The organism is Staphylococcus sp. GDB20D11A, from assembly GCF_016893255.1.
Taxonomy (GTDB): domain Bacteria; phylum Bacillota; class Bacilli; order Staphylococcales; family Staphylococcaceae; genus Staphylococcus; species Staphylococcus aureus.
The window spans coordinates 115344-173014 of sequence record NZ_JAFEPJ010000009.1 but is presented as its reverse complement, the minus strand read 5'-3'; the positions used below and the strand labels follow the sequence as shown (position 1 = coordinate 173014).

Annotated in this window: 47 protein-coding genes, 1 pseudogene, 1 riboswitch and 2 other annotated features (2 of these 51 cut by a window edge); of the genes and pseudogenes, 2 read left to right on the top strand and 46 right to left on the bottom strand. The window is 32.6% G+C overall.

What is annotated here, in order from left to right; translation table 11 throughout:
- The 6 genes and pseudogenes from JV528_RS07300 to JV528_RS07275 form a co-directional block, all read right to left on the bottom strand.
- Window positions 1-1087: part of a tyrosine-type recombinase/integrase coding region (locus tag JV528_RS07300; protein ID WP_162779004.1), annotated on the bottom strand (this coding region is incomplete at its 3' end). Its footprint begins 26 nt before the window's first position; the window shows 1087 of its 1113 annotated nt.
- Window positions 1088-1089: 2 nt separating this feature from the next.
- Complete coding sequence (locus tag JV528_RS07295) at window positions 1090-2175, bottom strand: tyrosine-type recombinase/integrase (RefSeq protein WP_095234887.1); 1086 nt, start codon at window positions 2173-2175, stop codon at window positions 1090-1092.
- Window positions 2176-2306: 131 nt separating this feature from the next.
- Window positions 2307-2846: pseudogene (gene radC, locus JV528_RS07290) on the bottom strand (RadC family protein); the annotation flags it as partial.
- Window positions 2843-3550: a prepilin peptidase gene (locus JV528_RS07285; RefSeq protein ID WP_065315716.1), complete on the bottom strand. Its 708-nt coding sequence runs from the start codon at window positions 3548-3550 to the stop codon at window positions 2843-2845. The pseudogene radC and the gene JV528_RS07285, both read right to left, overlap by 4 nt.
- A 261-nt stretch (window positions 3551-3811) precedes the next feature.
- The gene (locus tag JV528_RS07280; RefSeq protein WP_001108341.1) at window positions 3812-5083 is read right to left on the bottom strand and encodes a bifunctional folylpolyglutamate synthase/dihydrofolate synthase; all 1272 of its coding nucleotides are present in this window, start codon (window positions 5081-5083) and stop codon (window positions 3812-3814) included.
- 12 nt (window positions 5084-5095) lie between these two features.
- Window positions 5096-7726: a valine--tRNA ligase gene (locus JV528_RS07275; protein WP_000425345.1), complete on the bottom strand. Its 2631-nt coding sequence runs from the start codon at window positions 7724-7726 to the stop codon at window positions 5096-5098.
- A gap of 44 nt (window positions 7727-7770) precedes the next feature.
- Window positions 7771-8072: a binding site (T-box leader), on the bottom strand.
- 57 nt (window positions 8073-8129) lie between these two features.
- On the opposite strand from JV528_RS07275, the gene JV528_RS07270 reads away from it, so the two are divergent.
- Window positions 8130-8690 carry a DNA-3-methyladenine glycosylase I gene (locus tag JV528_RS07270; RefSeq protein ID WP_001001234.1) on the top strand — a complete coding sequence of 187 codons (561 nt, stop codon included), beginning with the start codon at window positions 8130-8132 and terminating at the stop codon, window positions 8688-8690.
- Between the two features lie 222 nt (window positions 8691-8912).
- Here the strand turns inward: JV528_RS07270 and JV528_RS07265 are convergent, their stop codons facing one another.
- The 32 genes from JV528_RS07265 to JV528_RS07110 all read right to left on the bottom strand — a co-directional run bounded on the left by JV528_RS07265 (window position 8913) and on the right by JV528_RS07110 (window position 43354).
- A complete protein-coding gene (locus JV528_RS07265) occupies window positions 8913-9986 on the bottom strand; it encodes an AbrB family transcriptional regulator (RefSeq protein ID WP_000177986.1) in 1074 nt (357 codons plus the stop codon).
- A gap of 33 nt (window positions 9987-10019) precedes the next feature.
- Window positions 10020-10121, bottom strand: coding sequence for a hypothetical protein (locus tag JV528_RS07260; RefSeq protein ID WP_014532642.1), 102 nt, complete (start codon window positions 10119-10121; stop codon window positions 10020-10022).
- Window positions 10122-10181: 60 nt separating this feature from the next.
- Window positions 10182-11468 carry a glutamate-1-semialdehyde 2,1-aminomutase gene (gene hemL / locus JV528_RS07255; protein ID WP_001270859.1) on the bottom strand — a complete coding sequence of 429 codons (1287 nt, stop codon included), beginning with the start codon at window positions 11466-11468 and terminating at the stop codon, window positions 10182-10184.
- A gap of 47 nt (window positions 11469-11515) precedes the next feature.
- Window positions 11516-12490 carry a porphobilinogen synthase gene (gene hemB / locus JV528_RS07250; RefSeq protein ID WP_000667133.1) on the bottom strand — a complete coding sequence of 325 codons (975 nt, stop codon included), beginning with the start codon at window positions 12488-12490 and terminating at the stop codon, window positions 11516-11518.
- A 2-nt stretch (window positions 12491-12492) separates the two neighbouring features.
- A complete protein-coding gene (locus tag JV528_RS07245) occupies window positions 12493-13161 on the bottom strand; it encodes a uroporphyrinogen-III synthase (RefSeq protein ID WP_000805942.1) in 669 nt (222 codons plus the stop codon).
- Between the two features lie 21 nt (window positions 13162-13182).
- Window positions 13183-14109 (bottom strand): hydroxymethylbilane synthase, encoded by a 927-nt coding sequence (gene hemC, locus JV528_RS07240; protein ID WP_001230225.1) that lies wholly within the window; start codon window positions 14107-14109, stop codon window positions 13183-13185.
- Window positions 14110-14150: 41 nt separating this feature from the next.
- A complete protein-coding gene (ccsA, locus tag JV528_RS07235) occupies window positions 14151-14966 on the bottom strand; it encodes a cytochrome c biogenesis protein (RefSeq protein WP_001157329.1) in 816 nt (271 codons plus the stop codon).
- A 21-nt stretch (window positions 14967-14987) separates the two neighbouring features.
- The gene (gene hemA / locus JV528_RS07230; protein ID WP_000545460.1) at window positions 14988-16334 is read right to left on the bottom strand and encodes a glutamyl-tRNA reductase; all 1347 of its coding nucleotides are present in this window, start codon (window positions 16332-16334) and stop codon (window positions 14988-14990) included.
- 216 nt (window positions 16335-16550) lie between these two features.
- Window positions 16551-17141 (bottom strand): ribosome biogenesis GTP-binding protein YihA/YsxC, encoded by a 591-nt coding sequence (yihA, locus tag JV528_RS07225; RefSeq protein ID WP_000867697.1) that lies wholly within the window; start codon window positions 17139-17141, stop codon window positions 16551-16553.
- A gap of 153 nt (window positions 17142-17294) precedes the next feature.
- The gene (clpX, locus tag JV528_RS07220) at window positions 17295-18557 is read right to left on the bottom strand and encodes an ATP-dependent Clp protease ATP-binding subunit ClpX (protein WP_000472293.1); all 1263 of its coding nucleotides are present in this window, start codon (window positions 18555-18557) and stop codon (window positions 17295-17297) included.
- A gap of 150 nt (window positions 18558-18707) precedes the next feature.
- Window positions 18708-20009 carry a trigger factor gene (gene tig, locus JV528_RS07215; protein WP_000127572.1) on the bottom strand — a complete coding sequence of 434 codons (1302 nt, stop codon included), beginning with the start codon at window positions 20007-20009 and terminating at the stop codon, window positions 18708-18710.
- A 47-nt stretch (window positions 20010-20056) separates the two neighbouring features.
- Window positions 20057-20167, bottom strand: a complete 111-nt coding sequence (locus JV528_RS07210; RefSeq protein ID WP_001790560.1) for a hypothetical protein — start codon at window positions 20165-20167, stop codon at window positions 20057-20059.
- Between the two features lie 4 nt (window positions 20168-20171).
- A complete protein-coding gene (locus JV528_RS07205; RefSeq protein ID WP_001280023.1) occupies window positions 20172-21101 on the bottom strand; it encodes a hypothetical protein in 930 nt (309 codons plus the stop codon).
- A gap of 18 nt (window positions 21102-21119) precedes the next feature.
- The gene (locus JV528_RS07200; RefSeq protein WP_204177428.1) at window positions 21120-21728 is read right to left on the bottom strand and encodes an NUDIX domain-containing protein; all 609 of its coding nucleotides are present in this window, start codon (window positions 21726-21728) and stop codon (window positions 21120-21122) included.
- Window positions 21729-21869: 141 nt separating this feature from the next.
- Window positions 21870-22226 (bottom strand): 50S ribosomal protein L20, encoded by a 357-nt coding sequence (gene rplT, locus JV528_RS07195; RefSeq protein ID WP_204177429.1) that lies wholly within the window; start codon window positions 22224-22226, stop codon window positions 21870-21872.
- Window positions 22227-22272: 46 nt separating this feature from the next.
- Window positions 22273-22473 carry a 50S ribosomal protein L35 gene (gene rpmI / locus JV528_RS07190; protein WP_001125540.1) on the bottom strand — a complete coding sequence of 67 codons (201 nt, stop codon included), beginning with the start codon at window positions 22471-22473 and terminating at the stop codon, window positions 22273-22275.
- Between the two features lie 28 nt (window positions 22474-22501).
- A complete protein-coding gene (gene infC, locus JV528_RS07185) occupies window positions 22502-23029 on the bottom strand; it encodes a translation initiation factor IF-3 (RefSeq protein ID WP_001791162.1) in 528 nt (175 codons plus the stop codon).
- Window positions 23030-23057: 28 nt separating this feature from the next.
- Window positions 23058-23183 (bottom strand) — a sequence feature (ribosomal protein L20 leader region).
- Between the two features lie 74 nt (window positions 23184-23257).
- Window positions 23258-24751 (bottom strand): amino acid permease, encoded by a 1494-nt coding sequence (locus tag JV528_RS07180; RefSeq protein WP_000049148.1) that lies wholly within the window; start codon window positions 24749-24751, stop codon window positions 23258-23260.
- A gap of 145 nt (window positions 24752-24896) precedes the next feature.
- A riboswitch (Lysine riboswitch) is annotated at window positions 24897-25072 on the bottom strand.
- A gap of 105 nt (window positions 25073-25177) precedes the next feature.
- On the bottom strand, window positions 25178-27115 hold the full coding sequence (thrS, locus tag JV528_RS07175; protein WP_000435136.1) for a threonine--tRNA ligase: 1938 nt from the start codon (window positions 27113-27115) through the stop codon (window positions 25178-25180).
- Between the two features lie 196 nt (window positions 27116-27311).
- Entirely contained in the window at window positions 27312-27434 is a 123-nt protein-coding gene (locus tag JV528_RS07170) for a hypothetical protein (protein WP_014937037.1), read from the bottom strand.
- Between the two features lie 92 nt (window positions 27435-27526).
- On the bottom strand, window positions 27527-28447 hold the full coding sequence (gene dnaI, locus JV528_RS07165) for a primosomal protein DnaI (protein WP_000808621.1): 921 nt from the start codon (window positions 28445-28447) through the stop codon (window positions 27527-27529).
- Window positions 28447-29847 carry a replicative helicase loading/DNA remodeling protein DnaB gene (locus JV528_RS07160; RefSeq protein ID WP_000533475.1) on the bottom strand — a complete coding sequence of 467 codons (1401 nt, stop codon included), beginning with the start codon at window positions 29845-29847 and terminating at the stop codon, window positions 28447-28449. The genes dnaI and JV528_RS07160 overlap by 1 nt, the downstream gene beginning before the upstream one ends.
- Window positions 29848-30318, bottom strand: coding sequence for a transcriptional regulator NrdR (gene nrdR, locus JV528_RS07155; protein WP_000650082.1), 471 nt, complete (start codon window positions 30316-30318; stop codon window positions 29848-29850).
- 209 nt (window positions 30319-30527) lie between these two features.
- On the bottom strand, window positions 30528-31553 hold the full coding sequence (gap, locus tag JV528_RS07150; RefSeq protein ID WP_000106134.1) for a type I glyceraldehyde-3-phosphate dehydrogenase: 1026 nt from the start codon (window positions 31551-31553) through the stop codon (window positions 30528-30530).
- A gap of 169 nt (window positions 31554-31722) precedes the next feature.
- Complete coding sequence (gene coaE / locus JV528_RS07145) at window positions 31723-32346, bottom strand: dephospho-CoA kinase (RefSeq protein ID WP_001127167.1); 624 nt, start codon at window positions 32344-32346, stop codon at window positions 31723-31725.
- Between the two features lie 15 nt (window positions 32347-32361).
- The gene (gene mutM, locus JV528_RS07140; protein WP_001114454.1) at window positions 32362-33234 is read right to left on the bottom strand and encodes a bifunctional DNA-formamidopyrimidine glycosylase/DNA-(apurinic or apyrimidinic site) lyase; all 873 of its coding nucleotides are present in this window, start codon (window positions 33232-33234) and stop codon (window positions 32362-32364) included.
- Between the two features lie 15 nt (window positions 33235-33249).
- Window positions 33250-35880, bottom strand: coding sequence for a DNA polymerase I (gene polA / locus JV528_RS07135; protein ID WP_001038315.1), 2631 nt, complete (start codon window positions 35878-35880; stop codon window positions 33250-33252).
- A gap of 293 nt (window positions 35881-36173) precedes the next feature.
- Window positions 36174-37661 (bottom strand): hypothetical protein, encoded by a 1488-nt coding sequence (locus JV528_RS07130; RefSeq protein ID WP_000849442.1) that lies wholly within the window; start codon window positions 37659-37661, stop codon window positions 36174-36176.
- A gap of 499 nt (window positions 37662-38160) precedes the next feature.
- Window positions 38161-39822 (bottom strand): two-component system histidine kinase PnpS, encoded by a 1662-nt coding sequence (gene pnpS / locus JV528_RS07125; protein ID WP_078061150.1) that lies wholly within the window; start codon window positions 39820-39822, stop codon window positions 38161-38163.
- The gene (locus tag JV528_RS07120) at window positions 39822-40526 is read right to left on the bottom strand and encodes a response regulator transcription factor (protein ID WP_000080026.1); all 705 of its coding nucleotides are present in this window, start codon (window positions 40524-40526) and stop codon (window positions 39822-39824) included. The genes pnpS and JV528_RS07120 overlap by 1 nt, the downstream gene beginning before the upstream one ends.
- 389 nt (window positions 40527-40915) lie before the next feature.
- Window positions 40916-42184 carry an NADP-dependent isocitrate dehydrogenase gene (gene icd, locus JV528_RS07115; protein ID WP_000123169.1) on the bottom strand — a complete coding sequence of 423 codons (1269 nt, stop codon included), beginning with the start codon at window positions 42182-42184 and terminating at the stop codon, window positions 40916-40918.
- 48 nt (window positions 42185-42232) lie between these two features.
- Window positions 42233-43354: a citrate synthase gene (locus JV528_RS07110; protein WP_000829167.1), complete on the bottom strand. Its 1122-nt coding sequence runs from the start codon at window positions 43352-43354 to the stop codon at window positions 42233-42235.
- 347 nt (window positions 43355-43701) lie between these two features.
- Between JV528_RS07110 and JV528_RS07105 the strand changes: the two genes are divergently transcribed.
- Window positions 43702-45063, top strand: coding sequence for an amino acid permease (locus tag JV528_RS07105; protein WP_000818527.1), 1362 nt, complete (start codon window positions 43702-43704; stop codon window positions 45061-45063).
- 349 nt (window positions 45064-45412) lie between these two features.
- On the opposite strand, the gene pyk is transcribed toward JV528_RS07105, so the two are convergent.
- The 8 genes from pyk to JV528_RS07065 form a co-directional block, all read right to left on the bottom strand.
- Window positions 45413-47170 carry a pyruvate kinase gene (pyk, locus tag JV528_RS07100; RefSeq protein WP_001232650.1) on the bottom strand — a complete coding sequence of 586 codons (1758 nt, stop codon included), beginning with the start codon at window positions 47168-47170 and terminating at the stop codon, window positions 45413-45415.
- Between the two features lie 21 nt (window positions 47171-47191).
- Window positions 47192-48160 carry a 6-phosphofructokinase gene (gene pfkA / locus JV528_RS07095; protein ID WP_000717561.1) on the bottom strand — a complete coding sequence of 323 codons (969 nt, stop codon included), beginning with the start codon at window positions 48158-48160 and terminating at the stop codon, window positions 47192-47194.
- Between the two features lie 268 nt (window positions 48161-48428).
- Window positions 48429-49373: an acetyl-CoA carboxylase carboxyltransferase subunit alpha gene (locus JV528_RS07090; RefSeq protein WP_000883653.1), complete on the bottom strand. Its 945-nt coding sequence runs from the start codon at window positions 49371-49373 to the stop codon at window positions 48429-48431.
- The gene (gene accD, locus JV528_RS07085) at window positions 49373-50230 is read right to left on the bottom strand and encodes an acetyl-CoA carboxylase, carboxyltransferase subunit beta (protein WP_000471567.1); all 858 of its coding nucleotides are present in this window, start codon (window positions 50228-50230) and stop codon (window positions 49373-49375) included. The genes JV528_RS07090 and accD overlap by 1 nt, the downstream gene beginning before the upstream one ends.
- 194 nt (window positions 50231-50424) lie before the next feature.
- Window positions 50425-51654, bottom strand: a complete 1230-nt coding sequence (ystJ, locus tag JV528_RS07080; RefSeq protein WP_000058392.1) for an NADP-dependent malic enzyme — start codon at window positions 51652-51654, stop codon at window positions 50425-50427.
- Window positions 51655-52103: 449 nt separating this feature from the next.
- Window positions 52104-55301: a DNA polymerase III subunit alpha gene (locus tag JV528_RS07075; RefSeq protein WP_204177431.1), complete on the bottom strand. Its 3198-nt coding sequence runs from the start codon at window positions 55299-55301 to the stop codon at window positions 52104-52106.
- A gap of 20 nt (window positions 55302-55321) precedes the next feature.
- Window positions 55322-56263 (bottom strand): pApA hydrolase Pde2, encoded by a 942-nt coding sequence (gene pde2 / locus JV528_RS07070; protein ID WP_000626085.1) that lies wholly within the window; start codon window positions 56261-56263, stop codon window positions 55322-55324.
- A 342-nt stretch (window positions 56264-56605) separates the two neighbouring features.
- A protein-coding gene (locus tag JV528_RS07065; protein ID WP_000160435.1) for a CBS domain-containing protein crosses the window boundary here: on the bottom strand, window positions 56606-57671 show its 3' portion. 233 nt of this gene lie beyond the right edge of the window; the window shows 1066 of its 1299 coding nt (coding positions 234-1299); its start codon lies off the right edge, out of view — the gene reads right to left on this strand; it ends in the stop codon at window positions 56606-56608.

Here is a 57671-nt window from a genome sequence, read left to right as displayed (position 1 = left end):
ATTCTTGAAGTACCATAACCATTGTAGCAATATAAGGTTCCAATTTATCTAATTTCCCATTTAATTGTTCAAGTATATGTTCATCAATATAACGTGGTAGTGCCTTCGGCACTTTAGGGTAATCTTCTTGAAAGATAAGGATCTTAGAAGGTGTATCCTTCCAGTCATATCTTTGAATTGTAGTAAAAAAAACGTCTAAAGTAGATATTCGTCCAGTTACAGTACTGGGTTTTAAACCTTTTAAATTAATATAATTAAAATATTGCTCAATTTCATTTCTAGTTAATTGATGAATCCTTTGTATACCTTCACAATTTTTGTTCATGAAATTAAAAAATTCTTTTAATTTTGAAGCTATATCTACTACGTGAGAAAAGCTAGCTGTGTTTAACATTAGTTTACAATATCGCTTAACTATTTCTTTAAAATAATTATTCTTAAAACCCTTAAAGTTGATCGTATATTCGTAGGATGTTGGGTTTACCTTATCTTCCGGTAATGATAATTTTCTTCGATTCCAAACATCTTTTTCCCATTCTTCCCCATCAAAATAGAAGTCCTCATAGAATTCCATAAACTGCTTAAGATGAGTAACGTAATAGGAATTCGCATGTACAGTAACTTTCTGCTGATTTACATCAAGTTTGTAATTAGTAGTCGTAGTTTTTACTTTTTGTTCTGTTAAGTAGGTCCGGTATTCTGTCAAAGCTTTTTTTATAGGCACTTCGGTTATCGATGTAATATTAGGATATTTTAAATTTAAAAATCCCATCATCCGGCTTATCACTGTTCCCTTTCTAATCCAAACGGATTTTGCATTCCAAGCTCCATTATTCAAGTGAAGGTAATAAAAATATTTTAATTCTGTTTTCAACCAGACATTTTCCACCTTATCGAAATTTACCCAACGATTTCTTAGTGACGGATTCTTACTTAACTCAATTGCACTAGGATGTGGACAAATTCTTATATCCCATCTATCTGCTGCCCAATAACCTTTTAAAACACTTGTCATATTAGCTATTTTTTTATTAATCTCTGTACTAGCGATAAGCTTTCGATTAGTCGCTACACTTGGAAATTTCATTGTCATGTTTCTCTCCCTTGAAGATACTTTTTATATTCATTCTTCATATCTTGATCAGAAAGATGAACATAAGTATCAAGTGTTGTTTGTACATGGGCATGCCCTAATCTTTTTTGTACATATGCAGCATCCCATCCACTTCTAATAAGCTCTGTGGCATGCGTATGACGTAATATATGAGCATTGAAAGTAATCCCTGTCCGTTTTCCTAGTCTTCTTATTAGGTCTAATACACTTTGATATTTTAGAGGGTGGCCAAAATAAGAATCTTTAAGATTAATAAATATATAATCATGATCTAAATCTTCCCCATATTCATGTACTAAGTAATCGGTATATAATGCCATTAATTCCTTACTTACATCAATAGTTCTTTCTTTTTTAAGTTTAATATAAGCTCCATTTTCATTATGATCTCTTGGCCTGATGTTAATCTGGTTATCCCATGTTGAAATATCTTCAATACGAAGGGATAATGCTTCTCCTATCCGAAGTCCCCCTTCATACATAAGCATAATAAGTAACTTATCTCTTTTGGTATGACATGCCTCAATTATTGCTTTAACTTGTCCATGTTCTAATACTTGTACAAGTTTCTTTTTGACCCTAAGCTTTAAAATATTTTTTTTATAGGATCTACCTTTAGTAATATGGTGAAGAAACCCCTTAAAGTTTCTTCCTCTTGCTTCTTTAGACATATCTATAGCTTTAAAATTTTCTGTGCGATTTAAATACTCTAAAAAACTAGTTACGGCGTTAAGTATGGAATTAACTGATGTTTCCTCTCTTTTAGCCTTCTTTGGTTGTATATCTATTACCTTTAAATGCCCTGCTGGATTTCTTAACCATCCTACAAAGTTTGCCAAATCCTCAAATTGTAAATCTCCTAATTCGATTCCACTTTGGCTCATAAATTCATAAAACAACTTGAGATGATAACAATATGTTTTAATGGTATTTGGAGCTTTGCCTGTATTATCCAAGTACTTTATAAATCGCTTAACCGGTTCTATGACTTCAAATTCTTTATCTAGGAGTATGTATAACGGATATGATTTTTCCTCCACAATTACTTTCTGAACCTTCATGTTTCCACCACCTTTAAATACTTTAACTACTATTAATAATACCCTTATATATTTAATAGTTAAAGCACTGTAATTAAAAAATCCTAAACTTCGAGTACTTAGAGTACTCTAGTTTAGGATACTATGTTTAATACATCACCGGATGGATGATTATGAACTGCGATGATTGCATTGGCATTTTCTCTCACCGCAATACTAAAAATTTCGCGTGGATGTACAATTGAACTATTTAATGTACCTTTAAAAACACAGCTTTCTTTAATCACTACATTTTTTGAATTTAACAATAAAATGACAAAATGTTCTTGTGTTAAATCTTTCATTGTTGGAATCATATAATCAGCAACATCACTTGGTTGCGTTATTTTTATACGATTATTTTCAGCTCTTCTCCCCATCCTTTCCCCTAACTCAAATGCTGCTTTTAATGTAATTGCTTTTTGTAATCCAATCCCTTTAACTTGTATCAAATCGTTAATTGAAGATTTTTTCAATTCATTCAGATTCGAAGCAGATTTAAGCAGTTCATTACTAATGTCTATACTCGAGAATCCTTTTCTTCCGGTGTTAATTAATATAGCTAATAATTCTGTATTCGAAAGACTTTTTGCACCATGGCTTAACAAACGTTCTCTTGGCATTTCTGAAGTTACCATTTCTTTAATTTTCAAAAATATACGCCTCCTAAAAATTGATGGATATCATTATAAAAAAGTGAATTGATAAAAAAGGAAATAAATATAAATGGAACAAGGGGTAATAGTTTTATCGGCTTAAATATCATGGTAATTAAAGCAACTAAACCAGCAATGACAAATGTAAATAAAATGACATAAATAGTGAATTGGAGAGGGAAAAACAAAGAAAGTGCAGATATTAGTAAAACGTCACCATAACCAATATATGCCCGAAATAAAAAGTAGAATATATGCGTGGTCATACTAATAATGATAAAAACTACTGGATAAATAATACTTAACGAAAGAGAAACGATACAATAAATTATAATTAAGCGACAATCTAACATTAAAGACGTGATATCGGTCATAGTAAAAATAAGCAGAAAAACATATGTAGTTATAAATAGCGTAGCATTTACGTATGTGAAATCATACTTAATAAAGACGATAGGGATTAAAGCAAAGGTTTCCCCTAAGAAATGTGTTAGGGAAATACGCTTACGACAGTTTCGACATCGCCCTTTTAATAATAAAAAACTAATAATCGGCATTAATTCATACCATTTGAGTGATGAATTACAATAATCACATTTCGATCTTCTATGTAAATAATCAAATGACGTTTCTTCTATAGATATAAATTGATATAGAAAACTAAAGATACAACTGCAACTATAAGATAACAATACTACCAAATGACAACCTCCTTACGTAAAGTATAGTTAGTTATTACCGAAATGTAAATATACACTATTTTCCAAGAATTGCCCCTCTTTTTCATTTAAATTTTTCAATATTGCTAAGCGTAATTGATGGATACTTTAACAGCCCATTTCTGCTCGTCAAAATTAATAATGGTAAGAAATTGAACCTTATAAACACATACGATTTAGAGCATAAAAAATAACCATGAAGCTACCTATTGATTAAATAGATTCTTCACGGCTATTTTAGTTTTATAATGCTTCAAAGTCTAATTTTGATTTAACTTCACTTATGAAGTACAGACTACCGGTAATTACTAATGTATCACCTTGATAATTTTTTATAAATTCAACGTAGTCATCTACTAATTGTATTTCATCATTTTCAATACTACCTACAATTTCTTCTTTGCGTAACGCTTTCGGAAAATCAAATTCAGTTGCATAAAACGTATGCGCAATTAAACTTAAATGTTTGACCATCTCGTTAATCGGTTTTCCGTTTATTGCTGAGAACAAAATATCTACTTTTTCTTTATCATGGTACTGTTTAATTGTATCAATTAGAGCATCTATACTCTCTGAATTATGTGCGCCATCCAAAATGATTAAAGGTTTGTCATGCACCTGCTCAATACGTCCAGTCCAACGAACTGATTCAATACCGTCTATCATCTTATTGAAATCTAATTCAATTAATCCTTGTTCATTTAATTCAATAAGAGCTGTTATGGCTAATGCAGCATTTTGTTTCTGATGTTCACCTAACATACTTAAAATGATTGTTTCTAATTCATAATCTTTATAACGGTAAGTAAATTCATCATTTTGCGATACAACAACAATTTCTCTATCTAATTCAATTGGCTTTGCATGTTGTTCAATTGCGCGTTCACGAACATACTTTAATGCATCTTCATTTTTAACAGCATATATCACTGGAACATTAGGCTTTATAATCGCGCCTTTATCCCTAGCAATATCTAGATAAGTACCACCTAAAATATCTGTATGGTCTAGACCGATACTAGTTAAGATTGATAAAATCGGTGTAAAGACATTTGTCGAATCGTTCTTTATACCCAATCCAGCCTCAACAATGACAAAATCAACAGGATGTATTTCACCAAAATATAAAAACATCATCGCTGTGATTATTTCGAATTCAGTTGCAACACCTAAATCTGTTTCACGTTCCATCATTTCACTAACTGGTTTAATACGTGATACTAATTCTACAATAGCGTCATTTGATATTGGCACACCATTTAGACTAATTCGTTCATTAAATGTTTCAATAAACGGCGACGTAAATGTACCTACTTCATAACCATTTTCAACTAAAGCTGTTCTAAGGTAAGCAACTGTAGAGCCTTTACCATTTGTGCCACCTACATGAATACCCTTAATGTTATTTTGAGGATTATTAAATTGTGCTAGCATCCATTCCATACGTTTAACACCTGGTTTGATGCCAAATTTAGTTCTTTCGTGTATCCAATACAAGCTCTCTAGGTAATTCATTGTTACTAACTCCTATGCTTTTAATTGTTCAATTCTTGCCTTCACACCATCATATTTTTCTTGATAATCTTGTTTTTTACGTTTTTCTTCATTTATAACCTTTTCAGGTGCTTTACTTACAAAGTTTTCATTAGAGAGCTTTTTATCTACTCTATCTAATTCGCTTTGAAGTTTAGCTAATTCTTTTTCCAAACGGCTGATTTCCTTATCCATATCAATTAGCCCTTCTAATGGTAATACCACTTTACCTGCAATTACAACTGATGTCATTGCTTTCTCAGGAATTTCCACGTCAGTGCTAATATTTAACGTACTAGGATTACAGAATTTGATTAAATAATCTTTGTTTTGTGATAAAGTTGTTTCAATTTCTTTATCTTTAGCTTGAATTAAAATAGGTATTTCTTTAGACAATGGCGTATTTACTTCTACACGTGATTGTCTTACAGATTTAATGATTTCAACAAGTTGTTGCATTGTTTGTTTACTTTCTTCAAAAATCAATGATTCACGCACTTCTGGCCATGAAGCTTTAACAATTGTGTCACCTTCATGTGGTAAACTTTGCCATATTTTCTCTGTTACAAATGGCATGAATGGATGTAGCATTCTCATAATATTGTCTAAAGTATAACTCAATACTGAACGTGTAATTTGTTTTTGTTCTTCGTCATTACCATTCATTGGAATTTTACTCATTTCAATGTACCAATCACAGAAATCATCCCAAATGAAATTATATAATGCACGTCCAACTTCGCCGAATTCATATTTGTCACTTAGATCAGTAACTGTTGCAATCGTTTCATTTAAACGTGTTAGAATCCATTTATCTGCTAATGATAAGTTACCACTTAAATCGATATCTTCAACTTTAAAGTCTTCACCGATATTCATTAAACTGAAACGTGCCCCATTCCAGATTTTATTGATAAAGTTCCACACTGACTCAACTTTTTCAGTTGAGTATCTTAAATCATGTCCTGGAGATGAACCCGTTGCTAAGAAGTAACGCAAGCTATCAGCACCGTATTCGTCAATAACATCCATTGGATCCACACCATTACCTAATGATTTACTCATCTTACGCCCGTCTTCAGCACGAACTAAGCCGTGTAATAACACATCATTAAATGGACGACGATCTGTAAATTCTAAGCCTTGGAATATCATACGTGCTACCCAGAAAAAGATAATATCGTAACCTGTAACTAAGGCATTTGTTGGGTAGTATCGTTTAAAGTCTTCGCTTTCTAAATCAGGCCAACCTAACGTAGAGAAAGGCCATAAAGCACTTGAGAACCACGTATCTAATACATCTTCATCTTGTTGCCAATTTTCAATATCAGTTGGCGCTTCTTCTCCAACATATATTTCGCCTGTTTCTTTATGATACCAAGCCGGAATTTGATGACCCCACCATAATTGTCTTGAAATCGTCCAATCTCTAATATTTTCCATCCATTGGTTAAATGTATGTTCGAAACGTTGCGGATAAAAATCAATACGATCATCTGTTTTTTGGTTATCTAATGAACGTTTCGCTAAGTCTTCCATGCGCACAAACCATTGTGTTGATAAATATGGTTCAACAACAGCGCCAGATCGTTCTGAATGACCTACAGAATGAACATGATCTTCAATCTTGATAACTAAATCTTGTTCTTTTAAATCTTCAACTAGCTGTTTACGACAATCAAAACGGTCCATACCTTCGTATTTGCCAGCTTTGTCGTTCATTTTACCATTTTCATCCATAACGATAATATTTTCTAATTGATGTCTTTGACCAATTTCAAAATCATTAGGGTCATGTGCTGGTGTCACTTTCATAGCACCAGAACCGAAGTCTATATCAACATACTCATCTGCTAAAATAGGCAGTTCGCGTCCTACGATTGGTAATATAACAGTTTTACCGATTACATCTTTGTATCGTTCGTCATTAGGGTTAACAACAATCGCTGTATCACCTAACATCGTTTCTGGTCTTGTTGTTGCAATTTCAATAAAACCTTCACCATCAGCGTAAGGATATTTAAAATGATAAAACGCACCTTGAACATCTTCATGTATTACTTCAATATCAGATAAAGCTGTACGTGCTTTAGGATCCCAATTTATAATACGTTCGCCACGATAAATAATTCCTTTATTGTATAAATCAACAAAAACTTTTTTAACTGCTTTACTTAAACCTTCATCTAAAGTAAAACGTTCTCTACTATAATCTAAACCTAGACCTAATTTAGCCCATTGCGCACGAATAAATGACGCATACTCTTCTTTCCAATCCCATGCCTGTTCTAAAAACTTTTCACGACCAAGATCATATCTAGTTATTCCTTGTTCATTTAATTTAGCTTCTACCTTTGCCTGTGTCGCAATACCAGCATGATCCATACCTGGTAAGTATAACGTATCGTATCCTTGCATACGTTTCATACGTGTAATGATATCTTGTAAAGTTGTATCCCATGCATGTCCTAAATGTAATTTACCAGTTACATTTGGTGGCGGGATAACAATTGTATATGTTTCTTTTGATTTATCTTCTGACGGTTTAAAATAACCATTCTTTACCCATTCTTCATAACGTCCCGCTTCAACTTCACGAGGATCATATTTTGGTTTCATTTCCATTTGCTATACCTCCTAAAAAAATAAAAAATATCCATCCTATATACAAATAGGACGGATATTCCGTGGTACCACCTATATTCAAGAAGGATGATTAATATCAAATTCACTCTTTTAACATAATTGGAATAATCATACCAATACTATCATCGTGAAATTTGAAATGCTTCATCTCTTCAAGCACTCTAGATTATGATTAACGCTCAAACACGTCTTAGCCTACTATTAATCACGTTCAGCTAAGATACTCTGTGGGCTACCTTCAGTAAAAATCATTTACATACTCACACCAAATCATATGCTCTCTTTAAAATAATTTGAACTTACTCTTCCCAAATCCTATATTAAACTCTTAACTTATAGTATAATGATTGACAAAATAAGTCAATGTATAGGTGGGAATAAAATGAATGAATGCGCATTTGGAACTAAAGATCCAGTCTATTTAGACTATCATGATTATGTATGGGGACAACCGCTCTATGATAGCAAGGCATTGTTTAAACTTTTAGCATTAGAATCACAACATGCTGGGCTATCTTGGTTAACTATTTTAAAAAAGAAAGAAGCCTATGAAGAAGCATTTTATGATTTCGAACCAGAAAAGGTAGCACAAATGACCGCTCATGATATCGACCGCTTAATGACTTTTCCAAATATCGTTCATCATCGTAAAAAATTAGAAGCAATTGTTAATCAAGCTCAAGGATATTTAAAAATTGAACAAGCATATGGTAGTTTTAGTAAATTTTTATGGTCTTATGTAAATGGTAAGCCTAAAGATTTGCAGTATGAACATGCTTCTGATCGTATCACAGTTGATGATACTGCAACACAACTATCTAAAGATTTAAAACAATACGGGTTTAAATTTTTAGGTCCAGTAACAGTATTTTCGTTTTTAGAAGCAGCTGGTTTATATGATGCACATTTAAAAGATTGTCCATCAAAGCCTAAACACAATTAATTTGCTATAGCATCATAAAGTAAACGAGACATCATCTATTTTTAACTAATAGACTGTCTCGTTTTTTAATGTAGAAATTTATTCAAACCACAAGTTAATGTACCATGTTAATGCACTGCTAATATTAAATATCTTAATCTAAAAATAGATGTACAACCTTTGCTTAAACCTTAATAATGAATTCTATCCTAAGCATAATTTAACTTAAATGGATGATAGTTTCTAATCTTCACGCTTATTCGAACGAAATTTTAAAAAGCAATTAATTCCTGGTGCAATAATAAATAGGATGAAAAAGATTCGGAAAATATGATAACTCGTAATCATAGCAACATCGGCACCAGTAGCTAATGCAACTAAAACTATCTGATTAACCCCTCCTGGTGCTGCACCAAGAAACAATTCATTTATAGGATTATTATCAAAGAAATGTATGACATAAACCATGATTAGCGCACCAATTATCAACATAATATTTTGAATTGTAATTGCGATTGCTAGTCTACCTTTTAAATCTGACAATAAATGCGCTATTTGAACTCCAATTCTAATCATATATATTAGTTGTGCCATGTTCAACAACCAATGATCTAGTGTAAATGTTAAACCTGTAGAAAAATTCCAAACAATTAATACAATGAGTGGTGCTAATAATTGAAATGTTGGAAACTTTATTTTAGACATAATTAGATAAACTATAAAGATAGCTATCACTAAAATAACTATTTGCCCTATGTTTAATACTTGTGATAAAGGCAAGACTTTTGTTAACTTACCATTCGCATGCATGTTACCATCATGAAAAAAATATGAAATGAACGGTACTAAAACAACAACAAATATAATTCGTGATGTTTGCGTTAAGCTAACTACTAACAAATTAGCACGTTTGTCTTGTTCAGCCATGACCAGCATTTGTGTTAGCGCTCCTGGTATAACACTTAAAATAGCTGTTTCTGTATTAATACGTGCAATTTTTTTGAAAATAAATGCCATTACTAATGCAATTACTAATATCGAAATAGATACAACAATAATCGAAAGCCAATTGTCTTTAATATCCATAACGACATTTTTCGTAAACGTTGATCCGATTTGCACCCCTAATAGTACAATCCCTAATTCACTAAGTAAGAATGGCCATTTAATATCAAGTTTGAAAACTTTCACACAAATGATTGATGCGATAATAGGACCAAACATAAATGGGAGTAATACGTGCGATAGATACAATATAATACTAATAAAAAATGATAAAACGAACACAATGAAATTATTTCTATATATCATTGTCATGTTTTCCACTTCTTTCAATAAAAAATAAAATGACTAAATTGCTGCTTGAGCTTCACGTTTGTTAAGATAACAATATCCGCTAGCAGTTTTGACTACAAAGCATATATGGACTTTCACTATCAAGTCGCTGCCCATGTCTGATATACATTTAAAAAGAGCCTGAACAAAGTTCAGGCTCTCAATTTGTCCGTATATTTATTTTACAATACGACTTAAAGCCGTATCAAATGCTTGAATCGTTTTTTCAATATCTTCTTTTGTGTGTGCCGTAGATAAGAATGTACCTTCAAATTGAGATGGTGGTAAAAATACACCTTCTTTTGCCATTTCACGATACATTTCTGCAAATAATTTCAAATCACTTTTATTCGCTTGTTCAAAATTAGTTACAGGTCCTTCATTTAAAAAATAACCAATCATTGAACCTGCTCTATTTACAGTTATTGGTACATTGTGTTTAGCAAATACACGCTTTAAACCGTCTTCAAGTATATCGCCTAACATATTAAAATACTCATATGTCTCTGGCGTTAATTGACTTAACGTTTCATAACCACTTGTCATTGCAAGAGGATTTCCTGATAACGTACCAGCTTGATAAATATTTCCTAATGGTGCTATATGATCCATGATTTCTTTTTTACCACCAAAAGCACCTACAGGTAGTCCTCCACCGATAACTTTTCCTAAGCAAGTTAAATCTGGTATCACACCAAAGTGACCTTGTGCACAATGATAACCGACTCTGAAACCAGTCATTACTTCATCGAAAATTAGCAATGCGCCGTATTCAGTCGTAATATCTCTTAATCCCTGTAAAAAACCTTCAATCGGCGGTACGACACCCATATTACCAGCAACAGGTTCTACGATTACACCAGCAATATCGTCTCCAAATTTTTCGAAAGCGATTTTAAGTGCATCTAAATCATTGTATGGAACTGTAATTGTATTTTTAGCAATACCTTCAGGCACACCAGGAGAATCCGGCAATCCTAATGTTGCCACCCCAGACCCAGCTTTGATTAATAACGAATCACTATGACCATGATAGCAACCTTCAAATTTCACAATTTTATTTCTGCCAGTATAACCACGTGCTAATCTTAAAGTATCCAATGTAGCTTCTGTACCAGATGACACCATACGCACTTTTTCTATTGAAGGTACTCGGTCAATTACGAGCTGCGCCAATTTATTTTCAAGTAATGTTGATGCACCAAAACTTGTACCTTTATCAATTGCTTCATGTAAATGACTAATAACTTGAGGGTCTCTATGTCCTAAAATAAGCGGCCCCCAACTTAGTACATAGTCGATATACTCGTTACCATCGATATCATAAATTTTTGAGCCTTTACCGTGATCCATAAAAATTGCTGGTGTATCTACTGATTTAAATGCGCGTACTGGACTATTTACACCACCAGGCATTAAGGTTTCAGCAACCTTCATTGCTTCTTCTGACTTCGTATATCTCATAAAGTAAATTCCTCCTACAGTTTATGGAAAATCATACATATAAAACCTTATTTATCTAAATAGCGACAAATGTCCTTTGCAAAATACGTAATAATCATATCAGCACCTGCACGTTTCATTGAAACCATTTGTTCCATAACGACACGTTCTTCATCTATCCAACCATTTTGTGCCGCTGCTTTAGTCATACTATATTCTCCACTCACATTATATGCAACAACTGGAACATTCGTATGATTTTTAACGTCTCGAACTATGTCTAAATAACTTAGAGCAGGTTTAACAATCATCATGTCGCACCCTTCTTTAAGATCACTTTCTAATTCACGAAGTGCTTCCAAACGGTTAGCAGGGTCCATCTGATACGTTTTTCTATCACCAAATGATGGCGCTGAATCTGCTGCATCTCTAAAAGGTCCAAAGAAACTAGATGCATACTTGACACCATAACTCATTATAGGAATATTGTAATAGCCGGCTTCATCAAGTCCACGACGAATTTCAGCAACAAAACCATCCATCATATTACTTGGTGCAATAATATCAGCTCCAGCTTCCACTTGAGAAATTGCTGTTTTAACAAGTAGTGGCAATGATTTATCATTGTCAACGTCATGTGTATGGTCATCAATCACACCACAATGACCATGATCAGTATATTCACACAAACAAGTGTCTGCAACAATTAATAAGTCATCATACATTTTTTTAGCAATACGTGTTGCCTGTTGAATAACACCATCGTGAATGTATGCACCAGTACCTATATTATCTTTTGAGTTTGGAACACCGAAAAACATAATGGCACGTATGCCTAAGTCATAAGCTTCTTTTAACTCACTTTCAAGTAAATTCAAACTGATTTGGTATACACCTGGCAATGACTTAATTTCTTTTTTCACATCGTCTTTTTCAACTACAAAAATTGGATATATTAAATCTTCTTTTCTTACATGATTCTCTCTAACCATATCTCTCATTGTCGCTGATGATCTCAATCTTCTATGTCTATCAAATTTCATTTTTAGCCCCTACTTTCTAAAATCTTTTCAATTAGTGATTCAAGTGTTTGAATTTCTGCAATTGTTACTGGTTGTTGATATGATTTAATGGTCCGTGCTGTTTGTTCTCCAATAGCAAAATACGACTTGAATTTTGGTACAAATCCTTCATTAAAATAATAACGTACTGCCGACGAACTTGAAAATGTTAATGCATCGATTTGTTGATGTTCTATCATTTCTTTAACATCTTGTATATTTTGTTTGTTAGGCACTGAAGTATATAAATCTATTTTAACAACTTCATTATCTTTAGATAACGCTGCTGATAACAATGGTCTCGCCAATTCACTTGAAGGCAAAAGTATTTTTTGGTTAGTTTGATTAAATGATTTTAAAAATCCTTCTTGAGAAAAGTCGTTTGGCATAAAATCAACTTGAATGCCAAGTGATTCACAATATTGCGCTGTCTTACTTCCTATCACAGCAATGTTATCAACATTAATTCCTTTTAGATATTTATAAAAGAATTTCACAGCATTTTTAGATGAAAAAATAAGCCAGTCATAGCGTTGATTTAACAAATGAATATCAAAATTTAGTGGCTTTATATCAATAAAGGGTTTGTGAATAATTGATACTAAATCACTTTGCATGTCATTTGTTTGTGTCATAACTACAACTGGCTTCATATTTAAACGTCACTCCATTATTTAATGTTGTTCATTTAAGCGTTTTATAATTTCATAAGCACCTTGCTCTTTTAATTTGTTACTCACTTTTTTGCCTAACTCAACCGGATCTGTTCCGTTCATTGTATATTCAAATCGTTCTTTACCATCTGGGGTCATAATTAAACCTGTAAATTCGATTTCTTTTTGATCTGAGATTGTAGCATATCCTGCGATTGGCACCTGACAACTACCATCCATTTCTGCTAAAAACGTTCGTTCAGCAGTCACACATTTTGCAACCTCATCATTATGTACTTTGCTTAATAATGTTAATAGTTCTTCATCGTCACTACGACATTCTATCCCTAAAGCACCTTGTCCGATTGCAGGTAACAATGTATCTCTATCAAGATAAGATGTTACGATATCATCTGACCAGCCCATTCTTCTTAAACCAGCTGCAGCTAAAATAATCGCATCATAATCTTCAGTTTGTAACTTTTCTAATCGTGTATCTATATTACCTCTAATCCATTTAATCTCTAAATTAGGATACTTAGATAATATTTGTGCACCACGACGTAATGAACTAGTACCAATAATACTGCCTTCTGGCAATTGGGATAGTGGTGTATGTGTTTTAGAAATATACGCATCAAAAGGTAATTCTCTATCAGGGATACAACCTAATGTTAAACCTTCCGGAATTACACTTGGTACGTCTTTAAGCGAGTGTATTGCCATATCGATATTTTTTTCAAAAAGTTCATGTTGTATTTCTTTAACAAATAAGCCTTTGCCTCCGACTTTAGACAGTTGTTTATCTACTATACGATCGCCTTTCGTGACAATTTCTTTAATTTCAATTTCTAGATTTGGCTCGACAGCTTTTAATTTATCAATAAATTGCTGGCTTTGTGTTAAAGCTAATTTACTTCTTCTGGAGCCAACGACTAATTTACGCATGTTCAATTCCTCCTAGGAACGGATTGCTCTAGATTATTTTCTCAATTCACAAAATGTGTTGCAAAAAATAAATTAATCATATTTAAGCAAAATAAAATAATGTTATAGTATATTAAATACCTTGAATTCAACCATTTGTTGATTCTAAGTAAAATATAACTTCCATATAATACTGTAATAATTGAAGAGAGTATTACCTTCGGGTCAATGAATATACGTTCACCAACTGAAATTACACCCCACTGTGTACCTAAAATAATACTAAATATGAGAATTATCCACCCACTTAACGTTGAGTAAAACACAATTGATTCAAGTGTAGCAACGCTACCTATTCTAAAGTATTTTTGATCAAAACGCTTTTCCTTCAAATTACGGTATTGCATGATATACAGTAATGCATTGACAAAAGCTAAGGCAAAGAAGACATAACTTAACACAGCTAGACCAATATGGACTAACAGTAACTCGTCTACAACAGCAATTTTCTGAACCTTATTAGTATAATGTGTCGGTTGAAATGTATTCATCCCTAAAAGTGTTAACCCTATTAAATTCAAGAAAAACACAGAAAAATTCAAAACTTTGATAAGGTTAAGAATTAAAGAGATTGAAATAATCAGCCAACTTAAAGTATAGAATACATCTGAAATAGACCCTAATGGAATATGTCTAGTTTGTATAATAAAAATAGATAAAGAGATTGTTTGTAAAACCCAAACAATCCCCAATAAGTATATGCCTAAACTTCTAATCTTATGACTTTTTTGGACAAAATCATAAAAATAGCAAATGATACTGATTAAGTATATTAATAATATAATTTCATTGAATCGAATAAACAGGTTTTCTTGCATATTATCACCATATTAATATGCTTATTCAAAACTAAAGATACGTCGCGCTGAAATCTCCTTGACCTTGCTTTCTTTTTGTTGCTTCGCTTGCTCATGAGGACATTCAGCTTCGATATCAAATATATTTTGAAATAGCTCTAATTTTTCATTACTTTTCTTATCACTACTTAATTCTTTGGCCTGTTTAATAGGATCTTTCAACATTTGATTGATGATACTTTTTGTATGTTTAGATATAATTTTACGTTCTCTTTCGCTTAAACCTGGCAATTTACGATCAATACTGTCCATCGTTTCTGCTTGAATTGCCATAGCTTTTTCACGTAAAGCTCTAATCACTGGAACAACACCCAACATACTAATCCACTCATTGTGTGCATGTATTTCTGCAGGAATTTGTTCCGAAATTGTTGCAGCCGCTAATTGTCGCTCACGTAAGTTTGCATCAACTAAACCTTTTAAGTCATCAACATCATAATTAAAGATGTTTGTGATAGCACTAATACCAGGTTCAATATCTCGAGGAACTGCAATATCAATCAATACTAGTGAATCTTGCTTTCTATTTTCTGCAATTCTTTCTATCATTTCATTTGTAATGATATAAGTTTGTGCACTCGTTGAACTAATCACAATATCTGCACTTTCAAGTAAATTTGGTAATGATGATAGTTCATCATATTTCACTTGATGCTTTGCTGCTAATTTCATAGCATTTTCAATTGTTCTATTTACTACTGTAATATCAGTAATTCCAGAACCAAGAAGATTTAATAGTGATAATTCACTCATTTCCCCTGCACCAATAATGATAGCTTGCTTACTTTTCAATTTGCCAAATACTTTTTTCGCCAACTCGACCGCAGCATAAGACACACTTACAGCATTATCAGCTATATCTGTTTCATTATGTGCTCTTTTTGCAAAAGTAATTGCCTGTTTAAATAGATGATTAAAAATTGTTCCTGTCGTACCTGTGCTTTGCGCTAAGAAAAATGCATCTCTTATTTGACCTAAAATTTGAGTTTCTCCAAGTACGATTGAATCTAAACCAGAAGTGACACGCAATAAATGTTCTACTGCTTCGTCCCCCACTTTTACTTCTGACATTGCTTTAATATCATCTACTTCAAATCCAAATGCACGAGCTAGAAATCGTTGAATATAGTAACGACCTGTGTGAATTTGATCAACAACAGCATATACTTCAGTTCGATTACATGTTGATAATATGACATTTTCTAAAATAGATTTAGTTTCATATAAATCTTCATGGGCAATTCGTAAGGCATCATCTCTAAAAGCAACTTGCTCTCTTAGTGCAACATCAGCTGTGCGATGATTTATACTAATTGCAATAAAATGCATTTGAAACGCCCCCATATATACTAACAATACAAATATTATAACATAATTTAAAATCCAATTAAGTACGATGCTTAAATAAATTATAATCTTTCTAATTTACTTTTGAGTTTTTGACAAAATGATGAACGTTGAAAAATGTTATCAATTGTGTACTAATTAAAAGTTTCGTGCTTACATTATTTTTAAAATTTTTGTATAAGTTTTGTCGTACAAAAACTATGAAATATACGGTTCAATTAAATTCCATATTTGTTGTTGTTTATTATTTTGAATTGATGAATAACTTACAATTGTATCGTCTGGGTCCATATCTAATTGTGTCTTAATATTTTTAATATGCTTTTGAACTTTACCTTTTGGAATTTTGTCTTCTTTAGTGCATATAACTAAAGTAGGAATATCAAAATGTTTCAAATAATTGTACATTAAGATATCATCTTGTGTTGGATCATGTCTTAAATCAACTAATTGAATAACTAATTGCAAATTCTCTCTCTTAGTTATATATTCCTCAATCATTTTCCCGAATTTTTCACGTTGTGTTTTACTTACTTTAGCATATCCATATCCTGGAACATCCACAAAAATAAGTTGTTCATCTATATTATAAAAATTTAACGTTTGCGTTTTGCCGGGTTGCTGCGATGTACGTGCCATATTTTTTCTACCAATCATACTATTGATAAATGTAGACTTACCTACATTAGATCGACCGCTCAGTGCAACTTCAGACAATTCTGTTTCTGGATATTGTTCTTCCTTTACTGCACTAATGATTAATTCTATATTATTAGGATTAACTTTCATTTTGTATCCTCACTTTTTTATATTCTCTTTCAACTCTACCATTATATAATATTTGAACCTTTCGGTATACATTATAAAAAAGCTCCGATCAAAGTTAAACTATTTGAGCGTCAACTTTGATTGGAGCTTTTCACTTTTATAACACATCAATGATTAAGCTGATGTTTTACTATTATTAATTAAATTACCTTCTGCGTCGTATAGTTCTGGTTCAGTTTCTTCATTAATTGTTTGTGCTGTAATAACTACCTTCGTTACATTTTCGTTAGAAGGCACATCAAACATAATATCGATTAACGATTCTTCTATGATTGAACGTAAACCACGCGCACCTGTTTTTCTTTCAATTGCTTTTTCACTAATTGCTGATAAAGCTTCTTCAGTGAACTCTAAATCCACATCATCTAATTCCAGCATTTTAGTATATTGTTTCACAAGTGCATTTTTAGGTTGCGTTAAGATGTTTTTCAACGCAGTTACATCTAATGTTTCTAAATTAGCTACAATTGGCACACGTCCGATAAATTCAGGAATCAAACCATAGGCTTGCAAATCTTCTGGGCGAATTTGTGCTAATAATGCTTGTTCGTCATATTTATCAGCTTCATTGCTTGAGAAACCAATAACTTTTTCACCAAGACGGCGCTTAATCACTTCTTCAATACCATCAAAGGCACCACCAAGAATAAATAAGATATTTGTTGTATCAATTTGAATCATTTCTTGGTTAGGATGTTTGCGTCCACCTTGTGGCGGAACACTTGCAGTTGTACCTTCTAAGATTTTAAGCAATGCTTGTTGAACACCTTCACCTGAAACGTCACGTGTTATAGATGTGTTTTCAGATTTACGTGCAATTTTATCAATTTCATCTACATAAATAATACCTTTTTCGGCTTTATCAATGTCAAAGTCAGCTGCTTGAATTAATCTCAACAAGATATTTTCAACATCATCGCCTACATAACCAGCTTCAGTTAAACTTGTCGCATCTGCAATTGCAAATGGTACATTCAACGTCTTGGCTAATGTTTGGGCTAATAATGTTTTACCACTACCTGTTGGCCCAATTAAGGCAATGTTACTTTTTTGTAATTCAACATCATCTTCTTTTGGTCCTAATTGTTGAATACGCTTATAGTGGTTATAAACAGCCACAGCTAAAGATTTTTTAGCTTTTTCTTGACCAATAACATATTCGTTTAAATGATCCATAATTTCTTTAGGAGTAGGTAATTCTGTAATCGCTTCAGAAGTGTTTTGAGCTAATTCTTCTTCAACGATTTCTGAGCATAATTCAATACACTCATTACAAATATATACACCACTTCCTGCTACAAGTTTTTTTACTTGATCTTGGTCTTTTCCGCAGAAAGAGCATTTCAAATTTTCTTCATCTTCATTGAATTTAAACATTCTTTTTACACCCCTATTCGTTAAAGACTATACTAGATTGGATATTACAATGCAACATATTAACATACAAACTTTTTGCTTAAAGAATAGTAGCAGATACATAAGCTATGCATCTGCTACTCATTTTTGTAATTTAATATTTAATGAAGATTAATCTTCTTTAGTTCCTTCAACGAACTTTGCGTTATCTCTTAATAAATCGATAACTTTTTGGATACGAACATCATTTTTAATGATATCAGTATTACCTAAAGTATTTTTGATATCTTCAACTGAGATATTAAATTGTTTACTCATTTTTTCTAATTCTTTATCGATATCTTCATCAGTAGCTTCGATTTTTTCAGCTTCAGCGATCGCAGTTAAAGTTAAGTTAGTTTTAACACGTTGTTCTGCATCGTCTTTCATTTGCTCTCTTAATTGAGATTCATCTTGACCTGAGATTTGGAAGTATGTTTGTAAATCTAAACCTTGTTGTTGAATTCTTTGTGCAAATTCAGACACCATACGATCTAATTCAGTATTAACCATTGCTTCAGGAATATCGATTGTTGTATTATCAGTAGCTTTAGTAATCGCTTCTTCTTTTTCAACATTTTCTGCATCTGTAGCTTTTTGTTCAGCTAAACGTTTACGTAAGTTTTCTTTGTACTCGTCTACTGTATTTGCTTCTGCATCTAATTCATTAGCAATTTCATCTGTTAATTCTGGAACTTCCTTGAATTTAATTTCGTTAACTTTTGTTTTGAAAGTTGCTTCTTTACCAGCTAATTCTTCAGCATGGTATTCTTCTGGGAATGTTACGACAACATCTTTTTCTTCGTCAACTTTCATACCTTCTAATTGCTCTTCGAAACCAGGAATGAATGAACCTGAACCGATTTCTAAATCGTAACCTTCAGCTTGTCCACCTTCGAATTCTTCTCCGTCAACTGAACCACTAAAGTCGATGTTAACTGTGTCGCCATTTTCAACAACACCATCTTCTTTAACTACCATTTCAGCTAAATGTCCTAAGCTGTGGTCAATTGCTTCTTGTAACTCATCATCAGATAATTCAGTTTCTTGTTTTTCAATTTCAAGACCTTTATAGTCTCCTAATTTAACTTCTGGCTCAACTGTAACTGTTGCTTCAAAAATGAAATCTTTACCTTTTTCAATTTGAGTAACACTTACTTCTGGTTGTGCAACTGGTTTAATATCAGTTTCGTCAATTGCTTCACCATAAGCATCTGGTAATAAAATGTCGATAGCATCTTGATATAATGCTTCTACACCAAAGCGTTGTTCGAAAATTGGACGTGGTACTTTACCTTTACGGAATCCAGGTACGTTAATTTGTTTAACCACTTTTTTAAATGCTTGATCTAACGCTTTGTTTACTTTTTCTGCAGGAACAGTAACAGTTAATAAACCTTCGTTACCTTCCTTTTTTTCCCAAGTTGCTGTCATGTATATATACCTCCATGATTAACTAATTTATTTTTTCAACTTCCCTATTATATCATAGGTCTATTCCCTATACAAACATTGAAATCACAACGTTTATATATTTGTAAATCAACTTTTTTCGTCAAAACTATATTAAAATGCTGAGTATTATTTTGCAACAATTTAACTATTATTATTCAAATCTAATTGCTGAATAAAATTAAATGCATCGATACTTTGTAATTCACATTTAAGTCCTAACATATTTTTGAAATAACATTCGTATGCATTAATCCATTTATTCGTTTCAAACAAAGTTTCAATATCAATTGGATAAATCATGATAGAGTGATTATTCATAATATGGTGTGCTTCTTCAGCGATATGTAAAGCACCATCATTTAATGTTTCCATAACGTTAGGTATAACTTTTTCTTTCAGTGTTGTATGTTCTAGCCCTTTTAAATTAACTGGTACAAAAGTTACATCCATACCATACTTTTCAATTGTCAGTTCTTGTGTACAATTTGCGAATCTTAAATACTCAATCATTAAACTAATTAGGTTATAACTGTACGTATTAGATTTTAATATATATAATACCGTTTCTTGAAATTGAAAATGACCATTGTCTATTAACTTCAAAATCAAGTGCGTCTGTTCCCTCATTGATAACGTATCAAAATCAGTTAATGACTGAGTCAATCGTTTTTCATCTTCAATTAATTTTGACTTAGCAAATTCCTTAAGAGGATGTAATGCCATTCTTGTTTTGTGATCTTTGACTTCATCAATAATTTGATGAATTACTTCTACCGCTTCAAAATATTGTCCCAAACCAATCAAACTTTTCACGTAATAAATCATCAATGCATCATATTGTTGTATGCCAGTTTTCAATAAGACAATTGTTTCTTCTCTTAATTCAAGAAATGACCCCGTCTCATATAACATACGGCATTTCATCATTGCTATTTCTTCAGTGAGTTCAAATTGACGTTCATATTGTACAATATATTCATACATCAGGTCATAGTTTTGGTCTTGTTCAGCACGTTTTATATCTTTATATAACTTTTTCGAAGAGTTAGGAAACTGAATAATATCTGACATATATGTCACCTCGTTTGATTATAAATCTTGAAGGATTAATGCGCTCCACGTTTCGAAATCATCATATGACTCTATGTTGCCTTTTTCAACCCATTTTATTCGTAAAGTATCTGTTTCTTTAGCTTCTACATCATTCGTACTTACAGTGATTTTAAATACAACACCAATATGTACTTTGCCCACTTCATTATTATCGTCATTAATAAAACCGATATATTCCATATTTTGTGAATCTTGCTCACTTAAACCTACTTCTTCTTCTAATTCTCTCTGTGCATTAACTCTCAATACTTCGTTAATAGATTCTGCTCCTGGAACATCATTCATATGACCGCCTACACCTATTGAAGATTGTCCATGCAATCGAGATTCTCCACCGCCAGATAATCGTTCATACACTAATATCTCGCCATGCTCATTTTCAAGTAAACAATAAGAAATGAGTTGTTTATATGATAGATCCTCTTCCATATCGCCGCGTCGCTTAACTTCATATTGACTTAGCGCATCAAAAATATTTTGACCTTCTGGTTTATTCTTATTTAAAAACCCATTGAAAGTATTCTTTTCATTATTAAAAATAATTTCTCTAGGTACTACAATGATTTGTTCATCAAATTTAGACATCGTATAAAACTCCTCACTTTAATGTTTGTTCTCTTAAATGCATTTTAGCAAATATGTCATGTTTTAGCGATTAAATGTGGCATTTTGCTATTTAAAAAATAAAAAAGAGATGACAATGCCATCTCTTTTTTATAAGTGTTATTATTTTAAAGCATCTTTAGCTTTAGTTACTAATTGAGCAAATGCTTTTTCGTCAGAAATTGCAATTTCTGATAATATTTTACGGTTAATGTCGATACCAGCTTTTTTCAAACCGTTCATTAAACGTGAGTAGCTCATTTCATGTTGACGAGCTGCTGCGTTGATACGTGTAATCCATAATTTACGGAAGTCACGTTTACGTTGACGACGGTCACGGAAAGCGTATTGACCTGATTTCATTACTTGTTGCTTAGCTACTTTGTATAATGTATGTTTTGAACCGAAGTAACCTTTAGCTAATTTAATCGTTTTTTTACGACGCGCTCTTGTTACTGTTCCACCTTTAACTCGTGGCATAAAAAATTCCTCCTTAGGTAATTCCTACCGATTTCTGTATTTGTTCTTATTTTTTGTATGCTAATAATTGTTTTACACGTTTCATGTCGCTCTTAGACACTAATCTAGCTTTACGTAATTGACGTTTTTGTTTAGTGCTCTTGTTTGCGAATAAGTGAGATGTGAAAGCTCTTGAACGTTTTAATTGACCTGAAGCAGTTCTTTTAACACGTTTAGCTGCTCCGCGGTGAGTTTTCATTTTTGGCATAATATAAGTCCTCCTGTAATAGCTTTAATTATTTTTCAGCTGTTGGCGCTAACATAATAAACATTTGACGCCCGTCCATTTTAGGTTTTTGTTCAACTGTTGCTATATCTTTGCATTCATCTGCATATTTTTCTAGCACACGTTGACCAATTTCCTTATGCGTAATGGCACGCCCTCTGAAACGAATAGATACTTTACATTTATCGCCTTTAGTTAAGAATTTACGTCCGTTTTTCAACTTAGTTTGGAAATCATGTTCCTCAATTGTTGGACTTAAACGAATTTCTTTAACATTGATAATTTTTTGTTTCTTTTTCATTTCTTTTTCTTTTTTCTGTTGTTCGAATTTGAATTTACCGTAATCCATAATTCTTGCAACTGGTGGTTTCGCATTCGGTGCAACGACCACTAAGTCTAAATCTACACGTTCAGCCATTTCTAAAGCTTCACGCTTTGATTTAACACCAATTTGTTCACCATCTTGACCGATTAAACGTAATTCTTTTGCACGAATTTTGTCATTGATTTGAGTTTGATCTTTTGCTATGGTTGACACCTCCAAAATTTTTACGAAATTTGCACCAAGCAAAAAGGAAGAGCAGGTATAAAATACCCGCTCTTCCTTATACACAGTTATGTGTAATGTGACTAACCTGCCAACTGCTTTATGCGTCGCTACAGGTGAGAAGCGGGTGCTTCTACTTGGTTCGTTTCGTATTCAACGTTGTTAATCATATCAACAATTCACATTTAAGTCAACACTATAACTGTAATTATTTTTATTTTAACCTTTTATTTCATCCATTGATACGTCTTGACGTAAATCTACTTGTTCTAATGGAATTTTTTTCGTTTTATATCGAAGCTTATGATAAATAAAGAATGCTAAAAATACTGGAATTCCCATATACGTAATTAGGAAGCGGCTAAAATTAAAATCTCCTGTTTTAATAAAGTCCACATCTTGACCGATGATTACAACAATACATAAGATAGCTGCAAAAATAGGTCCGAACGGAAACAATTTAGCTGTATATTTCAATTTAGATTTATCATAATTTTGTTTATCAAATGCTCTTCTAAATCGATAATGACTCACTGCGATACCTACCCAGGCAATAAAGCCAGTTAACCCACTTGCAGCAACGATATATTGATAAGCACCTTCTGTAACACTTTGTACCACAAATATGATGACTACAATAATTGCAGTTACTAATAAAGACATATATGGCACACCATTTTTATTTGTTTTCCCAAATGTTTCAAACGCCAATTTATCTTTACTCATTGAATAAAGCATACGTGTTGAGGCATACATTCCAGAGTTTCCTGCTGATAAAACTGATGTTAAGATAACAGCATTCATAAATGAGGCTGCAAAAGCAAATCCTGCATTTTTGAAAACTAGCGTAAACGGAGAGGTTGCAACGTCATTACCGCCTCCCATTAATGCACTACTATCATAAGGAATTAACATACCGATAACAAAAATGGCTAAAATGTAAAATAATAAAATTCTCCAGAATACTTGTTTAATCGCTTTCGGCACAGCACGTTCAGGATTTTCTGATTCACCAGCCGTAATACCAATTAACTCAGTACCTTGGAATGAGAAACCAGCGATTAAGAATACACCTAGAATTGATAACAAACTTCCTCCTAGGTTGCCACCTAAAATAGGTCCTTCACCTTTATTAAATATTTCAAATCCTACAAAATGTCCACCCATAATTCCTACAATCGTTAATAAACCAATAGCAATAAAAACGATAACTGTAACAACCTTTATTAATGCAAGCCAATATTCACTTTCACCATAGACACGAACCGATAAAGAATTCAGACTAAAAATTATAACTAAGAACAATGCACTCCACGCCCAAGCGGGTATGCCTTGCAATGGTGTCCAATATTGAATGACTTGTGCTGCAATCGTAATATCTGCTGCTACAGTTACTACCCAGTTAAACCAATAGTTCCAACCAAGCGCAAACCCTAAAGATGGATCAACAAATCTTGTAGCATATGTACTAAATGAACCTGATACTGGCAAATAAGTAGCCATTTCGCCAAGTGACGTCATTAAGAAAAATACCATTATTCCGATAATTGCGTATCCTATTAATGCTCCCAAAGCACCTGCATCATGAATTGCTCCACCAGAAGTTACAAATAAACCTGTACCAATACAACCCCCAATCGCAATCATAGAAATATGACGATCTTTAAGTCCCCTTTTGACAACATTGTTACTTTCATTTTGAACTTTTGACATATAAGCTCCCTTTCCATGTTTTAGAGGCCAAGTAATAAATAACCTTTATTTACTTTCATACCCTTTTTTTACAGAACATAGTGATATTAAAAGTAAAAAAGTGGCTACATACCTTTAAGATATGCAACCACTTTGGCAATTATCTATATAAGGTAGCACATCACATTCTGTGACAGTACAGTTCCTATTCGAAAACTGTCCCAATAGATATAGTTTATGGTTTATATCTATTTCGGCATCTTTACCTTTCACTTGTTCAACTTATGTACCATAAATACTTCTGACAAGTTACTAATTAAACATGCAACCTCTAACTCAATTTAATATTTTAACTAACTTGTAATATACAGGATTCATCACGCATAATCAACCCTGTAAAACTTGATACGCAATAAAAGTTTCAAAGCATTTTATTGCGACAACTGTCTATCTATGTTTTTTCAAACGAATTTCATCAACTAGATTCCAGATAAATTCATCTTTTTCAACTGTTTCTTGGTCTTGCGATCCATATTGACGCACATTCACTTGATTATTTTCAACTTCCTTATCCCCAACTACGATTTGATAAGGTATTTTTTGCATTTGAGCTTCTCTAATTTTATAACCCATTTTTTCATTACGCTCATCAATACTTACACGAACACCTTGAGATTTCAATTCATCTTGTAATTGTCGCGCATAATCATAATGTAAATCAACGTTAACTGGAATGATTTGAACTTGTTTTGGCGCTAACCAAGTTGGGAATGCACCTTTAGTTTCTTCAGTTAAAAATGCTACAAATCGTTCCATTGTTGATACAACACCACGATGAATAACAACTGGACGATGATGTTCACCATCTTGACCAATATAAGTTAGATCAAAACGTTCTGGTAATAAGAAATCAAGTTGTGCTGTTGATAATGTCTCTTCTTTACCCATCGCTGTTTTAACTTGAACATCTAGTTTCGGACCATAGAATGCCGCTTCACCAATCGCTTCTTCGTACGATAAGCCAAGCTCATCCGCTGCCTCTTTAAGCATATTTTCAGCTTTATTCCACATGTCATCATCATCAAAGTACTTTTCTTTATCTTCAGGGTCTCTATAACTTAATCTAAAGCTATAATCCTCGAAACCAAAGTCTTTATACACATCAATAATCATGTTTACAACGCGTTTGAATTCTTCTTTAATTTGATCAGGTCGAACAAAGATATGTGAATCATTTAAAGTCATACCACGAACACGTTGTAATCCTGATACAGCACCACTTGCTTCATATCTATGCATAGTTCCTAGCTCAGCGATACGGATAGGTAATTCACGATATGAGTGTGGTTTATTCGCATAAATCATCATATGATGTGGACAGTTCATTGGACGTAATACCATAGATTCAGTTTCATCTAACTGCATTGGTGGGAACATATCTTCTTGATAGTGATCCCAGTGACCAGATGTTTTGTATAAATCAACATTAGCAAGTACTGGTGTATAAACGTGGTCATACCCCATGCTAACTTCTTTATCAACAATGTAACGTTCAATTTCACGTCTGATTGTTGCACCGTTAGGTAACCATAATGGCAAACCAGCACCAACTAATTGGCTATTTGTGAATAATTCTAACTCTTTACCAATTTTACGATGATCACGTTCTTTACGCTCTTCTAACATTTGTAAATGTGCTTTTAATTCTTTTTTATCAAAGAAAGCAGTACCGTATATACGTTGTAACATTTTGTTGTTACTATCTCCACGCCAGTATGCACCTGCTGTAGATAATAGTTTAAACTCTTTAATTTTAGCTGTTGATGGAACGTGAACTCCACGACATAAATCAGTAAAATCACCTTGACTGTATAATGTTACATTTTCATCTTCAGGAATCGCGTCGATTAATTCTAATTTGTATTCATCATTGCTGAATAACTCTTTCGCTTCATCTCGTGAAACCACTTTTCGTTCGATTTTCATATTTTCGTTAACGATTTGTTTCATTGTTTTTTCAATTTGTTCAAAGTCATCAGATGAGATGTTTTGGTCTATGTCGAAGTCATAGTAGAAGCCACCTTCTATTACAGGACCAACACCAAATTTAACATTACCATATAATCTTTTAATCGCATGTGCCATTAAATGTGCAGTAGAATGACGTAATACCTCTAACGCTTCTTCACTACCTGGTGTCACAATTTCAATTGATCCATCAGTTTCAAGCGGTTTAGTTAAATCTACAAGTTGCCCGTTAAATTTGCCGGCAACTGCTTTTTTACGTAATCCAGGACTAATTGATTGTGCTATATCTTCAGTAGTAGTACCTTTATCAAACGCCTTTTTATTACCATCTGGAAATTGAATATTAATTTGTTCCATGTTAAACCCTCCTATTTGCTTTATAAATACTTTTATCTGACCTCGTTAAAATATTGAACAACAATCATCGTTTTAACATTAAACCTATTAACAATAAACAGGGACTTTATGACACCAACGAACATTTTTGTCTAAAAAAACAAAAAATCCCGCCCCTATACAAGGGACGAGATCGTCGTGGTACCACCCTAGTTATTTAATACAAATTATGTATTAAATATCTCTGCTTAAGATAACGGTCTTGAGCCGGGTATTCATTACAAATACCATAAATGAAGTAGTAATCATCTAATTTATTAACCATATTCTCATCAAACAATGGCTTTCTGTGTAATATTGATTAGATCATCTTGTCTTCAATCATTTAAACGATTTAGATTTGTATTCATTATACACCAATCATTTTAAAATTCAATTGTTTCTGAAATTTTCTCCTGATAAAAAGTATGGTGTTGACAAAGATTTGACACGTTCAATAATACGTGCTGCTTTAGTCTTCTCTTCACCATCACGAGTCATCGCTAAATGATGTTCCAATTCACTATAGTCAAAATTAGAACTAAAGAATGTTGGTAATTCATGAACCATTCGATAATGTAACAAAGGTCCAATTACCTCATCTCTCACCCATGGAGTCACTTCTTCAGCCCCAATATCATCAAGCATTAAAATGTTTGCTTCTCTTACGCGATGTAATTTCTTTTCAAAAGAACCATCTTTAAAGCCACCTTTTAATGTTCTAATAAATTCCGGTAAATAAATAATTGTCGAACGTACCTTCTTAGATTTGAGCTGATTCGCAATTGCACCTAGAATAAAAGATTTACCTGTCCCAAATGGACCATAAAGGTAAAGGCCTTTCACTTGTTCCCCATTAGTTATTGCTGTACATATATCATCTGCTGCCATAGCTACATCAAGACGGTCTCGATGATTCATATAAATATCTTTCAATTTGGCATTTAAAGTATCTCGTTGCATATGATGAGATGTAATTAGCTCAGCTTCAAAGCGTTCTTCGTCGTACTTGATTTTACATGGGCATTGTAAATAGCGTATTTTAATTCGGTTATTATCAACATATAACTCAGGCACATGCCCCTTTACGAAATTTGGACAATCAGCAAATTTATGACCGTCATAATGTTTTTGTTGATCTTTATACTCTTGTAACACATTTAAGTCTTCATCAATCATAGCATTCGTTAATTCAGCTCGATGCGCTTCCAAAAATTGCTTAACATCTGGGTCATTGATTACTTCTTTTTTTATCTTTTCTATTCTTTTTTCAAAGTCCTGCGACGTGTTAATTATACTTTTAAATTGCTTCATTATTGACTGTCCTCCTCCCATTTTTTAGATAATTTATCTAGAAATGCTTGTCGATCTTGCTCTAATTGTTGATCATCTACGCTATTATCTTTAGCCGAATCTTCTTCACTAGGTTTATCTCTATTTTCTAACCATTTAGGTGTTTTTTCTTTTGAAATGCGATTACGCTGCCCATAGTATGAACCACGCTTTTGGTAATTTCCGCTAGAACCCTCATTTTTAGGTTGATTAACTTTTTTAGCATAATTATATGCTTCTTTAGCTGTCTTAATACCTTTTTTCTTCCAATTTGATGCTATTTCCAAAATATACGCTTTAGGAAGTTTCATATCTTCTTTTAACATGACAAATTGCAACAAAATATTAATGACGCCAAAAGACATTTTTTCACGTTCAATTAATTCTTCAACCATTGTCTTTTGCGATATAGTTGGTTCTGATTCAGACCAAGAAGCTAACATATCAATTGGACTCGTTTGTTCAAGTAATTCAAACCATTCATCACTTTGTGGCTTTGGATTCACTTCTGAAGATTTGGCCGTCGAAGATGATGTAGCAGGAGATTTCACCTGTAATTTAGGCATTTGATTTTCGTGTTCCATTAAGTAATACGAGCGTGCTTGTTTACGCATTTCTTCAAAGGATAACTGTTGTCCACTTGTAATTGAATTTAAAATAACATGCTTCATGCCATCTGCTGTTAAACCATATAAAGTCGCGAGTTGTGTAATTAAACGCTTTGCATCTTTGGTAACAATGTCTTGACTAATAAAATGTTTACCTAACATTTGTCTCAACATTTCAAAGTCAAAAGATTCATTTGATAAATCGATACCTTGGTACGGTTCATTAATCGGAATATCACTTGTATCGATATCTATTTTTGTAGACGGCACTTTAAAAACATCAGTAAATTGTCTCGTTACCTGTTTAAATTCACTCAAATCAATTTGTTGATACTCAAAGTATTTCTTCAACTCATGAAATCGACGATGCTCAACTTCACTATATAAAAAGATTGACAACATTGGATCATTAAAAAATAAATGTGCTGAAGGCGGTTGAATTAATTGGTAAACAAATTGTGTTTCTTGTTCATCATGTTTGACAAACGCCTTTAACAATCCAATCGCTTCAAGTAAGTCCATTTGTTGTCTAAACTCTAGTAAATTAATTTTAAGTTCATTCATAAAAATATAATGAGAAAGAATCAATGTTTCATTATGACTTTCTTTAACGAATTGAGTCATAAAATGATATAAACCCACTGCTTGTGCTCCAATTAGCGGTGTATACAGTCGATTCAATACCTCTAAATGATTCGTATTTAAATCAAAGTGTTGCATAACTTTGAATTGATCCTTTGGTCTTAAGCCGAATTCGAAGGCTTGTCGTCCCATTTAAGCATCACTCCGTTTGTTTTCGCTTAAAATCCCTTGCATCGATGCTAACAATTGATCAACATCTTTAAATTCTTTATAGACTGATGCAAATCTAACATATGAAACTTGATCAACATGCATTAACAAGTTCATAACGTGTTCACCTATATCTCGTGAAGACACTTCCGTATGACCTTCATCTCGTAATTGCCATTCAACCTTGTTTGTTATGTCTTCAAGTTGTTGATATCTAACAGGTCGTTTCTCACAAGAACGCACAAGTCCATTAAGTATCTTTTCTCTTGAAAACTGCTCTCTTGTGCCATCTTTTTTCACAACTATAAGCTGACTAACTTCGATATGTTCAAATGTAGTGAAACGTGTTCCACAATTTTCACATTCTCTTCGTCTTCGAATGGCATTTAATTCATCGGCATGCCTTGAATCTACAACTTTAGATTGTGTAGAATTACATTTCGGGCATTTCATTACATCACCCTCTTTATTTTGATTATGCCTAATTATACTATAAATCTAGAGATGAAAAAAGAATCCCTCAATTTAATTCATTTAACCAAATAATGAAACAATAAAAAACATTATATCGTTACTTATTTAGTAATATGCATGACAATATTATTGTATTAAAAATAAAAAACCTAACTCCGAAGTCAGAGTTAGGCTATTAAATAATTGTATTAACTTGCACTTACAGTTTCTTTTGATGTCAAAAGTGCTCCAATTTGCTCAGCAACATCTACAACTCTATTTGAATAACCCCATTCATTATCATACCAAGCAATAACTTTTACTTTATTCCCTGACATGACCATTGTTGATTTTGCATCAATAATAGCTGAATGTGGATTAGTATTAAAATCAACAGACACTAGTGGTTGATGTTCGACTTCAATGATACCTTCTAAACCTGCATTTTCAAAAGCTTGGTTTACTTCTTCTGCAGTTACTTCTTTTTCTAAATCAACAACTAAATCAACGAGCGATACATTCTTTGTTGGTACACGTAATGCCATGCCATGTAATTTACCTTCTAATTCTGGTAATACTTCTTTTAAAGCTTTCGCCGCACCAGTAGAAGTAGGAATAATGCTTTCATTACATGAGCGTGCACGTCTTAAATCTTTATGTGGATTATCAATATTTTTTTGGTCATTTGTAATAGCGTGAACAGTAGTCATTAAACCATTAACTATTCCAAACTGATTATTTAAAACTTTTGCAACTGGACCAATGCAATTAGTAGTACATGAAGCATTACTAAAAATGTCAAATGCTTCTATATCTAATTGGTCATCATTTACGCCTTTAACTACCATTTGAACATGTCCACCTTTTGAAGGACCAGTTAACAATACTTTTTTGGCACCTGCTTTAATATGTGCGATGGCTTTATCACCATGATTAAATTTACCAGTTGCATCTATAGCAATATCGATATCTAATTCTTTCCATGGCAAGTTTTCAGGATTGCGATCAGCAACCAATTTAATTTTATGATCTCCAACTTGCAATCCATTTTCAATCGGTTCAACTTTTAGATTATATTTTCCATGTGTTGTATCGTAATTGATTAAATGTGCAATTGTTTCGGGTGGATAACTAGCATTTATCGCTACTACATTTAAATTTTTATTTTGTAATGCAATACGTAATACCATTCTTCCAATTCTACCCATACCATTAATTGCAATATTCGTTGACATTAAAAGCACCCCTTGATTTTTATGTGTTATACTTTATGGAATTAGTATAGCATATTATATGAAATTTGAGAGCGTTTTCCGTTGATTTATTTATCTTTTTTATAAAAAATAGTCATTACTTACATACATCAACGCGTACGTAAAGTAATGACTTATTTATAGAGTAATATTAATCTTCTTCTCCGTAATTCGGCTTTTCAATATAACCTTCTTCTTCTAACAATCTCTCAAGGTTTTGTTTTAATTCAAGTTTATCCCCTAAATTGTCGATAACATGATCGGCCATTCGGCTTTTTTTATCAATAGAAATTTGGCTATAGACACGAGCTTTCGCATCTTCTAATGACAAATTATTACGTTGCATTAAACGATCCATTTGTATACTTTCAGAAGTGTATACAACCCACACTTCGTCTACTGTATTTTCCAATTCATTTTCAAATAATAATGGAATATCCATGATTACATTATATCCTTGTTTTAAATATTCTTGCTTTTCTTCTTCCATAATATCTCGCACGATAGGATGTATGATAGCATTTAATTCTAAGCGTTTTTCTGGATGGTTAAACACTAAATCACCCATATAACGACGATTCATCTCACCATTTTCATCAATTGCTTCATCACCAAAGACTTCTCGTACTTGAGCTAAACCTTTACTCCCCTTTTTAACAGCTTCCCTGGCTGCTTTATCAGCATCTACTACTTTAAAACCGAATACGGATAAGAGTTCTGATACTGTTGATTTTCCTGAGGCGATTCCACCTGTTAGACCAATAACTTTCGGCATAATTTCACTCTTTCTTTATTTTTGACATACTGGACAATAATGACTATTTCTTGTCGCGATGATTTTTGTTTCAATTTGACTTCCACACACTTTGCATACCGGCTGCTTATATACATTAAGATGCAATTGCATCTCACCAGTTTTTCCATCAGCATGACGATAATCTGAAATACTTGTACCGCCATGCTTAATACCTTCTTCTAGTACTTCTCTAACATAATAAAAAACCATTTCTTGTTGTTGGTGTGTTAAGTCTTTTACTTTTTTATCTGGTAAAACACCTGCACGAAACAACGCTTCACATGCGTAAATATTTCCGCAACCTGCGATTACTTTATGATCCAAAATCACTTGTTTGATTGGTTTATTCTTATTAGACTGTTGATGAATTCGATTTAAATAATACGTCAATGCTTCATTTGTAAAAGGTTCAGGCGCTATTTCTAAAAATGAAGGATAAGATGCTACAGACGCAACATTTCTAATTTCTCCAAAACGACGTATATCTGAATAAATTAACTTTTTGTCATTTGACAGTTCAAAAATAACATGCCAATGCTTACGATAATTAGGTATCATAATATCTTCAAGTTCATCTACAATGAAAAAACCACCCGCCATACCTAAATGGCTAATTAATGTACGTTGTTCTCGTTTATTATCTAGTTGAAAAACGATATATTTACTTCTTCGTTCTACATTAGTAATGGTATAGCCTTCCGATAAAGTTTTAAAAGTATCTAATTCAATTCCTTTTATAATTGTTTCCTTGCCTTGAGCCTTACCTTCGATTACTTTATCCGAAAATATAACGTGTTCAATTTTTTGATTTATAACGTAGGGTTCAATTCCTCTTTTTACATGTTCTACTTCTGGTAATTCGGGCATACCATTAACCTCACTTTATTTTGCATCATACCAAGTTGCACCATAACTTGAGTCTACTTTTAATGGAACATCTAATTGCAATGCATTTTCCATTATCTCTTCTACAAATTCACTAAATGAATCTACTTCTGACTTAGGTACTTCAAAAATTAATTCATCGTGTACTTGTAATAATAGTTTAGCTTGATATGTTGTCTCTTTCATTTTTTGCGCAAATTTAACCATTGCCAGTTTAATGATATCTGCAGCACTGCCTTGTATTGGCGTATTCATAGCAGTACGTTCAGCAAAGCCGCGTAAATTAAAGTTACGACTCGTAATATCAGGAATATAGCGTCGACGATGTAGCAATGTTTCCACGTAACCTAAAGCTTTGGCATCTTTTACAATATCAGACATATATTGTTTTACACCTGGGAAACTAGCTAAATAATCATCAATGAATGCTTTTGCTTTTTTACGAGTAATACCTAAACTTTGACTTAAACCATAATCACTTATCCCATAAACAATTCCAAAGTTAACCGCTTTTGCTTGACGACGCATTAAACTATCGACTTGATCAGCTTCTACACCAAATACTTTCATAGCAGTTGCTGTATGAATATCATCGCCGTTGATAAATGCTTCTTTCATACTCTCATCTTGTGTAATGTGTGCTAATACACGCAATTCAATTTGAGAATAATCTGCTGATAATATAACGCTATCTTTTGAAGTTGGTTTAAAGGCTTTTCTTATTTTACGCCCTTCTTCAAGTCTAACCGGAATATTTTGTAAATTAGGATCTACACTTGATAAACGTCCAGTTTGCGCTAAAGTTTGGTTAAAACGTGTATGGATACGTTGATCATCACTAATCACCTTTTGCAATCCTTCAACATAAGTAGACTGTAACTTAGATAATTGACGATATTCTAAAATATAATCAATGATAGGATGTTCACCTTGCAATTGCTCTAAGACATCTACAGCAGTAGAATATCCTGTTTTCGTCTTTTTAATAACAGGTAATTGTAATGTTTCAAACAATACAACACCTAATTGCTTAGGAGAATTTATATTAAAATCTTCACCAGCTGCATCATGGATATTTCGAATCAAGACGTCTAATTTTTCTTGAATTTCTTTTTCCATTTCTTCTAAATCATGAACATCTGTAAATATACCAATTTCTTCCATTTCACTTAAAATCTTAGCTAGCGGTAGCTCTAAATCAGCTAAGAGTTCTACCTGATTGTATTCTTCTAATTGTTTATCCATATTTGGTTTCGCAAAGTAAATTGCATCAGTAATAGAAGCAACATATGGATTTAAAACATCATCTTCAGGCACCTTAAATTTCTTACCTTTTCCATATATACTCACATCGTCTTTCACAAAACTTTGACCGTACAATGAAACAACTGATTGAACATCGCTAATCGTACGAGATGGATCAATTATATAACTGGCCAACATAATATCGAATGAAATATTTTGAATATCAATTCCTAATCTATGTGATGCTACATATGTTTTTTTAGCATCATATACGACTTTTTTCGTATTCGGATTTTCTAACCACGAAACTAGTTCGGCATAATTATTTATGTCATCCGCATTAATTACAATATGTTTTTCACCTGTAAATAAAGAGAATTTTAAAATATTATTTCGCAAATAGTTACCACCGTCTAATTCGAAATGGATGACCGCTTCTTTCAATGAAGTAAAATCAACATTATCAAATGACGTTTCAATTTCAAATGTCTTTTCTATTGCATCTTCAACGCTTGCTGATTGATCAATGTCAGCCAACAATTGTTTGAATTCTAACTTCTTAAACAATTCGATTTTTTCTTGTTGTTCATCTTGATGAGTCATTAACGTATCTTCAAGTTTTACTTCAATCGGACTATCTACATTAATCGTTGCTAATTCTTTACTCATTAATGCATCTTCTTTGCTATTTTGAAGTTTTTCTTTTAACTTTTTACCTGAAATTTCATCTAAATGTTCATAGACACCTTCTACTGTGTCAAATTGGTTCAGCAATTTTATTGCTGTTTTCTCTCCAACACCTGCAACACCTGGTATATTATCAGAAGTATCTCCCATTAATCCTTTCATATCAATAATTTGATTAGGTGTTAGCCCGTTGTATTTTTCCGCAATAAAGTCAGGTGTATAATGATCAACATCAGTAACACCTTTTTTAGTGTAATAAATGGTTACATTATCCGTAGCAAGTTGTGTTAAATCTCGGTCTCCCGTAATAATAATTGTCTGAAAGCCCGCTTTATCTGCTTCTTTACTTAAAGTTCCGATAATATCATCTGCCTCATAGTTATCTAATTCATAACGTTTAATATGATAAGCATCTAATAATTGGCGTATATAAGGAAATTGCTCACTTAGTTCAGGCGGCGTTTTCTGGCGTCCACCTTTATATTCACTATATTTTTCATGTCTGAAAGTCGTTTTACCTGCATCAAACGCTACTAAAAAATGATTTGGCTTTTCTTCTTTTAAAATCTTCTCTAGTAACATTGCAAAACCATATACTGCATTGGTATGAATGCCTGCTTTGTTTGATAACAAAGGTAATGCATAAAAAGCTCTAAAACTTAAGCTATTACCATCGATTAATACTAATTTATTCACAATTTTAACCTCCAGAACTAATTTATATATATTTTAGCATATTCGACTGTGATGTCGTAATTAAAGAAACTATCTCATAGAGTATTTATACACGACCTAATTTCAAATAAAACAAGTGACTATATAGACTAAGCTAAAAAATAAAAAAGACATAATCATGATTGTTCTTGATGAGCACTCCATAAAGTCAGGTTAAAAGTCCAACTTTTGAGATGCACATTATCATTTCATGATTATGTCTACTTTTTAATATTTTTATGCTGCTATTTTAAATTTTTATAGGTAAGAATAAGTTATGAATCGTCAGAACCAAATGGAATATATTTAACTTTGGTCATTTTTGGTAATTCTTCATAATTATTAAACCACTCTTGGTAATTTTTATTGATTGGTGACGGATGATGCATATAATGTTCAAAAGGCAATGATTCCACTGTATAAACCTCTTGTCGTGGATGATCTTTAATTTGTTGTTTTAATAACTGAACTCTTTTTTCATGTTCATAATGAACATAAATAAATGCACTAAGATATATCATAGCTAAAACTAGTGATGCAACTTTAATAAAATTAACATTGATTGACTTATATTTCCGAAATTCTTTTAATAAAATAATTAAAATGATTACATGTATCGTATAAACAATCAAAAAATTACCTGGTTCAATTGGAGTAACAATGACTAGTGTCGACGCAGAAACACATATTGCAATAAGTAAGGAATATAAAGTAATTTGTGTTTTACGATCATTAATAGACAAATAAATACCTACAAATATCGAAAACGCAAAGTAACCACATACAATTATGTTCGCAAAACCAACTAATCCAATATCTGTATTTTTATTTAATAAAAACTGATTGTAAAATAGTAAATAATAAAGCGGTAAAGTGATAAATCCTATCATAATGATACGACGCTTTAATATTGTTAAATGTACATACCGATCACTTCTAAGCAGTAGATAAATAATAAGCGCTGCAATCATACTTAAAATTATAACCTGACTGAAAATAACACCATATGGAAGTGATGTTGATATCATTTCTGCAAATTTTGAAAAGATACCTTGATTATTAGAAACTTGTTGATATTCTGACCCTTCAAATAAAATTTTGCGATAATTTGGATTGGAAAACATAATGATTGTACCTATAGTAGCAATCATAAATGAAAACAATAATTTATAATTAAGCGTTCGATTGGCAGTAAATTCATACAGAAAAGCTAAAATTAAAATGATACAGTGGAATAATGTCACATTCTCCATAAATAATTGACCGAAGAAGCATAAAACATAGAATAGTACTGTAACACTTACCGGCTGCTTTTCTTTATATATAATTGCATTAATACAATAATAAATGATAAAGAGTGAAATTAGTGTTGATGTCGCATAATTGTAAAATCCTGCAAACCAGCCATATGTATCTGCATAAATAGCACTTGGTAAAATTAACATTAAAGAAAATGCTAACAAATAATAGCTTGTCCACGCTTTACAACGTGTAATGTGCATAATCATCCAAATGATCCCCATACTAATGAGACCATATGAAAGCCAACGTAACCAGCTTACATGTACAGCTATAATTTCAAAGATATTTCCGATATAGCGACCATTAAGTGATGCAAATCCTACTTTTAAAATATCAGTATTATAATTGCTAAACCATTGTAAATCATCGTGCATGAGTGGTAGTAAGATACCCATAAAAGTATAAAACAATAATATCGCAATTAATATCAAAGTTGTCTTGTGTAATTGAATTGTTTTCACTTTGCTAATCCTCAAATCTAGTTAAATTTTCCTCAACTTGTAGGTCGAAAAATTAATTCAATATTTTTAGTGTATTTCTAATTTTCACCTATGCATGTTTCCTCAATCAAATTAGATAAACAAGGTATTTAATATTACTTTTCAACAATTTATCTAAATCGCCCCTCGTCTTTTTCTATGACGAATGATTACACTTGTGTATTCAAGTGTTTAAATTAAGATTTATTTCCGTTCAAATAAAACTTATTACTTTTTAATTAAGTATCTATTTTAAGCGTGTTACTAAAATTTCTTTATTATAATAAATATATTATAAAATTGCTTGATTCACAACAATCTATTACTTATTACTTACAAAACGACATATGCAAATGACAAAATTGACAACCGAATTTATTCCACTTCATTAACTCTAATTTAATACCAATAGAGATTTGAACGAAATAAAAAAGCAGCAACAACTTCGTGAAAAATACACGCGCTGTTACCACTTTAATTTTTATTCTTTATAATCTTTTAGAATAACTTTGAACGTTGAGCCTTTGCCAACTTGACTATTCACTTCAATATTGCCTTGGTGGGCCTCTACTATATGCTTTGTAATTGATAATCCAAGACCTGTCCCACCAGAATCTCTACTTCGTGCTTTATCTACTCTATAAAATCTTTCAAAAATACGTTGTTGGTCTTCTAATTTAATACCTATACCAAAATCTTGTACTTCAAAAATGACACGAAAGTCATCTCGATACACACGAACGTTAATATCTCCATCTTCATAAGAATAGTTAATTGCATTCGTTAACAAATTCGTGATAACTTGAGCAATTTTACTTTCTTGCGCTTTAACAATGACATCTTTTTCAATATCAGTATGAATGGAAATATTTTTTTGATTGGCTTGAGTCATCATATTATCAATAATACGCCGCGTTAAATCTGATAAATTCATATAGTCTGTATCTAACTCGGTATGTTGCTCAATATGCGATAAATCTAACAAATCTGTTACTAAAGATTCTATTCGATTTGATTCTTTTAAAATTATGTTTAAAAACATGTCTAATGATTGTGGATCATTTTTTGCACCATCAATAAGCGTTTCAGCAAACCCCTTAATTGAAGTAATAGGTGTTTTTAATTCATGTGAAACATTTGCTACAAATTCACGTCTTAGATTTTCAAGTTGTTTCAGGTTTGTTATGTCATGCATCACAACTAAAATCCCTTGCAAACTTTTTTGAGACCTAGTTAAAATCGGAACACAAGAAATATCAAAGTACTTAGCATGGACTTGGTTTATTGCAACTTCCAATTGTTCATAAATAGGTTTTTCAACTTTAAAACTTTCTAAAATTAATTGCTCAATTTCAGTATTAACATAGCCGTGATAGCCTACTTGTTCAATATTATGCGAGATGTTGAACTGTTCATAATACGCTTTATTTGCAACAACGATTTTTCCATTTCGATCTATCATTAAAATAGCACTTGGAATATTTTCAATCGTTGTTTTTAAACGGTTGGATTGAATTTTTTGCTCATTATTAAGCTTTTGAAGGCGTCGTGCTAAATCATTGGTAGACACAAAAAGCGCTTTAGTTTCTACAACATTACTTTCAGGCACACGTATGTGATAATAACCATTTGCCAACAATTGTGTTGCATAAGTAACTTCTTGAATGGGACGGATTAATGTACGCTTAAAACTACGGCTTGCAAAATACAGACAGATAAGTACAACTAAACATGTCAATATAAGATATTTCCACAACGTCCAATGCATTTCTGTAATATCATTATTGTAACCTTTAATCCATACATGATAACCGTTAACCTTCTTATTAAAAATAAAAACGTCCTTTTTTTGAATATAGTTATCACTATTTGAGACAGCTTTCAGTTTGCCACTACTAAACACCTTTTTATCATTTTTAGTTATCAATAAATCTATATTTTGCTGTTTTACAATTTCTTTAACTTTATCAATCTCATTATCTTGGACTAAATAAATATATGATCTTGCATCTGTTGCTAGAGCTTGTTCGTGTTTTTCTGATAAAACATATGTGATGGAAGCGTGAATAATAATGCCTAATGTAACAAAACTGATAATTAATATACTGCTTATCAATAACATTAAGCGGTGGTGAAACTTCATCATTGTTCTTTAGGTCTTTCCAATTTATAGCCTAAGCCACGCACAGTTTTAATAAGTTGTGGCTTCTTAGGATTATCTTCTAATTTATCTCTTAAATGACTGATATGTACATCAACAATTCTTGAGTCTCCTGCAAATTCATAATTCCATACCGTATTTAACATATGCTCTCTCGTAATGACTCTGCCTTGTCTTTCTATCAAATAAAGCAACAGTTCAAATTCTTTCGGTGTTAGCTCCAATAACTCATTATGCTTATATACTTCAAAATAATCGGGTCTAATACGTATCGATCCGATGGTAATATCATCGTCAATCTCTTCTACTTCTTTTACAAATTGAGAACGTCTTAAAATGGCTTTCACACGGGCAACAACTTCTCTAGGTGAAAAAGGCTTAGTCATATAGTCATCGGCACCTAATTCTAAACCTAATACCCGATCAAATTCATCATTTTTCGCCGTTAACATTAATATAGGGACTAAATTTTTATTTGTTCTTACAGTCTTACATACGTCAATGCCATCTTTTTTAGGTAGCATAACATCTAAAATAATTAAATCTGGCTGTTCATTTTCTACCTTTTCTAAAGCCTCATCACCATCAAATGCGACAACAACTTCATAACCAGCTGTTTCTAAGTTATATTTAAGTAATGTTACGATTGAATGTTCGTCATCTACTACCAACACTTTTTGCGACATGGTATGCCTCCCTAACTTATAATTATATTTACATTATAACCGAACTATTTATAAAAATAACATCCTACACATTATCTTTACACATTTTTTACATTACTTTACACATAAATAAAATACTTCTTATATTTCCTTCTATAATTTGCATGACTTACTCTGGGACAACGAAATAAATTTTGTGAAAATATCATTTCTATCCCACTACCTATGCATGAGTTTTACTCATTTATTCCTAAGCTTATGTACACATTCGCTTTGGTTAATGTGTAAGAAACACTACATAATCAATCATTAGTGACTCTTTATTATTTCTGTCCTGTTGCCAACTTCAATTCATTTAAAAAGGCGAACCTAGCAATTAAAGTTGCTAGACTCACCTAATTTTATTTTGCTTATTTTAAATTTTTAATCAATTCATCTGCAAATGCTGATGTAGAAACTTCTTCAGCACCATCCATTAAACGGGCAAAGTCATAAGTAACAACTTTTGAAGCAATTGTATCTTCAATTGAATCTGTAATCTTATCTGCCGCTTCTTGCCATCCTAAATGTTCTAACATTAATACAGAACTTAAAATTACTGAAGATGGATTCACTTTATTTAAACCTGCATATTTTGGAGCTGTACCATGTGTTGCTTCAAAAATAGCATGACCTGTTTCATAATTAATGTTTGCACCTGGCGCAATACCAATACCACCAACTTGTGCAGCTAAAGCATCTGAAATATAGTCACCATTCAAGTTCATAGTTGCTACAACATCATGCTCAGCTGGACGAGTTAAAATTTGTTGTAAGAAAATGTCAGCAATAGAATCTTTAATGATAATCTTGCCTTCTTTTTCAGCTTTTTCTTGTGCAGCATTAGCAGCATCTCTGCCTTCTTTTTCAACAATTTCGTCATATTGTTGCCAAGTGAATACTTGATCACCAAATTCAGTTAATGCTAAATCGTAACCCCACTGCTTAAATGAGCCTTCTGTAAATTTCATAATATTACCTTTATGAACTAAAGTAACTGATTTACGATTATTATCGATAGCATATTGAATAGCTGCTCTAACTAATCGCTCAGTACCTTCTTTAGAAACTGGTTTAATACCAATACCTGATGTTTCTGGGAATCGAATGTTTGTCGCACCCATCTCGTTTTGTAAGAAGTCAATTACTTTTTTAACTTCTGTTGTACCTTCTTTAAATTCAATACCAGCATAAATGTCTTCAGTATTTTCACGGAAAATAACCATATCAACATCTTGTGGACGTTTAACAGGTGATGGTACTCCTTTAAACCAACGTACCGGTCTTAAACAAGTAAATAAATCTAATTCTTGGCGTAAAGCTACATTTAATGATCTAATACCACCACCAATTGGTGTTGTTAAAGGTCCTTTAACAGCAATTAAATATTCTTTAATTGTATCAAGTGTTTCTTGAGGTAACCATTCGCCAGTTGTATCAAATGCTTTTTGGCCAGCTAGCACTTCTTTCCATTCAATGCGTTTTTCGCCATTATAGGCTTTCTCAACAGCAGCATCTATAACTCGGCTTGCTGCCTTCCAAATATCCGGTCCAATTCCATCACCGATAATAAATGGGATAATTGGTTCATTAGGTACGTTTAATCCTTCAGTTCCTTGAGTAATTTTTTCTGCAGTCATAGTTATTTTACCTCCAAATTTTACATCTTCATTTTTAATTTGTATTGATTATTTTCTTTCTTCAAGCGGAATATACTTACGATTCGTTTCGCCAATATATTTTGCTCTAGGACGCATAATTCTATTATCTTTATATTGTTCTAAAATATGAGCAATCCATCCTGCAGAACGACTTACAGCAAAGATTGGCGTGAATAAATCATGAGGTATTTCCATACAGTGGTAAACACTCGCACTATAAAAATCAACATTAGGAATTAATCCTTTTTCTTCTGCCATACGTTTTTCCATTTTCACTGACATTTCAAATAATTCTTCACGACCAGCGTCTTTCGTAATTTGACGACTCATTTCTCTTAAATATTTCGCTCTAGGATCGCCATCTTTATATACACGATGACCGAAGCCCATTACTTTATCTTTATTAGCAAATTTTTCGTCTAAGTATGCATCAACATTTTCAATTGACCCAATCTCAGATAACATCGTCATAACTTGTTCGTTTGCACCACCATGTAATGGCCCTTTCAGAGAACCTACAGCTGCTACAATACCTGAGTACATATCTGACAATGATGAAACCGCACAACGTGCTGTAAATGCAGATGCGTTCAACTCATGATCAGCGTGTAAAATAAGTGCTTTATTGAAGGCTTCTACTTCTATATCTGTTGGTAATTCCCCACGTAACATATATAGGAAGTTTGCCGCATAACTTAAGTCAGGATTAGGCTTAAGTGGTTCTTTATCTTGTCTTACTCGAGCAAACGCTGTAACTAATGATGCTACTTTAGCCTGTATACGCATTGCTCTTTCATAACGATTTTCATCTGATTCATTTTCAGCATCAGGATCGAAATGTGCAATATATGATAATGACGTACGTAATGCTGTCATTGGATGCACGTGATCTGTAACATACTCCTCAAAATGTGTATACACACGAGGATTTAATGTCATGTATTGATTTAATTTCCCTTTTAGATGAGCAAGCTCTTCTTCGTTTGGCAATCTATAGTTCCATAATAGGAAAATAACTTCTTCAAATTGCGCATTTTCAGCTAGATCATCAATATCATAGCCGGCATAAGTCAATTGACTTTCAATAATTGAACTTATTTTAGTCTCCGCTGCGATAACCCCTTCTAAACCTCTTTGTAATTCTGCCATGATAAATTTCCCCTTTACTGTTTCTTTATGAAATGGCTTTCAACTAATATTATAGCTAAACGCATTTCGTTTGTGAAATATAAAAACCGGCATTATATGTGCAACAATTATTTTGTAAATCTATGTAAATGTCACAGAATAGCCACAAATAGCACCATTAAAGCTTTTTCAAGATGTGAATAATCCATGAATTTTACAATAGAATTAAATTTTCAATTGGTTATTATATATGATTATAAAAACCAAAGTATATTAACATGGAATTTTACACATTTTTACCGAAAATAATTGTATATATCTCAATATAAGTGCATAATAAACATATCTATATTTAAGGGAGATGTATTATGGCTGAAAAATTACAAAGGGAACTGAGCAATCGCCACATACAATTAATTGCAATTGGCGGTGCAATTGGTACAGGCTTATTCTTAGGTGCTGGTCAAACGATTGCATTAACCGGCCCTTCAATTCTATTAACATACATCATTATAGGATTTATGTTATTTATGTTTATGCGAGGTTTAGGAGAAATCATTATACAGAATACCGAATTTAAATCTTTCGCAGATGTAACCAATACATATATTGGGCCTTTTGCAGGATTTGTTACCGGATGGACATACTGGTTCTGTTGGATTATTACAGGTATGGCTGAAGTAACGGCTGTGGCAAAATATGTTAGCTTTTGGTTCCCAGAAATTCCAAACTGGATAAGTGCACTATTTTGTGTACTGTTATTAATGTCATTCAACCTACTTAGCGCAAGACTTTTCGGAGAGTTAGAATTTTGGTTCTCTATCATTAAAATAGCGACAATTATTGGTTTAATAGTAGTTGGTTTCGTCATGATTCTATTTGCATTTAAAACTCAATTCGGGCATGCCAGTTTCACAAATCTATATGAACACGGCATATTCGCTAAAGGTGCTTCTGGATTCTTTATGTCTTTCCAAATGGCATTATTCTCATTTGTAGGAATTGAAATGATTGGTGTTACAGCTGGGGAAACAAAAGATCCAGTTAAAACAATTCCAAAAGCAATTAACAGTGTACCCATTAGAATTTTAATATTTTACGTTGGTGCGTTAGCGGTTATCATGTCTATTATCCCTTGGCAGCAAGTTGACCCTGATAACAGTCCATTCGTAAAATTATTCGCATTGATCGGAATTCCGTTTGCTGCGGGCTTGATTAATTTTGTAGTATTAACCGCTGCTGCTTCATCATGTAACAGTGGTATATTCTCAAATAGCCGTATGCTTTTCGGTTTATCAAGTCAACAACAAGCACCTCCGAACTTTTCTAAAACGAATAAATATGGCGTTCCACATGTTGCAATCTTTGCTTCATCAGCATTATTACTTGTGGCAGCATTACTAAACTATATTTTCCCAGATGCGACAAAAGTATTTACGTATGTGACTACCATCTCTACAGTGTTATTTTTAGTTGTATGGGGTCTGATTATCATTGCATATATCAATTATAGTCGTAAAAACCCAGATCTACATAAAAATGCTACGTACAAACTATTAGGTGGTAAATATATGGGTTACTTAATATTTGTATTCTTCATTTTTGTGTTCGGGTTATTATTTATTAATGTTGATACAAGACGTGCAATTTATTTTATTCCTATTTGGTTTATACTATTAGGATTTATGTACTTAAGATATAAACGTATCGCTGCTAAATCAAATAAATAACAACAAGTTTTACCCCTGTTGAATATATTAAAGTTCAACAGGGGTTTTTATATGCAACTTATAATATTAAATTGCGTACTTGGCTCAATACTTTTACTTTCTCATCTATTTAATCATGTATCATTTCAGAAATACATCCATACTTCTATTTTATAATAACTTTCCAAATTAATATGAGTGAAAGTTTAAAGGTGATAACCTACATGTATAAAAGATATAAACATTTATATATTGATTGCCATTCATACACTCTCATTATCAAATAACCTATTAATTACGTCATAAAATACCTGATGAACCAAAAAACGTCTTTCCATTGTTAATAAATGGAAAGACGTTTTTTTATAAATTATAGTACGTTTGCATATCCTTCAAAGATTTTACCTTGAGCAGCATCAATCGTAACTAACATGTTATTGCTTATGTTTTTAACAGCTTTTTCTACACCTACAACTGTTGGAATACCTTTTTCTAAACCAACAATTGCACTTGGTGATGTAATACCATTTTCTTCTGTAATTAAGCCTAAAGCTTTTTCTACATAAGGTACAAACGTTTCATCGATTGAGTTAGTAACGATAACTTTGTCAGATAAATCTTTACCTTCTAAATCTTTAACAGTTTCAGCAACTAACGTAGTACCAACAACTGATCCACGTCCAATACCTTGACCATTAGCAATTTCGTCACCAACTAGGTGGATTTTCATCATATTAGTAGTTCCAGTTTCACCAGTTGGTACACCAGCAGTAATAATGATTAAATCACCATTAGTTACTCTACCAGTTTCAACAGCTGTTGCAACTGCATTGTTTAACAATGCATCTGTACTCTTACGTCCTTTTTTAACTACAGGTTGAACACCCCAAACAATTGAACATTGACGTGCAGTTTCTTCACTTGGTGTCACTGCAATAATGTCTGAATGCGGACGATATTTAGAGATAGTACGTGCCGTTGAACCACTTTCAGTAGCAGCTACAATTGCTTTAACATTTAAGTTTAAAGCTGTATGTGCAACCGAAATACCGATAGCATTCACTAATGAAGTTTCAACTAATTTAGTACGATCTGACAATAACTTTTTGTAATCTTGGGCTGCTTCAGCTGATACAGCAATATTTCTCATTGTTTTAACAGCTTCTTCAGGATATAAACCAGCAGCAGTTTCACCAGATAACATTACTGCATCTGTACCATCATAGATTGCGTTGGCAACGTCACTAGCTTCTGCACGTGTAGCACGTGGGTTACGTTGCATAGAATCTAACATTTGTGTAGCTGTAATAACTGGTTTACCTAATTTGTTACATTGTCTGATTAAATCTTTTTGAACCATTGGTACTTTTTCAGGTGGAATTTCAACACCCATGTCACCACGTGCAACCATTAAACCATCAGACACTTCAAGAATTTCCGCAATATTATCAATACCTTCTTGGTTTTCAATTTTAGGGAATACTGAAATGTTAGCTTTTTGTTCTTCTAAAATTTCACGAATTTCTAAAACATCACTAGGACGACGTACGAAACTTGCTGCAATGAAGTCAACATTTTCTTTAATACCGAAACGGATATCTTCAGCATCTTTTTCTGTAATACCAGGTAAACTTACTCTTACACCAGGTAAGTTAACACCTTTTTTGTTTTTAAGCTCACCAGAGTTTAAAATATCACATTTAACTTCTTTTTTAGCATGGTCAATATCTTTAACTTGTAATTCAATTAAGCCATCATCAAGTAAAATGTATGAACCTACTTGAACATCGTTAATTAAGTTTTCATATGTTACTGAGAACTTTTCAGGTGTTCCTTCAACTTCATTCATGCTAACAATAACTTCGTTACCACGTTCAAGTTCAATGATACCGTCTTTCATATTATGCGTACGAATTTCTGGACCTTTCGTATCTAATAGAATTGCTACAATTTTGTCTAATCTTTTAGCTACTTTACGAATTGTATCAATTCTACCTTTATGCTCTTCATGACTACCATGTGAAAAGTTTAATCGTGCAACGTTCATACCAGCATTGATTAATTTCTCAATCATTTCTTCTGATTCTGAAGCTGGTCCAATTGTACATACAATTTTAGTTTTTCTCATTTTATAATTCCTCCTGAAATCTTATATAGATAACTTGTTAGCAAGTTCATATAGACTATAATCAAATTTATGATCTTTACCATCAAAAATTTCATCAAAAGATGTTGCTACAATTTTATTGTTCTTAATTCCAACACCCTTAGCTGTTTCACCTTGCATTAATAAGTCTACCGCATATCCACCTAAACGTGATGCTAAAACTCTATCCGCACCTGTTGGGCTACCACCACGTTGAACGTGACCTAACACAGACACTCTATTATCAACATTGATGTATTGTGATAATTCTTTTTGACAATCTTGCGCAGTCATACAACCTTCTGCTACAAGAACGATTGAGTGTTTCTTACCACGTTTAATACCTTGTTCAATTTTATCAGCTATTTCTTTAATATCTGTTTTCACTTCTGGAACTACAATTGTCTCAGCACCAACTGATAATCCAGCCCATAATGCTAGATCTCCACAATCACGGCCCATTGCTTCAATGATAAATGTTCGTGCGTGACTTGACGCAGTATCTCTAATTTTGTCGACTAATCCAATAATCGTATTTAATGCTGTGTCAAATCCAATTGTAAAATCAGTACCATTGATATCATTGTCAATCGTACCAGGAATACCGATAGTTTGAATTTCTTTGCATTCCTCACTGATGCGTTGTGCACCGCGATAACTACCGTCACCACCAATAACTACAAGGCCCTCAATCCCTCTTTTACGTAAGTTTTCGATTGCAACTTTACGTACTTCTTGCTCCTTAAACTCTGGACATCTTGCTGAATACAAGAATGTACCTCCACGCTGAATCGTATCCCCAACTGATCCTAATTCAAGTTTATGAATATCATCATTTAACAATCCTTGGTAACCATGATACACACCATAAACTTCAATTTCATTGTAAATTGCTGTACGAACAACTGCTCTTACGGCAGCATTCATTCCAGGTGAATCTCCACCACTAGTTAAAACTGCAATTTTCTTCATGACGACATACCTTTCTATAACTGATTTATCTTTAACTCTAAATTACCACAAATTGATATGTCATTCCATCAAAACTAATGTATTGAATTGATGTAAACGTTTTAAATATTGAATTTTATTTTAACTTAATTAAAAAAAGATTAGTAGCCACAATTTTGACTACTAATCTTAGTTAAAATTCAGTATCTAAATATAAAATTATTGTTCTAATGTACTTCAATTTATGATAAAACCCAGTATCAATTTAACATAAAAATGCTCAAGTTGATTATTCTATATAAGAACCGATATTTCTGAATTTTTCAAACCGATCATTAGCAATTTCATCACGTGATAATGACTCAAGTGAATCTAACTGTTCAACAAACGCTGATTTAATAGCTAAAGCTTGCTGTTCAATATCTTTATGTGCACCGCCAAGTGGTTCAGAAATGACATCATCTATAATACCTAATTGCTTAATATCATGGGCAGTAATTTTCATTGTTTCAGCTGCAATTTTAGCCAAATTACTGTCTTTCCATAATAATGCCGCTGCACCTTCAGGAGATATAACAGAGTAAGTACTATTCTCTAACATCAATACTTTATTGGCAATACCAATACCTAGAGCACCTCCACTGCCACCTTCACCAATGACAATCGCAATAACTGGTACTTTTAGTGAAGCCATCTCAATCAAATTTGTTGCGATAGATTCACTTTGTCCACGTTCTTCAGCAGCTTTACCAGGATATGCACCTTTTGTATCTATAAATGTAAAGATAGGACGATTGAATTTTTCAGCTTGTTTCATTAAACGTAATGCTTTTCGATAACCTTCTGGATGCGCCATACCAAAATTTCGATAAATATTATCTTTTGTATCTTTTCCACGTTGTTGTCCAATAACCGTAACAGCACGACCATTTAAAAAGCCAATACCACCAATCATTGCTGGATCATCTCTAAAATTACGGTCACCATGTAGTTCCATAAACGATTCAAAGATATATGGAATATAATCTAGGGTCGTAGGTCTTTCTTGCAAACGCGCAATTTGCACACGATCCCATGGTTTTAAATTTGTATATATTTTTTTAGTTTCTCGTTCCAATGACGCTTCAAGCATGTCAATTTCTTCTTGTAAATCCACATCATTTTTATCTTGAGATTCTTTTAAAGATTCAATTTTATTTCGAATTTCAAAAAGTGGTTTTTCAAAATCTAACATTATTTAGTCACCTCTTGATGGATTTTTAGAATTTCAGACAATGTTTGACGCATATCATTACGATGTACAACTTTATCCAACTGTCCATGCTCTAATAAAAATTCTGCAGTTTGGAAATCATCTGGCAATTTTTCGTTTATTGTCTGTTCAATAACTCGACGACCTGCAAAACCTATCAACGCTTTTGGCTCACTTAGATTTATATCACCAACTGATGCAAAACTTGCAGATACACCACCAGTAGTTGGATGTGTTAAATATGATATATATAATAGTCCAGCGTCAGAATGACGTTTTAAAGATACACTGGTTTTACCCATTTGCATCAAGGAAATAATACCTTCTTGCATACGTGCACCACCACTTGCAGAGAAAAGAATAAATGGTAAACGGTTCTCAGTGCAGTAATCAATGATGCGACATATCTTTTCACCGATAACCGAACCCATACTTCCCATTCTAAAACGTGAATCCATGACAGCAACGCCAAATTTCATACCATCTAGTTGCGCTGTACCAGTCACTACTGCTTCTTTAAGACCTGTCTTTTGTTGGTCCTTTTCAATTTTTTCTATATAACTTGGAAAATCTAATGGATTCGCAGAGGTCATTCCCTTATCGAATTCTGTAAATGATCCTTCATCAGAAATTGCTTCTATACGTTTATACGCAGTTAAAGCAATATGATGATCACAATTAAAGCACACATTTAAATTTTCAGCTAATTCTTTTGTGTACATAATTTTCTTACACTTTGGACACTTAGTCATAATACCTGCAGGCACATCATTATTTTTAGAGTCTTGTACTGTAAGATATTTCTTTTTCTTTGTTCGATTAAAAAAATCTTTAAACATAGGAAAACCTCCAAATAACCTCTGTTCTAACCATTTAGAGCCTTAAACTGAACTTGACCAGTTAAAAACGGGTTTAAATTTATTTGATTTATATTCGTTTGACTGTTGAATGTTTATCATAAACTTTCATTTTCATCATTTTAATGACTCTTTATTGCTAACTTTTAAGCAATTTAATTAAACGTTAATTATTTTTATTGTAAATCTGTAAGTTTCATTGTTTTATCATACACATCTTGCGGATCAACTTCAATCCTAGCTACTCCAGATTCCATTGCCGCTTTAGCAACATTACGAGCAACTGATGGCGCTACACGTTTATCAAACGGTCCTGGGATACAGTAGTCTTCATTTAATTCAGAACTATCGATTAAATCAGCAATCGCTTCTACAGCTGCCTTTTTCATTTCTTCATTTATATGTGTAGCTTCAACCTCTAATGCACCTCTAAAAATACCAGGGAAAGCTAATACATTATTAATTTGGTTAGGATAGTCTGAACGTCCTGTACCAACTACTCGTGCACCTGCCGCTTTGGCATCATCAGGTATTATTTCAGGATTTGGATTAGCCATTGCAAATATAATTGGATTATCTGCCATACTCTTAACCATATCTTGTGACAGCGCATTAGCTACAGAAACTCCAATAAATACATCTGCGTCTTTTACGACTTCTTCTAAAGACCCTTCAATCTTATCTTTATTTGTCCATTTAGCTACAACATCTTTCGTAAGATTCATACCATATGAACGTCCTTCAAAAATTGCGCCTCTTGAGTCACACATAACCATATTTCTTACACCATACGCGTATAGTAATTTAACAATGGCTATTCCTGCTGCACCAGCACCATTTAGTACAACTTTTATTTTAGCAATATCTTTGTTAACAACTCTCAATGCATTTACCAAACCTGCCATTGTAACAATTGCTGTACCATGTTGATCGTCATGGAATACCGGAATATTAGTTTCTTTTTTCAATCGTTCTTCAATTTCAAAACAACGTGGTGCCGAAATATCCTCTAAATTAATACCACCATAATTAGGTTCTAACAACTTAACTGTTTTAATGATTTCTTCGGTATTAGTTGTATTTAACGCAATAGGAACCCCATTGATACCAGCGAAGCTTTTGAATAATACTGCTTTACCTTCCATTACAGGAATACTTGCTTCAGGTCCAATGTTCCCTAAACCTAATACCGCTGTTCCATCAGTAATAACTGCAACTGTATTTCCTTTAATTGTGTAATCATACACCTTTCTTTTATCTTCATATATATCTTTACACGGTTCAGCAACGCCAGGTGAGTATGCTAAACTTAATTCTTCTTTATTAGTAACTTTTACATTTGGTTTAACTTCTAATTTACCTTGATTACGTTTGTGCATTTCCAATGCTTCATCTCTTAATGACATGAAATCAGCCCCTAATTCAATATTTATTTTTAAAAAATAACTTGGATAAAACGCATTACATTATAAAAGTAAAAATATTGGGTAAATCTGAATGAGTAAGAATTTATGGTTTTGATTATGTAACACAAATAGCGATAAACGATAATAAAATAATATTTTTAAAGATACATTAAATCATACTATCTAAAGATATACCTTTAATTATTATAATGGATAGCAAAAACCAATATATCAAAAAGTTATTATTTTTTCGTACGATATATCGACAAAATTCTTTACTCAATTTATGTATACTGCTTTTTGTGCTAATTATTCTTATGGATTAATCAATAATGTATAGTGAAACTCATAAAAATAATAAGCATAAAAAACTAATATAAACGCAAACTGATGGTTAAAAAATATCTAACCATCAGTTTACTATATCATAATTTATTAGTTGATAAAAGTTATATAAGCCTAATATCACTAGGGTTAAAGGATTGTATAAAATTATTAAACATACTATCTTTTTGATTAATATAGCCTAAAGTAGTCATTTGTTTAATCGTTTCATCATAAAAGGATAACACAACATCATTAGCATTCTCTTTCGTAGCTTTAATCATCTCTTCAAACGTATCTATATGTGATTTATTTCTAATTATAATTTGTTTGGCAAATGCTAATTTTTGTTCTTCAAAAGTGGCTAATGTCTGAATCTCATTTATAATTAGTTGACGTTGTTGCTTTCTAAAGTCAAATTTCCCGCTAACTATAAACAAGTCATTATGTGATAACAACGCTTCGTACTTTTTAAACTGATTAGGGAAAATCACACCATCTAAAGTTTCGATGCCATCATTTAATGTGACGAATGCCATATTTTGACCATTTTTAGTTCGAATTTGTTTAACTTTATCAAACTGAACTAATATAGGCTTATTATTCTGCGCGTTACTCAATTTAAATATTGTTAAATATTGTTTGGCAACAAACTTTTTATCTACTGGGTGTTGCGAAACATAAAATCCTAAATATTCTTTTTCATACTGACTAATAAGTGCATCAGGCAATTCTTCTTTATCTTCATACATCTGTTTTGGCGTTAAAATATCAAATAAAAAACCATCTTGTTCAATGTTTAAATCACCATCCAACACTTGATCAATAGCTTGCAACAACGTTGAACGTGTTTTACCAAAAGCATCAAACGCTCCCACTAAAATCAGTGCTTCAAGTAACTTTCTCGTTTTGACTCTCTTCGGTATACGTCTAGCAAAATCAAAGAAATCTTTAAATTTGCCGTTCTGATAACGTTCATCAACAATCACTTTTACACTTTGATAACCTACACCTTTAATTGTACCAATTGATAAATAAATGCCTTCTTGGGAAGGTTTATAAAACCAATGACTTTCGTTAATGTTCGGTGGCAATATAGTGATACCTTGTTTTTTTGCTTCTTCTATCATTTGAGCAGTTTTCTTCTCACTTCCAATAACATTACTTAAAATATTTGCGTAAAAATAATTTGGATAATGGACTTTTAAAAAGCTCATAATGTATGCAATTTTAGAATAGCTGACAGCATGTGCTCTAGGAAAACCATAATCAGCAAATTTCAGAATCAAATCAAATATTTGCTTACTAATGTCTTCGTGATAACCATTTTGCTTTGCACCTTCTATAAAATGTTGCCGCTCACTTTCAAGAACAGCTCTATTTTTTTTACTCATTGCTCTTCTTAAAATATCCGCTTCACCATAACTGAAGTTTGCAAATGTGCTCGCTATTTGCATAATTTGCTCTTGATAAATAATAACACCGTAAGTATTTTTTAATATAGGTTCTAAATGTGGATGTAAATATTGAACTTTGCTTGGATTATGTCTTCTTGTAATGTAAGTTGGAATTTCTTCCATTGGACCTGGTCTATACAAAGAAGTTACAGCAACAATATCTTCAAAGTGTTCCGGCTTTAATTTTTTTAATACACTTCTTACACCGTCAGACTCTAATTGGAATATGCCAGTCGTATCTCCTTGCGACAACAATTCAAACACTTTTTGATTATCAAACGGAATTTTTTCGATATCAATATTAATACCTAAATCTTTTTTGACTTGTGTCAAGATTTGATGAATAATCGATAAGTTTCTCAACCCTAGAAAATCAATTTTTAATAAACCAATACGTTCGGCTTCAGTCATTGTCCATTGCGTTAATAATCCTGTATCCCCTTTCGTTAAAGGGGCATATTCATATAATGGATGGTCATTAATAATAATTCCTGCCGCATGTGTAGATGTATGTCTTGGTAAACCTTCTAACTTTTTACAAATACTGAACCAGCGTTCATGTCGATGGTTTCGATGTACAAACTTTTTAAAATCGTCAATTTGATATGCTTCATCAAGTGTAATTCCTAATTTATGTGGGATTAAACTTGAAATTTCATTTAATGTAACTTCATCAAACCCCATAATTCGTCCAACATCTCTAGCAACCGCTCTTGCAAGCAGATGACCGAAAGTCACAATTCCAGATACATGTAGCTCGCCATATTTTTCTTGGACGTACTGAATAACCCTTTCTCGGCGTGTATCTTCAAAGTCAATATCTATATCGGGCATTGTTACACGTTCTGGGTTTAAAAAACGTTCAAATAATAGATTGAATTTAATAGGATCAATCGTTGTAATACCTAGTAAATAACTTACCAGTGAGCCAGCTGAAGAACCACGACCTGGACCTACCATCACATCATTCGTTTTCGCATAATGGATTAAATCACTTACTATTAAGAAATAATCTTCAAAACCCATATTAGTAATAACTTTATACTCATATTTCAATCGCTCTAAATAGACGTCATAATTAAGTTCTAATTTTTTTAATTGTGTAACTAAGACACGCCACAAATATTTTTTAGCTGATTCATCGTTAGGTGTCTGATATTGAGGAAGTAGAGATTGATGATATTTTAATTCTGCATTACACTTTTGAGCTATAACATCAACCTGCGTTAAATATTCTTGATTAATATCTAATTGCTTAATTTCCTTTTCAGTTAAAAAATGTGCACCAAAATCTTCTTGATCATGAATTAAGTCTAATTTTGTATTGTCTCTAATAGCTGCTAATGCTGAAATCGTATCGGCATCTTGAGGTGTTTGGTAACAAACAGTTTGAATCCATACGTGCTTTATCCCTTGAACTAAAACACTTTGATGATCTAAATACGTATCTTCATGCGAATCAAAAACTTGAACAATGTCACGATGTTCGTCTGCAACATTTTTAAAAATGATAATCAAATTCGATGAAAATTGTTGCAATAGTTCAAATGAAACATTTTCCATTGAATTCATTTTTATTTTCGATGAAAGTTGATATAAATCCTTCAACCCATTATTATCTTTTGCTAAAACAACGGTTTCAATAGTGTTTAAACCGTTTGTCACATATATTGTCATACCAAAAATCGGTTTAATGTTATTTGCTATACATGCATCATAAAATTTAGGAAAACCATACAATACATTGGTGTCAGTTATGGCAAGTGCATCAACATTTTCAGACACAGCAAGTCTTACGGCATCTTCTATTTTTAAGCTTGATTTTAACAAATCATAAGCCGTATGAATATTTAAATATGCCACCATGATTGAATGGCTCCTTTCTATTAGTTAAGTTTTGTGCGTAAAGCTGTAGCAAGTTGCTCAAATTCATCCCAGCTGTTCACTGAAACTCCTGACGCATTCGGATGACCACCGCCACCAAAATCTTGCGCAATATCATTAATAATCAATTGCCCTTTAGAGCGTAAGCGACATCTTATTTCACTACCCTCATCAACTGCAAACACCCATATTTTCAAACCTTTGATGTCAGCAATTGTATTAACAAACTGAGATGCTTCATTTGGCTGAATACCGAATTGCTCCAATACATCTTCAGTTATTTTAACTTGGCAGAATCCATCATCCATAAGTTCGAAATGTTGTAAAACATAACCTTGAAACGGCAACATTTTTGGATCCTTCTCCATCATTTTATTTAAAAGCGCATTATGATCAATATCATGCCCAATTAACTTTCCAGCAATTTCCATAGTATGTTCTGAGGTATTGTTAAAAAGGAATCGCCCAGTATCACCGACGATACCAAGGTATAAAACACTCGCGATATCTTTATTAACAATTGCTTCATCATTAAAATGTGAGATTAAATCGTAAATGATTTCACTTGTAGATGACGCGTTCGTATTAACTAGATTAATATCACCATACTGATCAACTGCAGGATGATGATCTATTTTAATAAGTTTACTACCTGTACTATAACGTTCATCGTCAATTCGTGGAGCATTGGCAGTATCACATACAATTACAAGCGCATCTTGATATGTTTTATCATCAATGTTATCTAACTCTCCAATAAAGCTTAATGATGATTCCACTTCACCCACTGCAAATACTTGCTTTTGTGGAAATTTCTGCTGAATATAGTATTTCAAACCAAGTTGTGAACCATATGCATCAGGATCTGGTCTAACATGTCTGTGTATAATAATTGTATCGTTGTCTTCGATACATTTCATAATTTCATTCAAAGTACTAATCATTTTCATACTCCCTTTTTTAGAAAAGTTGCTTAATTTAAGCATTAGTCTATATCAAAATATCTAAATTATATAAATTGTTACTACCATATTAAACTATTTACCCGTTTTAATTATTTAGATATATATTTTCATACTATTTAGTTCATAACGAGTATAGGACATCAATCAATATTATATTAGCAACAGTTGACCAAATAAAAAATACACATATAACAAGCTTTTTAATTCCGGGGCCCCAACATAGAGAAATTGGGTCCCCAATTTCTACAGACAATGCAAGTTGGGGTGGGACCCCAACATTTGTGTGAAATCTATCTTATGTCTATTTTCTCTGCTAAGTTCCTATACTTCGTCAAACATTTGGCATATCACGAGAGCGCTCGCTACCTTGTCGTTTTGACTATGCATGTTCACTTCTATTTTGGCGAAGTTTCTTCCGACGTCTAGTATGCCAAAGCGCACTGTTATATGTGATTCAATAGGTACTGTTTTAATATACACGATATTTAAGTTTTCTATCATGACATTACCTTTTTTAAATTTACGCATTTCATATTGTATTGTTTCTTCTATAATACTTACAAATGCCGCTTTACTTACTGTTCCGTAGTGATTGATTAACAGCGGTGAAACTTCTACTGTAATTCCATCTTGATTCATTGTTATATATTTGGCGATTTGATCGTTAATTGTTTCACCCATTTGAGGCTGTCTTCCTAAAAGTTGCATAGACTTTAAAACATCTTGTCTATTAATCACACCCACTGTCTTTTTATTACTCGAAACGACAGGAATCAATTCAATACCTTCCCAAATCATCATATGCGCACAACTTGCTACTGTACTCATAGCATTTACATAAATAGGATTTCGCGTCATCACTTTATCTATTTCGTCGTCGTCCTTTGTATTAATCATCTCTCTACTTGTTACAATACCTACTAATTTATAAGACTCATTGACTACCGGAAACCTTGTATGGCCAGTTCGATTCGCCATACGCTTATAATCTGCTATTTTCATCGTATCAAACAGCACAGATAAATCATCTAATGGCGTCATTATATCTTGAACTATTAAGATATCTTTTCGTATTTTCTGATTAAAAAGTGCTTTGTTGATAATATTTGCAACTAGGAATGTATCATAACTTGATGATAGAACAGGTAAATCATGTTCATTCGCAAAATTAATAACTTTATTAGATGGCTTAAATCCACCAGTAATTAATATAGCCGTGCCTCTTTTTAAAGCTTCAATCTGCACATCTTCGCGATTTCCGACAATCAATAATGTCTTTGGACCAATATACTTTAAAATATCTTTGAGTTCCATTGCTCCAATTGCAAATTTAGATACCATCTTAGTGATACCTTTGTTGCCACCTAACACTTGGCCATCAATAATA

Bases quoted from the DNA above. Each gene is read 5' to 3' on its own strand.
- JV528_RS07295 (WP_095234887.1), bottom strand. From the start codon at position 2,175: ATGAAGGTTCAGAAAGTAATTGTGGAGGAAAAATCATATCCGTTATAC.
- JV528_RS07280 (WP_001108341.1), bottom strand. From the start codon at position 5,083: ATGAATTACCTAGAGAGCTTGTATTGGATACACGAAAGAACTAAATTT.
- JV528_RS07275 (WP_000425345.1), bottom strand. From the start codon at position 7,726: ATGGAAATGAAACCAAAATATGATCCTCGTGAAGTTGAAGCGGGACGT.
- JV528_RS07270 (WP_001001234.1), top strand. From the start codon at position 8,130: ATGAATGAATGCGCATTTGGAACTAAAGATCCAGTCTATTTAGACTAT.
- JV528_RS07265 (WP_000177986.1), bottom strand. From the start codon at position 9,986: ATGACAATGATATATAGAAATAATTTCATTGTGTTCGTTTTATCATTT.
- JV528_RS07260 (WP_014532642.1), bottom strand. From the start codon at position 10,121: ATGGGCAGCGACTTGATAGTGAAAGTCCATATATGCTTTGTAGTCAAA.
- hemL (WP_001270859.1), bottom strand. From the start codon at position 11,468: ATGAGATATACGAAGTCAGAAGAAGCAATGAAGGTTGCTGAAACCTTA.
- hemB (WP_000667133.1), bottom strand. From the start codon at position 12,490: ATGAAATTTGATAGACATAGAAGATTGAGATCATCAGCGACAATGAGA.
- JV528_RS07245 (WP_000805942.1), bottom strand. From the start codon at position 13,161: ATGAAGCCAGTTGTAGTTATGACACAAACAAATGACATGCAAAGTGAT.
- hemC (WP_001230225.1), bottom strand. From the start codon at position 14,109: ATGCGTAAATTAGTCGTTGGCTCCAGAAGAAGTAAATTAGCTTTAACA.
- ccsA (WP_001157329.1), bottom strand. From the start codon at position 14,966: ATGCAAGAAAACCTGTTTATTCGATTCAATGAAATTATATTATTAATA.
- hemA (WP_000545460.1), bottom strand. From the start codon at position 16,334: ATGCATTTTATTGCAATTAGTATAAATCATCGCACAGCTGATGTTGCA.
- yihA (WP_000867697.1), bottom strand. From the start codon at position 17,141: ATGAAAGTTAATCCTAATAATATAGAATTAATCATTAGTGCAGTAAAG.
- clpX (WP_000472293.1), bottom strand. From the start codon at position 18,557: ATGTTTAAATTCAATGAAGATGAAGAAAATTTGAAATGCTCTTTCTGC.
- tig (WP_000127572.1), bottom strand. From the start codon at position 20,009: ATGACAGCAACTTGGGAAAAAAAGGAAGGTAACGAAGGTTTATTAACT.
- JV528_RS07205 (WP_001280023.1), bottom strand. From the start codon at position 21,101: ATGTCAGATATTATTCAGTTTCCTAACTCTTCGAAAAAGTTATATAAA.
- JV528_RS07200 (WP_204177428.1), bottom strand. From the start codon at position 21,728: ATGTCTAAATTTGATGAACAAATCATTGTAGTACCTAGAGAAATTATT.
- rplT (WP_204177429.1), bottom strand. From the start codon at position 22,226: ATGCCACGAGTTAAAGGTGGAACAGTAACAAGAGCGCGTCGTAAAAAA.
- rpmI (WP_001125540.1), bottom strand. From the start codon at position 22,473: ATGCCAAAAATGAAAACTCACCGCGGAGCAGCTAAACGTGTTAAAAGA.
- JV528_RS07180 (WP_000049148.1), bottom strand. From the start codon at position 24,751: ATGTCAAAAGTTCAAAATGAAAGTAACAATGTTGTCAAAAGGGGACTT.
- thrS (WP_000435136.1), bottom strand. From the start codon at position 27,115: ATGGAACAAATTAATATTCAATTTCCAGATGGTAATAAAAAGGCGTTT.
- dnaI (WP_000808621.1), bottom strand. From the start codon at position 28,447: ATGAAGCAATTTAAAAGTATAATTAACACGTCGCAGGACTTTGAAAAA.
- JV528_RS07160 (WP_000533475.1), bottom strand. From the start codon at position 29,847: ATGGGACGACAAGCCTTCGAATTCGGCTTAAGACCAAAGGATCAATTC.
- nrdR (WP_000650082.1), bottom strand. From the start codon at position 30,318: ATGAAATGCCCGAAATGTAATTCTACACAATCTAAAGTTGTAGATTCA.
- gap (WP_000106134.1), bottom strand. From the start codon at position 31,553: ATGTCAACGAATATTGCAATTAATGGTATGGGTAGAATTGGAAGAATG.
- coaE (WP_001127167.1), bottom strand. From the start codon at position 32,346: ATGCCGAAAGTTATTGGTCTAACAGGTGGAATCGCCTCAGGAAAATCA.
- mutM (WP_001114454.1), bottom strand. From the start codon at position 33,234: ATGCCCGAATTACCAGAAGTAGAACATGTAAAAAGAGGAATTGAACCC.
- pnpS (WP_078061150.1), bottom strand. From the start codon at position 39,822: ATGAAGTTTCACCACCGCTTAATGTTATTGATAAGCAGTATATTAATT.
- JV528_RS07120 (WP_000080026.1), bottom strand. From the start codon at position 40,526: ATGTCGCAAAAAGTGTTGGTAGTAGATGACGAACATTCAATCGTAACA.
- icd (WP_000123169.1), bottom strand. From the start codon at position 42,184: ATGACTGCAGAAAAAATTACTCAAGGAACTGAAGGATTAAACGTACCT.
- JV528_RS07110 (WP_000829167.1), bottom strand. From the start codon at position 43,354: ATGGCAGAATTACAAAGAGGTTTAGAAGGGGTTATCGCAGCGGAGACT.
- JV528_RS07105 (WP_000818527.1), top strand. From the start codon at position 43,702: ATGGCTGAAAAATTACAAAGGGAACTGAGCAATCGCCACATACAATTA.
- pyk (WP_001232650.1), bottom strand. From the start codon at position 47,170: ATGAGAAAAACTAAAATTGTATGTACAATTGGACCAGCTTCAGAATCA.
- pfkA (WP_000717561.1), bottom strand. From the start codon at position 48,160: ATGAAGAAAATTGCAGTTTTAACTAGTGGTGGAGATTCACCTGGAATG.
- JV528_RS07090 (WP_000883653.1), bottom strand. From the start codon at position 49,373: ATGTTAGATTTTGAAAAACCACTTTTTGAAATTCGAAATAAAATTGAA.
- accD (WP_000471567.1), bottom strand. From the start codon at position 50,230: ATGTTTAAAGATTTTTTTAATCGAACAAAGAAAAAGAAATATCTTACA.
- ystJ (WP_000058392.1), bottom strand. From the start codon at position 51,654: ATGTCATTAAGAGATGAAGCATTGGAAATGCACAAACGTAATCAAGGT.
- JV528_RS07075 (WP_204177431.1), bottom strand. From the start codon at position 55,301: ATGGTGGCATATTTAAATATTCATACGGCTTATGATTTGTTAAAATCA.
- pde2 (WP_000626085.1), bottom strand. From the start codon at position 56,263: ATGATTAGTACTTTGAATGAAATTATGAAATGTATCGAAGACAACGAT.